This is a genomic window from Pseudomonas sp. RL_5y_Pfl2_69 (genome assembly GCF_963970465.1).
Taxonomy (GTDB): Bacteria; Pseudomonadota; Gammaproteobacteria; order Pseudomonadales; family Pseudomonadaceae; genus Aquipseudomonas.
The window spans coordinates 57,672-115,342 of sequence record NZ_CAXAOU010000005.1; the positions used below are offsets into that span (position 1 = coordinate 57,672).

The 57,671-nt window shown below is 60.9% G+C and carries 45 protein-coding genes and 1 pseudogene (2 of these 46 cut by a window edge); 32 read left to right on the forward strand and 14 right to left on the reverse strand.

Translation table 11 applies throughout. The features are described 5' to 3' along the window. The 5 genes from AACY07_RS10505 to AACY07_RS10525 form a co-directional block, all read right to left on the reverse strand. A protein-coding gene (locus AACY07_RS10505; RefSeq protein ID WP_339474727.1) for an alpha/beta hydrolase crosses the window boundary here: on the reverse strand, window positions 1–275 show its 5' portion. The gene continues 595 nt to the left of window position 1, outside the view; only the first 275 of its 870 coding nucleotides appear in the window; it begins with the start codon at window positions 273–275; the stop codon falls past the left edge of the window. A gap of 86 nt (window positions 276–361) precedes the next feature. Continuing rightward, window positions 362–2,281: an arginine decarboxylase gene (speA, locus tag AACY07_RS10510; protein ID WP_133078778.1), complete on the reverse strand. Its 1,920-nt coding sequence runs from the start codon at window positions 2,279–2,281 to the stop codon at window positions 362–364. A 208-nt stretch (window positions 2,282–2,489) separates the two neighbouring features. Continuing rightward, a complete protein-coding gene (locus AACY07_RS10515) occupies window positions 2,490–2,861 on the reverse strand; it encodes a translation initiation factor Sui1 (RefSeq protein WP_019825846.1) in 372 nt (123 codons plus the stop codon). Between the two features lie 310 nt (window positions 2,862–3,171). After that, window positions 3,172–3,705 carry an NUDIX hydrolase gene (locus AACY07_RS10520; RefSeq protein WP_339474728.1) on the reverse strand — a complete coding sequence of 178 codons (534 nt, stop codon included), beginning with the start codon at window positions 3,703–3,705 and terminating at the stop codon, window positions 3,172–3,174. A gap of 3 nt (window positions 3,706–3,708) precedes the next feature. Then, window positions 3,709–4,776, reverse strand: coding sequence for a DUF2333 family protein (locus AACY07_RS10525; protein WP_133078776.1), 1,068 nt, complete (start codon window positions 4,774–4,776; stop codon window positions 3,709–3,711). A gap of 266 nt (window positions 4,777–5,042) precedes the next feature. On the opposite strand from AACY07_RS10525, the gene AACY07_RS10530 reads away from it, so the two are divergent. From AACY07_RS10530 to AACY07_RS10595, 14 genes and pseudogenes are all read left to right on the forward strand, one after another. Next, window positions 5,043–6,686: a GGDEF domain-containing response regulator gene (locus tag AACY07_RS10530; protein WP_339474730.1), complete on the forward strand. Its 1,644-nt coding sequence runs from the start codon at window positions 5,043–5,045 to the stop codon at window positions 6,684–6,686. Window positions 6,687–8,212: 1,526 nt separating this feature from the next. Then, a pseudogene (locus tag AACY07_RS24290) lies at window positions 8,213–8,728 on the forward strand (methyl-accepting chemotaxis protein); the annotation flags it as partial. A gap of 156 nt (window positions 8,729–8,884) precedes the next feature. Continuing rightward, on the forward strand, window positions 8,885–10,651 hold the full coding sequence (locus tag AACY07_RS10540; protein ID WP_339474733.1) for a protein-disulfide reductase DsbD: 1,767 nt from the start codon (window positions 8,885–8,887) through the stop codon (window positions 10,649–10,651). Window positions 10,652–10,781: 130 nt separating this feature from the next. After that, window positions 10,782–11,237, forward strand: coding sequence for a type II 3-dehydroquinate dehydratase (aroQ, locus tag AACY07_RS10545; RefSeq protein WP_048360251.1), 456 nt, complete (start codon window positions 10,782–10,784; stop codon window positions 11,235–11,237). Window positions 11,238–11,262: 25 nt separating this feature from the next. Beyond that, a complete protein-coding gene (gene accB, locus AACY07_RS10550) occupies window positions 11,263–11,724 on the forward strand; it encodes an acetyl-CoA carboxylase biotin carboxyl carrier protein (protein ID WP_019826877.1) in 462 nt (153 codons plus the stop codon). Between the two features lie 17 nt (window positions 11,725–11,741). Next, window positions 11,742–13,100, forward strand: coding sequence for an acetyl-CoA carboxylase biotin carboxylase subunit (gene accC / locus AACY07_RS10555; RefSeq protein WP_133078772.1), 1,359 nt, complete (start codon window positions 11,742–11,744; stop codon window positions 13,098–13,100). A 286-nt stretch (window positions 13,101–13,386) separates the two neighbouring features. Further along, window positions 13,387–14,265: a 50S ribosomal protein L11 methyltransferase gene (prmA, locus tag AACY07_RS10560; protein WP_133078771.1), complete on the forward strand. Its 879-nt coding sequence runs from the start codon at window positions 13,387–13,389 to the stop codon at window positions 14,263–14,265. 30 nt (window positions 14,266–14,295) lie between these two features. Then, the gene (locus AACY07_RS10565; RefSeq protein WP_339474734.1) at window positions 14,296–15,549 is read left to right on the forward strand and encodes a DUF3426 domain-containing protein; all 1,254 of its coding nucleotides are present in this window, start codon (window positions 14,296–14,298) and stop codon (window positions 15,547–15,549) included. A 197-nt stretch (window positions 15,550–15,746) separates the two neighbouring features. Next, window positions 15,747–16,760, forward strand: coding sequence for a tRNA dihydrouridine synthase DusB (gene dusB, locus AACY07_RS10570; RefSeq protein WP_133078769.1), 1,014 nt, complete (start codon window positions 15,747–15,749; stop codon window positions 16,758–16,760). Further along, window positions 16,757–17,077 carry a DNA-binding transcriptional regulator Fis gene (gene fis / locus AACY07_RS10575; RefSeq protein ID WP_003439210.1) on the forward strand — a complete coding sequence of 107 codons (321 nt, stop codon included), beginning with the start codon at window positions 16,757–16,759 and terminating at the stop codon, window positions 17,075–17,077. The genes dusB and fis overlap by 4 nt, the downstream gene beginning before the upstream one ends. Before the next feature lie 81 nt (window positions 17,078–17,158). Beyond that, window positions 17,159–18,766, forward strand: a complete 1,608-nt coding sequence (gene purH / locus AACY07_RS10580) for a bifunctional phosphoribosylaminoimidazolecarboxamide formyltransferase/IMP cyclohydrolase (RefSeq protein ID WP_133078768.1) — start codon at window positions 17,159–17,161, stop codon at window positions 18,764–18,766. A 168-nt stretch (window positions 18,767–18,934) separates the two neighbouring features. After that, window positions 18,935–20,233 carry a phosphoribosylamine--glycine ligase gene (gene purD, locus AACY07_RS10585; protein ID WP_339474735.1) on the forward strand — a complete coding sequence of 433 codons (1,299 nt, stop codon included), beginning with the start codon at window positions 18,935–18,937 and terminating at the stop codon, window positions 20,231–20,233. A 99-nt stretch (window positions 20,234–20,332) separates the two neighbouring features. Continuing rightward, window positions 20,333–23,113, forward strand: a complete 2,781-nt coding sequence (locus tag AACY07_RS10590) for a hybrid sensor histidine kinase/response regulator (RefSeq protein WP_339474737.1) — start codon at window positions 20,333–20,335, stop codon at window positions 23,111–23,113. Window positions 23,114–23,172: 59 nt separating this feature from the next. After that, window positions 23,173–23,769, forward strand: coding sequence for a MarC family protein (locus AACY07_RS10595; protein WP_133078765.1), 597 nt, complete (start codon window positions 23,173–23,175; stop codon window positions 23,767–23,769). 37 nt (window positions 23,770–23,806) lie between these two features. On the opposite strand, the gene AACY07_RS10600 is transcribed toward AACY07_RS10595, so the two are convergent. From AACY07_RS10600 to AACY07_RS10635, 8 genes are all read right to left on the reverse strand, one after another. Next, window positions 23,807–24,154, reverse strand: a complete 348-nt coding sequence (locus tag AACY07_RS10600; protein WP_339474738.1) for a DUF6124 family protein — start codon at window positions 24,152–24,154, stop codon at window positions 23,807–23,809. Between the two features lie 458 nt (window positions 24,155–24,612). Next, entirely contained in the window at window positions 24,613–26,280 is a 1,668-nt protein-coding gene (gene cobJ, locus AACY07_RS10605) for a precorrin-3B C(17)-methyltransferase (RefSeq protein ID WP_339474740.1), read from the reverse strand. Then, complete coding sequence (locus AACY07_RS10610; protein WP_019826859.1) at window positions 26,277–27,008, reverse strand: precorrin-2 C(20)-methyltransferase; 732 nt, start codon at window positions 27,006–27,008, stop codon at window positions 26,277–26,279. The genes cobJ and AACY07_RS10610 overlap by 4 nt, the downstream gene beginning before the upstream one ends. Beyond that, window positions 27,008–27,634, reverse strand: a complete 627-nt coding sequence (locus AACY07_RS10615; RefSeq protein WP_046810051.1) for a precorrin-8X methylmutase — start codon at window positions 27,632–27,634, stop codon at window positions 27,008–27,010. The genes AACY07_RS10610 and AACY07_RS10615 overlap by 1 nt, the downstream gene beginning before the upstream one ends. Next, window positions 27,627–28,958 (reverse strand): precorrin-3B synthase, encoded by a 1,332-nt coding sequence (gene cobG / locus AACY07_RS10620; protein ID WP_445261370.1) that lies wholly within the window; start codon window positions 28,956–28,958, stop codon window positions 27,627–27,629. The genes AACY07_RS10615 and cobG overlap by 8 nt, the downstream gene beginning before the upstream one ends. Window positions 28,959–29,048: 90 nt before the next feature. Then, a complete protein-coding gene (locus AACY07_RS10625) occupies window positions 29,049–29,432 on the reverse strand; it encodes a hypothetical protein (protein ID WP_339474741.1) in 384 nt (127 codons plus the stop codon). Beyond that, window positions 29,405–34,330 carry a dermonecrotic toxin domain-containing protein gene (locus AACY07_RS10630; RefSeq protein WP_339474742.1) on the reverse strand — a complete coding sequence of 1,642 codons (4,926 nt, stop codon included), beginning with the start codon at window positions 34,328–34,330 and terminating at the stop codon, window positions 29,405–29,407. The genes AACY07_RS10625 and AACY07_RS10630 overlap by 28 nt, the downstream gene beginning before the upstream one ends. Window positions 34,331–34,416: 86 nt before the next feature. Then, window positions 34,417–34,950 carry a hypothetical protein gene (locus AACY07_RS10635; RefSeq protein WP_339474743.1) on the reverse strand — a complete coding sequence of 178 codons (534 nt, stop codon included), beginning with the start codon at window positions 34,948–34,950 and terminating at the stop codon, window positions 34,417–34,419. A gap of 205 nt (window positions 34,951–35,155) precedes the next feature. Between AACY07_RS10635 and cbiE the strand changes: the two genes are divergently transcribed. From cbiE to AACY07_RS10700, 13 genes are all read left to right on the forward strand, one after another. Beyond that, window positions 35,156–36,367 carry a precorrin-6y C5,15-methyltransferase (decarboxylating) subunit CbiE gene (gene cbiE / locus AACY07_RS10640; RefSeq protein ID WP_339474950.1) on the forward strand — a complete coding sequence of 404 codons (1,212 nt, stop codon included), beginning with the start codon at window positions 35,156–35,158 and terminating at the stop codon, window positions 36,365–36,367. Then, a complete protein-coding gene (locus tag AACY07_RS10645; protein WP_339474744.1) occupies window positions 36,360–37,457 on the forward strand; it encodes a cobalt-precorrin-5B (C(1))-methyltransferase in 1,098 nt (365 codons plus the stop codon). Before cbiE ends, AACY07_RS10645 begins: the two co-directional genes overlap by 8 nt. Beyond that, window positions 37,454–38,182, forward strand: a complete 729-nt coding sequence (locus tag AACY07_RS10650; RefSeq protein ID WP_339474746.1) for a cobalt-precorrin-6A reductase — start codon at window positions 37,454–37,456, stop codon at window positions 38,180–38,182. Before AACY07_RS10645 ends, AACY07_RS10650 begins: the two co-directional genes overlap by 4 nt. Window positions 38,183–38,251: 69 nt before the next feature. Next, window positions 38,252–38,539 (forward strand): helix-turn-helix domain-containing transcriptional regulator, encoded by a 288-nt coding sequence (locus AACY07_RS10655; RefSeq protein WP_339474748.1) that lies wholly within the window; start codon window positions 38,252–38,254, stop codon window positions 38,537–38,539. A 98-nt stretch (window positions 38,540–38,637) separates the two neighbouring features. After that, on the forward strand, window positions 38,638–39,036 hold the full coding sequence (locus tag AACY07_RS10660; RefSeq protein ID WP_339474750.1) for a DUF2946 domain-containing protein: 399 nt from the start codon (window positions 38,638–38,640) through the stop codon (window positions 39,034–39,036). 50 nt (window positions 39,037–39,086) lie between these two features. Next, window positions 39,087–39,581, forward strand: coding sequence for a copper chaperone PCu(A)C (locus AACY07_RS10665; protein ID WP_219262795.1), 495 nt, complete (start codon window positions 39,087–39,089; stop codon window positions 39,579–39,581). Between the two features lie 48 nt (window positions 39,582–39,629). Beyond that, window positions 39,630–40,001, forward strand: coding sequence for a DUF2946 domain-containing protein (locus AACY07_RS10670; protein WP_339474951.1), 372 nt, complete (start codon window positions 39,630–39,632; stop codon window positions 39,999–40,001). Between the two features lie 97 nt (window positions 40,002–40,098). Continuing rightward, window positions 40,099–42,156 (forward strand): TonB-dependent copper receptor, encoded by a 2,058-nt coding sequence (locus tag AACY07_RS10675; protein ID WP_339474752.1) that lies wholly within the window; start codon window positions 40,099–40,101, stop codon window positions 42,154–42,156. 142 nt (window positions 42,157–42,298) lie between these two features. Then, the gene (locus tag AACY07_RS10680) at window positions 42,299–43,675 is read left to right on the forward strand and encodes a PepSY-associated TM helix domain-containing protein (protein ID WP_339474754.1); all 1,377 of its coding nucleotides are present in this window, start codon (window positions 42,299–42,301) and stop codon (window positions 43,673–43,675) included. Window positions 43,676–43,840: 165 nt separating this feature from the next. Next, window positions 43,841–45,958 (forward strand): TonB-dependent receptor, encoded by a 2,118-nt coding sequence (locus AACY07_RS10685; protein ID WP_339474756.1) that lies wholly within the window; start codon window positions 43,841–43,843, stop codon window positions 45,956–45,958. Window positions 45,959–46,144: 186 nt separating this feature from the next. Next, entirely contained in the window at window positions 46,145–46,933 is a 789-nt protein-coding gene (locus AACY07_RS10690) for an ABC transporter ATP-binding protein (protein WP_133078751.1), read from the forward strand. Beyond that, window positions 46,930–47,880, forward strand: a complete 951-nt coding sequence (locus tag AACY07_RS10695; protein ID WP_339474759.1) for an ABC transporter substrate-binding protein — start codon at window positions 46,930–46,932, stop codon at window positions 47,878–47,880. The genes AACY07_RS10690 and AACY07_RS10695 overlap by 4 nt, the downstream gene beginning before the upstream one ends. Further along, window positions 47,877–48,887, forward strand: a complete 1,011-nt coding sequence (locus AACY07_RS10700; RefSeq protein WP_133078749.1) for a FecCD family ABC transporter permease — start codon at window positions 47,877–47,879, stop codon at window positions 48,885–48,887. The genes AACY07_RS10695 and AACY07_RS10700 overlap by 4 nt, the downstream gene beginning before the upstream one ends. On the opposite strand, the gene AACY07_RS10705 is transcribed toward AACY07_RS10700, so the two are convergent. Further along, a complete protein-coding gene (locus tag AACY07_RS10705; protein ID WP_339474761.1) occupies window positions 48,884–52,360 on the reverse strand; it encodes a DUF4329 domain-containing protein in 3,477 nt (1,158 codons plus the stop codon). The genes AACY07_RS10700 and AACY07_RS10705 overlap by 4 nt on opposite strands. A gap of 286 nt (window positions 52,361–52,646) precedes the next feature. Here AACY07_RS10705 and urtA point away from each other — a divergent pair, with 286 nt between their 5' ends. The 5 genes from urtA to urtE form a co-directional block, all read left to right on the forward strand. Then, on the forward strand, window positions 52,647–53,912 hold the full coding sequence (gene urtA, locus AACY07_RS10710; protein ID WP_019826834.1) for an urea ABC transporter substrate-binding protein: 1,266 nt from the start codon (window positions 52,647–52,649) through the stop codon (window positions 53,910–53,912). A 149-nt stretch (window positions 53,913–54,061) separates the two neighbouring features. Beyond that, window positions 54,062–55,564, forward strand: coding sequence for an urea ABC transporter permease subunit UrtB (urtB, locus tag AACY07_RS10715; protein ID WP_339474765.1), 1,503 nt, complete (start codon window positions 54,062–54,064; stop codon window positions 55,562–55,564). Then, complete coding sequence (urtC, locus tag AACY07_RS10720) at window positions 55,564–56,643, forward strand: urea ABC transporter permease subunit UrtC (protein ID WP_326427480.1); 1,080 nt, start codon at window positions 55,564–55,566, stop codon at window positions 56,641–56,643. The genes urtB and urtC overlap by 1 nt, the downstream gene beginning before the upstream one ends. Next, window positions 56,640–57,485: an urea ABC transporter ATP-binding protein UrtD gene (gene urtD / locus AACY07_RS10725; protein WP_219262786.1), complete on the forward strand. Its 846-nt coding sequence runs from the start codon at window positions 56,640–56,642 to the stop codon at window positions 57,483–57,485. Before urtC ends, urtD begins: the two co-directional genes overlap by 4 nt. A gap of 121 nt (window positions 57,486–57,606) precedes the next feature. Further along, window positions 57,607–57,671, forward strand: partial view of an urea ABC transporter ATP-binding subunit UrtE gene (urtE, locus tag AACY07_RS10730; RefSeq protein ID WP_339474768.1) — the 5' end (the start) only. Its footprint extends 634 nt past the window's final position; only the first 65 of its 699 coding nucleotides appear in the window; it begins with the start codon at window positions 57,607–57,609; its stop codon lies beyond the right edge, outside the window.

A 57,671-nucleotide genomic window follows, 5' to 3' on the forward strand; every position in this document is an offset into this window, starting at 1 on the left:
GCTTCGCCCACAAACAGATAGTCACTGCGCGAGCCGCTGTTCCAGCTGCCGCCATAGAAGAACACCACCACCGGCGCGCCGGGTGCAGGCTGCTTGGGGCGGTAGATATCGAGGGTTTGCCGTGGGTCTGCGCCGTAGGCAATGTCGCTGGTTTTGTCGAAGCTGCTGGTGGGTGTCAGGCCGTTGATGACCCGCACCGGTGAGCAGGCGCTGAGCAGCCAGCCCATCAGTCCCGCACAGGCCAGCCCGATGACGCGTTTGAAGGTATTGGACATGCCTGCGACCTCTGGGCAAAAAAAAACGCTGACCCCTGCAATGCACAGGTCAGCGTAGTTCAGTCAGCGAGGACTATGTCGGGCAATCAGTGGCTCGACAGGTACGACGAACGGGTCAGGCCAAGACGCAGCGCGTCCAGATACTGGGTACGCTCCTTGACGCTGATGTTGGCGCTGGCCACTTTGTCGCGGTAGTGGTTCATCAGCTCTTCGGGCGACAAGTGCACGTAGCGCAGCATGTCTTCGATGGTGTCGTGGGTCTCGATACCGGCGTGATAAACGCTGCCGTCTTCGTTCTGGTAGATGTTCACCGAATCGGTGTCACCAAACAGGTTGTGCATGTCACCCAGGATTTCCTGGTAAGCGCCCACCAGGAAGATACCCAGCAGGTAGTCTTCGCCTTCGTTCAGCCCGTGAACCGGCAGGCTGGTTTCGATGCTCTGCTCGTCGACGTATTGCTTGATCTTGCCGTCGGAGTCGCAGGTCAGGTCTTGCAGCACGGCGCGACGCAGCGGCTCTTCGTTGAGACGGTGCAGCGGCAGGATCGGCAGGACCTGGCCAATCGCCCAGGTGTCCGGCAGGCTCTGGAACACCGAGAAGTTGCAGATGTACTTGTCGGCCAGCTTGTCGTTGAGTTCGTCCAGCACCTGACGGTGGGAACGCTGACGCGCTTTGAGCGAGTTGTGCAGGCGACGGCATACGGCGAAGTAGCACTGCTCGGCCAGGGCTTTTTCAGCCAGGTTGATTTTGCCGTCGGCGTACTGGGCAGCGATGTCGCTCATGTAGTGCGTGGCACGCCAGTAGGTTTCGGTGACCATTTCAATGTCGGTCGGACCCAGCAGGTCAACCAGCCATTGCACGGTCTCGGGCAGGCTTTCCTTGTTCTCGATCACCGGCACGTCGTCGTTGTGTTTCTCGACGTCGGTCACTTGCACCACCAGCATGGCGTGGTGCGCAGTCAGGGAACGGCCGCTCTCGGAGAAAATGTGCGGATGCGGCAGGCTCTGCGCGTCGCAGAACTCTTTGAGCATGCCCACTACCACACCGGCGTAATCGTCCATGTCGTAGTTGATCGAGCTGGCGTTGCGCGAGTGCGTACCGTCGTAGTCCACGCCCAGACCGCCGCCCACGTCGATGTGGTCAACCGGCAGGCCCAGGTTGCGCAGTTCGCCGTAGTAACGAATCGCTTCCTTGAAGCCGTGCTGGTAGTCCGCCAGGTTGGCGATCTGCGAGCCCATATGGAAGTGCAACAGGCGGATGCCCTGATCCAGGCCGGCCACACGGAAACGCTCAACCACCGACAGCAATTGCGCGGCAGACAAACCAAACTTGGATTTCTCGCCGCCCGTGTCAGCCCACTTGCTCGATGCCAGGGACGACAGACGTACGCGCAGACCCACCTGAGGTTTGACCTTCAGCGAGGCCGCTTCTTCGATCACCAGGTCTACTTCGGATTCTTTCTCGATCACGATAAAGACGTTGTGACCCAGCTTCTGGCCCATCAGTGCCAGACGGATGAACTCGCGGTCCTTGTAACCGTTGCAGACGATGGTGCCGCCCTTGGGGGCCAGCGCCAGCACGGCCAGCAGCTCAGGCTTGGAGCCGGCTTCAAGGCCAATGGACACATCTTTGGTGGCGATGATGTTTTCGATCACCGCTTCTTGCTGGTTTACCTTGATCGGGTACAGCGCGGTGTACTTGCTCTGGTATTCCAGGCGCTCGATATTGGCATCGAAAGCGCCGGTCAACTGGCGTACACGGTCTTGCAGGATATCCGGGAACCGCACCAGCAACGGCAAGGACAAGCCACTGTTTTTGCGCAATTCGTCGACCTGCTCGTACAGATCGATGGGCGAGCTGTTCGGGCCGTTCGGACGGACTTCTACGCGACCGGCTTCATTGATCGCGAAATACCCGGCCCCCCAATGGCGAATCCCATAAACGCTGCGGCTGTCCGCAACTGTCCATTGGCTGCCATCGTCTTTGCGTGTGCGTCGTACGGACATCGAAGTCCCCTATAAATAAGTCAAATAGCCCAGCCTGAAAGCAGGCTGGCGCAGTCTAAAGTGTGAACGTGACGATTAGTCAGACCCTGACAACAGCGCCGAGTTTAGAAACCCGTGATAACAGGCTCTGTGAAAACCATGGCAAGCACAATCTGGCCAGCCCTTCAGAGGCGCCAGATCGGCTGTGCGGTGGTTTTCACAGAGGCTGCTAGCCGCCGGATTTCTTGGCTTTGAACCCGTGCTTGATCAACTCGCCAAGCAACAGTTCGACGTGATCGCCCTGGATTTCGATGATGCCGTCTTTCAACGCACCACCGGTGCCACAGCGTTTTTTCAACGTCGTGGCCAGTTCCTTGAGCGCGTCTTCAGCCAGCGGCACGCCGGTGATGGTGGTCACCGTCTTGCCGCCACGGCCTTTGCTTTCGCGACGCACGCGGGCAATGCCATCACCTTCGGGGATCAGGGTTTGTTTGCAGGTACAGGCGTCCACCGGCTGGCGACAGTCCGGACAGTGACGACCTGCGTCGGTGGAAAATACCAGGCCACCAAGGGCGGCGAAGGATGCGGCTTTTTTGGCCACCGGCAATCCTCATTCGGAGGACAAATAATTGGCCGGTGCATGACGCTGTTGCGCCAAGGGATACCGACCGCGAAGCCCCACTCTGGCAGGGGCAGCGCAACTCAGGCGGGAAAACCGCCTGAGCCTGAAAAAGGTCGCGCAGTGTAACGACAAAATCGCTGCTGCCCAATAGCCAATCGGCGGCATTTTTTAAAGCGCCAGCCACGAACTTGTGGGAGCGGGCTTGCTCGCGACGGGATCGCAGCGGTGCAACTGAAAAACCGGGTCGCCTGAATCGCGAGCAAGCCCGCTCCCACAGGGGAAATCAACGTCAGCTCTGGGCCAGATAACGCTTGAGCGCATCCAGTGAGTCTGGGCAGTAGTCCAGGTGCGTACTCAAGCGCAGTGCCTCGTGCACCGGCATGAAGCAGGCCTGCTGAACTTCTTCGGGCTGCACCTGCAAGGGGCCATCCCACACCGCCGAAAACACCGCGCACCACAGGTGGTTCTGCGGGCCTTCGAAGTAAAACCGCTCATGGGCCGTCAGCGCCACGCCACTGACCCCAAGCTCCTCGGCCAGTTCCCGGGCAGCCGACTCGGCGTAGGTTTCGTCCACACCCACCATTCCACCTGCCGCCACATCCCAAAAACCCGGGTACAGCGCTTTGCTGAGGGTGCGCTGATGCACGCACAGTTCCCCGGCAGAATTGAATAAAAGGATGAACGTACCGCGACCGATCAGGCCCCGCTCGCGCAATTCATGGCGCGCCAGGGCGCCCAGCAAGCAATCATCGCGATCGACCCAGGCAACTTGCTCGACATCAGAGGCCGCACGGTGTGCGGCCTCCAAAGCTGAAATAGCCATCGCTTAGCCTTGGGACAGCAATTGACGAAGGTCCATGACCGCCGCGTTGGCGCGGGAAATATAGTTGGCCATGACCAGCGAGTGGTTAGCCAGGACGCCATAGCCGCTGCCATTGAGGATCATGGGGCTCCAGACCGGTTCCTGAGCCGCTTCCAGCTCGCGAATGATCTGGCGCACGCTCACCGTGGCGTTCTTTTTGGCCAGCACGTCGGCGAAGTCAACTTCGATGGCACGCAGCAAGTGCGATAAGGCCCAGGCTTGACCCCGCGCTTCGTAGAACACGTTGTCGATCTGCATCCACGGCGTTTCGACCACTTCTTCGTCAACCACCGGCACCTGGCCCGGCTGCAGAGATTCGGTCTTCAGTGCGCTATTGAGCTTTACCCGCCCGACACTGGCCGACAGGCGTTGCGACAGCGAACCCAGACGGGTCCCTACATCACCCAGCCAGTTGTTGAGGTTATCGGCACGTGCATAGAACAGTGCATTTTTCTGATTCGGATCAGACAGGCGCGCCTGATAGCGGCTCAGGGAGTTGATGCCTTCCTGGTATTCGGATTCGCTGGACGGCAGCATCCAGCTCTTGTTGTCAAAGTTGAAGCGCGGCTCGGCCTTGGCCAGATCCGCATCTTCGGCCGATTGCGATTGCGAGCGTGCGAAGTCTTTGCGCAGGGCGCGGGTCAGGTCCCGTACCTGCACCAGAACGCCGTATTCCCAACTCGGGATATTGTCCAAAAAGATGCCCGGTGGAAGACGGTCATTGGACAGATACCCGCCCGGCTTGTTGAGCAACGTACCGGCCACGGTCTTGAGGGTTTCGACGGTGGTGAAGCCCGGCACCATCTGTTTGCCTTCTTTCTCGGCCGCCAGCTGGGCGTTTTGTTGCACAGGGAACAGGTCCGGTTCCTGGCTCCAGTACCAGCCAAGCCCCAGGTTCACCACCACGAAAATCGCCACGAGCACGGCGATGGAGCGGCTCAGCAGAATGCTTTTGAAATAGCCACGCGACTGTGTTTTCGTCTCTTTGACCGATTCGCGGGCACTGCCCTCACGTTTTTTCCAGTCCAGCATGGCTATGTCCTTTCATCTGCTTGATTCAACGGTTCGACCATAACCCTAACCCATCGTGCCTTGGGTGCACGCTTTTAAATCGGGGCCGGGCTTCCTGCCGTATCGCAGGGGCCATTTACGCCCGGCACTATAGAACAAGCACGCGGGCGATGGGCAAAATGGCTACCCACCCGTTAATTTCAAGTAGAAACTCGTACATTTGAAACGAGCTGCTAGCATAGAGCCACCATTCCATTTCAGCATGCTCACTTACCAGCAGCCAGGATATGACAGAGCTAGAAGACCCCAGTCGCGAACGCCTGAAACACCACTTTGCCCAGCGGGTCACCCACCAGGCACGTCAGCTCCTTGAGCTGTGGCAGCGTTTACAAGCCAATGAATGGTCACCCGCAAGCCTGGCCGAACTCGACGACGCCAACCTGCGCCTGTTGCGTTTTGCCAAGCGCTTTGAACAACCGGAGCACACCGAACTGGCTCGGGCGATCAACGTTGCGTTGCAAGACATGGCCGCCAATCAAAGTCGCCTGAGCAGCCAGCTCATCACCGAGCTCAACCGTTTGATGCAGCGCCTGTCGCGCACCGGCCTGCGCCAGGGCGACGTAGACGCCAACATCCGCCTGCCGCCGCTGCGCAAGCCTGTGTATATCTTGCTGCAGGATCTGGAGCGGGCGGACCGCCTGGCCAGGCAACTGGAGTTTTTTGAACTCAGCGTCCAGGCCTTCAGCAACCCGATGAGCTTTCGCCACGCCATGGCCGAGCGCCATCCGGCCGCGATTGTGATGGACGTTGATTTCGGCGGTCCGGGCCTTGGCCTGGAACTGGCCGCCGAAGCCCAGGTAGGCCTTGAGCAAAAACTGCCGCTGCTGTTTTTCAGCCTGCATGAAACCGACACCCCGACGCGCCTGGCCGCCGTGCGCGCAGGGGGGCAAGCGTTTATGACCGGCACCCTCGAAGCGTCCATCCTGATGGAAAAGGTCGAAGTGCTGACCTGTGTCGCTCAGTACGAACCTTACAAAGTGCTGATCATTGACGACTCCCGGGCCCAGACGTTGCTTACCGAGCGCCTGCTCAACAGCGCGGGAATTGTCACCCGCACCCTGACCGATCCGATTCAGACCATGGCCCAGCTTGCAGACTTCCAGCCGGACCTGATCATCCTCGACATGTACATGCCCAGCTGTACGGGCACCGAACTGGCCAAGGTCATCCGCCACAACGATCGCTATGTGAGTGTGCCCATCATTTATCTGTCAGCCGAAGACGACATGGACAAGCAACTCGACGCCATGAGCGAAGGCGGCGATGACTTCCTGACCAAACCCATCCAGCCGCGCCATCTGATTACCACCGTACGCAATCGGGCCGCCCGTGCCCGCCACCTCAAGGCGCGCATGGTGCGCGACAGCCTGACCGGTCTGTATAACCACACCCATATCCTGCAACTGCTCGAAGACTGCACCTTTCGCGCGCGCCGTGAAAATCGTCCATTGAGCTTTGCGATGCTCGACCTGGACCACTTCAAACACGTCAACGATGGCTACGGCCACCCAATGGGCGATCGGGTGATTAAAAGCCTGGCGCTGTTTCTCAAGCAGCGCCTGCGTAAAACCGACTTTATTGGCCGATACGGCGGCGAAGAGTTTGCGATTGTGATGCCCGATACGGACCAAGAGTCGGCTTACAAGGTGCTCAATCAGATTCGCCAACGTTTTTCGGAGATTCACTACCCCGCCCAGCCGACCGATCTGTCGTGCTCGTTCAGCGCCGGCGTGGTGCAAATGCAGGACGAGGCTGACAGCCTGCTGATGGCCTCACAGGCAGACGAAGCCCTTTACCGGGCCAAGAACAGCGGCCGCAATCAGGTGCAGCGCTTCACCCAGACAAGGCCAATTGCCACTATTTGCTCGTAACCCCTGTTTTCCGTCATACCGCTGTAACTTAAGTGCAATAACTTCTGCCGCTTCTGACTGTGTTGTAGGCAAAATCCCACATGCGCCTGAAGCTGCTAACCAATCTCAACACACTGTTGCTGGTCGCCGTGTGCCTCGCCCTTGGCGCAACCTTGTGGTGGTCACAACAGGCACTGGAACGGCCCTTCCTGTTGATGGAGCGCTACCTGAGCCTCTCGCAGCAGTTCCAGAATAAGGTGGCACGCAATATCGAGGACTACCTGGCCAGCGGCGATGCCCTGCGTCTGAGCGATGCCAACAGCGCCCTCGACACGCTCAAGGACGAACTCAAGCCATTACCTGTGGCGCTGGCCGATGCGCTGCGCCCCAGCCTTGAAGACCTGAGCACCTACAGCAATACCCAGTTGCTGGCTGCCGGCAAATTGGCCGGTGATCCCCAGGCCTTGCTGCTGCAAGCCGAACGCGAGCTGGGCGCCAGCCTCGAACAACTCAGCCAGTACGCCAGCGATGCCGCCTCACCCGAGGCCCGCGCCTACCTGCCCTGGTTGCTTGGCGCCTCGCAACATTTGGCCAAGCTGTCTCTTGCTCGCGACAAGCTGGTCAGTAGCGGGCGCAGTGAGCTGGCGGGCGACGTGGCGCGTGAGCTGGACGGCATTGAGCGCCAGGTCCGGCAAATCGACGCCTTGCCCCTGCTGGGGGTCAGCAGCAAAAGCGCTTCGGACACCGACGACTTTGCCGCGATGATGGGACTGGAATCCACCGCCACAACCCAGGCCGAAGACGCCGGAATTGGCCTCAAGCGCGAACTCAACAGCCTGCTGAGCCGCTACCCGGCGGAGCTCAAGCGCACCCGGAACCAGATAGAACAACGCGCTCAACTCAGCGCCGCCACCCACCTGAAACTCGATGCAGTGCAGCAGGCCATCGCCGGGCTGGAGCCGGTGGTGCGCGCCGAACACGGGCAGATCCAGAACGAAGTGCGGTTGATTCAGGGACTGATGATTGGCCTGATCCTGCTGATTGCGCTGCTGATCGACACCCTGCAACGCAAACTGGCGCGGGTGCTGACGTACTTGGCCCCGCTGCTTTCGACATGGGCCGAGGGTGACTTCAGCCGCGACATTCAGCTGGGCAAAACCAACCGGGAATTGCGCGACATCGAATCATCACTCAACCGGCTGCGCAGCTATCTGGTGAATCTGGTGGGCACCCTGCGCCTGAATGCCGAGCAGGTGGCCGGCAGCAGCCAGACCCTGGCCGAACTGAGCACGGGCCTGCACAGCGGCGCACAACGCCAGGCAGGTGATACCGCGCAAATCCGCGACGCACTGGGCGAGCTGGAGGCCACCATTTCTCAGGTGGCTGGCGATGCCAGCCAGGCCGCCGACGCCAGCCGCAGCGCGGGGCTGGCCGTGGCACAAGGGCAACGGGTGATCGGCCAGAGCCTGACCGGGCTGCACGCCCTGGTGGGAGAAGTGCAAGGCAATGCGCAGACCATCGAACGTCTTGCAGAAGAATCGGCCACCATCGGCGGGGTTCTGACCGTGATTCGCTCCATTGCGGACCAGACCAATCTGCTGGCGCTCAACGCCGCCATCGAGGCTGCCCGCGCCGGTGAAATGGGCCGTGGCTTTGCGGTGGTCGCCGAAGAGGTGCGTTCCCTGGCGCAACGTACTGCGGGTGCGACCAACGAAATACAGGTACTCATTGGCGGGCTGCAACTGGCCGCCCGCCAATCGGTCGAGGGCATCCGTGCGCAAGTGACCCACGCCCAGGCCACCGCCCAGCAAGCCCAGGACGCGGACGGTGCGCTGGATGAGATTGTCGGGGCGATTGCAACCATCTCAGACACCGCCGTGCGCATTGCCGACGTCACGGCACAACAAACGGGCGCCGTCAGCGAGATTCGCGATCACAGCGAGCGCATTCACGTGCTGGGGGACGAAAACCTGCAACGCATCGGCATTGCCCGCGACCAGAGCCAGCAACTACTGACCCTGGGCTCAGAACTCAACACCGCGGTGCAGGCGTTTCGGGTGTAACCCGCCCCCCTTGTGGGAGCGGGCTTGCTCGCGATGCAGACGACTCGGTCTACCTGCATGACTACGGTGCTGCAATCGCGAGCAAGCCCGCTCCCACACCCCCACATACCCATGCACCGCGCTATCATGCCCGCACGTTCGACTTGCGAGATTCCTATGCGCCGCCTGTTTCTGCTTCTGTGTTTGCTGTTTGCCGTGCCCGCCCTGGGCGCGGGGTTACTGGATAACCGACCCAGTGCGACCCTGGGTGCAATCAATAACAGCAGCGACTTTTTGCCGGTTCGCGAAGCGTTCAAGCTCAACCTGATCAGCAGTACACCCGAGTCGATAAAGCTGCGCTTTGTCCCCACCGAAGGCTACTACCTGTATCGGCACAAGTTCGCCTTCAAGACCGAACCCGCCGACATCGCCCTGGGCGCCGCGCAACTGCCTCCCGGCGAAGCAAAACACGACGAATACTTTGGCAACGTCGAGGTCTATCACGGCATTCTCGATGTGGATATCCCGCGCCCGGCCAACGATTCGCGCCCTTTCACCCTCGTGGTTACCTACCAGGGCTGCGCCGACAAGGGCCTGTGCTACCCGCCTGAAACCGAGCGACTGACCATCGAGGGCACCGCCCCCCCTGCCACCGGCCAACCCGAAAAATCGTGGAACTGGCGCGAGCTGGCTCTGTTTTTCCTCGCCGGTATTGGCCTGACATTCACCCCCTGCGTCTTGCCGATGCTGCCGATTCTGTCCGGCGTGGTCTTGCGGGGCCAGGTCGGCGGCTTGCGCGGTTTCAGCCTGTCACTGGCCTACGTGCTGCCGATGGCCGCGTGCTTTGCCTTGCTGGGCGCCCTGATGGGCCTGTTCGGGGCTCAGCTCAATCTGCAGGCACGCCTGCAATCGGTGTGGGTGCTGGTGCCATTCGCTCTGTTTTTCGGGGTTTTTGCCCTCGCGATGTTTGGCGTGTTTGAGCTGAAATTGCCGCAAGCCATCAGCAATCGCCTCGATCGCGTGGCCAATCGCACTCAGGGTGGTTCGCTGTGGGGAGCCGCCGTGCTGGGCGTGGTTTCCAGCCTGCTGGTGTCACCTTGCGTGTCGGCTCCGCTGGCCGGGGCCTTGCTCTATATCAGTGCCAGTGGCGATGCGCTGGGGGGTGGCCTGAAGCTGTTCGCCCTCGGCCTGGGCATGGGCGCGCCGCTGCTGCTGGTCGCCACCGGTGGCGCGGCCTGGCTGCCGAAAAGCGGGCCTTGGCTGGTCAATGTGAAAAACGCCATTGGCGTGCTGCTGCTCGGCCTGGCCATTGGCTTGCTCAGCCGCGTATTGCCGGGGCCCGTGACTTTGCTTCTGATCGGTGCGCTGGCGGCGGGTGTGAGCGTGTTTCTCGGCACCCTGGAATTTACCGCTAAAGCCCCGCGCCAGCGTCTGGCCCAGTTACTCGGGCTGTTTTTGCTGGTCTATGGACTGGCCTGCTGGTACGGCGCCCTGAGCGGTCAAAGTGATCCGTTCAACCCCATCGGCCAGTCGCAATCCGCAAACACGGCAGTGACCGCCAGCGCCCAACCGGCCGACCAGTGGCTGACCGTCAGCACCCCGGCCGAACTGGACAGCGCACTGGCTCAGGCCAAGGCCGCTGGTCAGCCCCTGTTGCTGGACTGGTACGCCGACTGGTGCATCAGCTGCAAAGTGATCGAGCACGAAGTGTTGAACAACCCCCGCGTGGTCGATCTGCTCAAGGGTTATCGGCTGGTGCGTTTCGATATCACTGCCAGCAATGCCGAGCAACGTGCCCTGCTCGATCACTACTCATTGTTCGGCCCGCCAGCGCTGATGTTCTTCGGAAAAAACGGCGCCGAAAAAAGTGACCAGCGGGTCATCGGCGAGATCAATGCCGCAGACTTCGCCGAACGTGTCGCTATCGCGAATGACCAGATCTAGAGCGCCAGTCACAAACTTTTCGCGAACATCGGTCATCGTGCTGGCTATTGCAGTTAACTGGACAGCGAATCCGCTTTTCGGCATAGTCGCCCGGCACTGACAACTGCACATAGATAATAAGGAACAGCAGATGGCGACTTTTCTGGTACTGCACGGCCCCAACCTGAACCTGCTTGGCACCCGCGAGCCGGGCGTCTACGGCGCAACTACCCTGGCGCAAATCAATCAGGATCTGGAACAGAGAGCCCGTGATGCCGGCCACCATTTGCTCTACCTGCAAAGCAATGCCGAGTATGAATTGATCGACCGCGTACACGCTGCCCGCAACGAAGGCGTGGACTTTATTCTGATCAACCCGGCTGCTTTTACCCACACCAGCGTGGCATTACGTGACGCGCTGCTGGCGGTGAGCATCCCATTCATCGAAGTGCATTTGTCTAACGTGCACAAACGCGAACCTTTCCGCCATCACTCCTACTTCTCCGACGTTGCGGTAGGTGTGATCTGCGGCCTTGGCGCCAGCGGTTATCGACTGGCCTTGGAGGCCGCCCTGGAACAGCTTGAACTACAAGCTAAACGCCCCTGACAGACCCATTGGGAGTTGACGATTCATGGATATCCGTAAAGTTAAGAAGCTGATCGAACTGCTGGAAGAGTCCGGCATCGACGAGCTGGAAATTAAAGAAGGCGAAGAGTCCGTACGCATCAGCCGTCACAGCAAGACTCCAGCTCAGCAGTTCTACGCACCGGCACCAATGCAACAAGCTCCAGCCGCGGCTCCCGTTGCTGTTGCTCCGGTTGCCACCGTGACCGAAGCGCCTGCTGCACCAAAACTGAACGGTTTTGTGGTCAAGTCGCCAATGGTCGGTACGTTCTACCGCACCCCGGCTCCAACCTCGCCTGCCTTCGTTGAAGTTGGCCAGACCGTCAAGGTTGGCGACACCATTTGCATCGTTGAAGCGATGAAAATGATGAACCACATCACGGCTGAAAAAGCCGGCGTTATCGAATCCATCCTGGTCGAGAACGGTCAGCCGGTTGAGTTCGACCAACCGCTGTTCACCATCGTTTGAACCGCGGGGAGCCAACGATGCTGAAGCCTCAGAAGCTGGAAAAAGTCCTGATCGCCAACCGTGGCGAGATTGCTTTGCGCATCCTGCGGGCGTGCAAGGAAATGGGGATCAAGACCGTCGCGGTGTACTCCACCGCCGACAAAGAGCTGATGCACCTGGGTCTGGCAGACGAAACCGTCTGCATCGGCCCGGCACCGGCCAACCTGTCTTACCTGCACATTCCGGCCATCATCGCGGCCGCTGAAGTGACCGGCGCCACGGCGATTCACCCGGGCTACGGCTTTTTGGCTGAAAACGCCGATTTCGCCGAGCAAGTCGAGAAATCCGGCTTTGCCTTCATCGGCCCGAAAGCCGACACCATTCGCCTGATGGGCGACAAGGTTTCGGCCAAGCACGCCATGATCGCTGCAGGCGTACCTACGGTTCCAGGTTCTGACGGCCCGTTGCCTGAAGACGAAGAAACCGCACTGCGCATCGGCCGTGAAGTCGGCTACCCGGTGATCATCAAGGCAGCAGGCGGCGGCGGTGGCCGTGGCATGCGCGTTGTACACCGTGAAGAAGACCTGATCGAAGCTGCCAAGCAGACCCGCGAAGAAGCCGGCGCCTGGTTCAGCAACCCGATGGTCTACCTCGAAAAATACCTGACCAACCCACGTCACGTGGAAGTTCAGGTCATTTCCGATGGCCAGGGTAACGCGATCCACCTGGGCGACCGCGATTGCTCGCTGCAACGTCGTCACCAGAAAGTGCTGGAAGAAGCACCGGCACCGGGCATCGACGAAACCGCACGCGCTGAAGTTCTGGCTCGCTGCGTAAAAGCCTGTGTCGACATCAACTACCGTGGCGCGGGCACTTTCGAGTTCCTGTACGAAAACGGCCGTTTCTACTTCATCGAGATGAACACTCGTGTGCAAGTAGAGCACCCGGTGTCTGAAATGGTCACTGGCATCGACATCCTGAAAGAGATGTTGAGCATCGCAGCCGGTAACAAGCTGTCCTTCACCCAGGCTGACGTGAACATTCACGGTCACTCGCTGGAGTGCCGGATCAACGCTGAAGACCCTGCGACGTTCATGCCGAGCCCTGGCATGGTCAAGCACTTCCACGCTCCGGGCGGCAACGGCGTTCGCGTCGATTCGCACCTGTACAGCGGCTACAAGGTTCCGTCCAACTACGACTCCCTGATCGGCAAGCTGATCACCTGGGGTTCGACCCGTGACGAAGCCATGGCGCGCATGCGCAATGCCCTGGACGAAATCGTGGTCGACGGTATCAAGACCAACATCCCGCTGCACCGCGACCTGGTGAATGACGAAGGCTTCTGCAAAGGCGGCGTCAACATTCACTACCTGGAACACAAACTGGCTAACCAGTAAGTTTGTCATCCGATCAACAAAGCCGCTTTCGAGCGGCTTTGTTGTTTCTGAGTTTGCAATACCTGTAGTCGCTGACGAGGTACGAGGCTGCGATGGGGTGCGCAGCGGCCCCAACCGGTGGTCCTGCGGCTCACATCGCAGCCTCGTACCTCGTCAGCGACTACAACCGCAGCCGTGATCGCTTTTCATCGTTTTTGATTACCCCCCTGCCTGCCCGCTCGCGTAAACTTGCGCGCTTCTCGCAGCCCGACCGGCTGCACACTTCTATTTTTCAAAGGTGCCCGCCATGCCTTGGCTGCAAGTACGCCTCGCCATCAGCCCGGAACAAGCCGAAACCTACGAAGACGCGTTCCTCGAAGTCGGTGCCGTTTCTGTGACGTTCATGGACGCCGAAGATCAACCGATTTTCGAACCTGAACTCAACACCACCCCCCTGTGGTCGCACACCCATTTGCTGGCATTGTTCGAAGGCGGCACCGAAGCCGACCTCGTGCTGTCCCATCTGGAACTGCTCACCGGCTCGCCACTGCCTGAGCACCACGCCGAAGTCATCGAAGACCAGGACTGGGAGCGCAGCTGGATGGACAACTTCCATCCGATGCGCTTCGGCCAGCGCCTGTGGATCGTGCCAAGCTGGCACGCAGCCCCGGAACCTGATGCGGTCAACCTGCTGCTCGATCCGGGCCTGGCGTTCGGCACCGGCACCCACCCGACCACCGCACTGTGCCTGGAATGGCTCGACGGCCAGGATTTGAAAGACTGCAACGTGCTGGACTTCGGCTGCGGCTCGGGGATTCTGGCCATTGCCGCCCTGCTGCTGGGCGCCAGGGAAGCCATCGGCACCGATATCGACGTGCAGGCGCTGGAAGCCTCCCGCGATAACGCCGGGCGCAACAATGTCGCCGAAGCACTGTTCCCGTTGTATCTGCCTGAAGACCTGCCACAGGTTCAGGCCGACGTGGTGGTTGCCAACATCCTGGCAGGCCCGCTGGTATCCCTCGCCCCGCAATTGTCGAGCCTGGTCAAGCCGGGTGGTCGCCTGGCACTGTCGGGCATCCTCGCCGAACAGGGCGAAGAAGTGGCTGCGGCGTACGCCAAGGACTTCGATCTGGATCCGATTGCCAATCGCGATGGCTGGGTGCGCATCAGTGGCCGTCGGCGCTAGAATGCACGCCTGCTCAATCCGGATGGCCGCATGAACGATAGCTTCGTTACCCAGTGCCCACATTGCCAAACCAGCTTTCGCGTGCGCCACGCCCAATTGGGCATGGCTCGCGGAGTGGTGCGCTGCGGCGCCTGCCTGCAAGTGTTCAATGCCGCACAGCAACTGCTGAACCAGAGCACTGACACAGAGCAGCCGCCCGCCGTGGTGACACCTGCCGTTGCCGCGCCCGAAGTCATCGAGCCGACACCCGTCCAGGCCCCTGCCACACCTGTGCCGGCCAGCCCGGCACCGTGGCAGGCCAACGCGATGGACCTCGACCATCTGGATCTGGACGAAGAGCTGGCCAAGCTCGAAGAGCGTGAAATACAGCCCAGCAAAAGCTTCGGCCAGCCCCACACGCCCAAAAGCAGCTCACTGAGTGCTCGTCGCGAAAGCAATGACGCTGAAGAAAACGAATGGTCTGACAGCCTGTTCAGTGAATCTGCAGCCGACCGCGCCGAGACGGCCAAGGATGCCGAAAAGGCCGTAGAGCTCGCCAAGACAGGGCGTACCGAACCGTCAGTGTCATTGGACCTCGACGAACCGGACGACACACCGCCGCTCCAGCTTTCGCTGGACGACGACCTTGAGCCGCCGTTGCCGGGCGAGCGCCTGTCGGCGACCGATGACGATGACGACGAGCTCCCTGAACCTGCACCGGTCAGCAAAGACAAGCGCAAGCGCAGCGAGCCAGCCATGCGCGAAGATCCGTTGATGGATCTGGTCGACGATCCGCTGCACCTGGACTGGCAGAAGCGCCGTACCCCCTGGGGCAAGCGCCTGCTCTGGACCTTGCTGGTATTGCTGGCCGCGGCGGCATTGGCCGGGCAGTACATTGCCAACCACTTCGACGAGCTGGCACGCCAGGATCAATACCGTCCGATCTTCCAGCAACTGTGCCCGCAGATCGGCTGCACGGTGCCGTCCAAAGTCGATATCGACCGCATCAAAAGCAGCAATCTGGTGGTGCGCAGCCATCCCGAGTTCACCGGAGCGCTGGTGGTGGATGCCATCCTCTACAACCGCGCACCGTTCTCCCAGCCCTTCCCGTTACTGGAACTGCGTTTTGCCGACCTGAACGGCAAAATGATTGCCAGTCGTCGGTTTAAACCCGGCGAATACCTGACCGGGGATTTGTCAAAAGCCGAAATGCCCCCGCAAACCCCCATCCATATTGCGCTGGACATCCTCGACCCGGGTCCCAAGGCCGTGAACTACAGCCTGAGTTTTCACTCGCCCGAATAACCGCGCTACGCTTTGAGTGACAAACCGCAAGCGGCAAGTGCCGGGCTCTTCGCCCCCCACTTGCCGCTTGCGGTTTGTGTCTTGCGGCTAATTGTTCAAAATTCATCCAATTGCGTCTTTAACCAGTCATCGAGAGCGGGTATCATGCCAACCCTTTTTCGAACTCCCAAGATCCGGCCCCACAACAGGGAAGTCCTATGTCGGCGGTACGCATCGGCCCATATACATTGCACAACGGTTTGATTCTCGCCCCTATGGCGGGTGTCACCGACCAGCCCTTTCGTCAGCTTTGTCGACGGATGGGTGCAGGCCTGGTTGTTTCGGAAATGGTCACCAGTGACATGAGTCTCTGGAACAGCCGCAAATCGCGCCTGCGCATGATTCACGACGGTGATCCCGAGCCGCGCTCGGTACAGATCGCCGGCGGTGACGCGCAAATGCTGGCAGACGCCGCCAGGGCCAATGTGGAACTGGGCGCACAGATAATTGACATCAACATGGGTTGCCCGGCAAAAAAGGTCTGCAACAAGGCCGCCGGCTCCGCGTTGCTAAAAGATGAAGCACTGGTAAACGAGATCCTGCAGGCCGTCGTGGCTGCGGTTGATGTGCCGGTTACCCTGAAGATCCGTACCGGCTGGGACCGGGACAACAAGAACGGCATTACGGTGGCAAAGATCGCCGAACAGGCCGGCATTACCGCTCTGGCGGTGCACGGCAGAACCCGTGCCGACCTGTACACCGGCGAAGCCGAGTACGACACCATTGCCGCGATCAAGCAGGCGGTGTCGATACCGGTCTTTGCCAACGGCGACATTGATTCACCCCACAAGGCCCTGCACGTGTTGAACGCGACCGGGGCTGACGGACTATTGATAGGCAGGGCGGCTCAAGGGCGGCCCTGGATTTTCCGCGAAATTGATCACTTTCTGCGCACCGGGCAACTGATGCCGGCACCGCAATTGAGTGAAGTGGAACGTATTCTGCTAGAGCATCTGACTGCATTGCATACCTTCTATGGGGAGGTGCTGGGCGTACGCATTGCCCGCAAGCATGTCGGCTGGTATCTGGCAACCTTGCCGGGCGCCAAGGAGTTTCGCGCCCACTTCAATCGTTTAGAAGATACGGAAGCACAATGCGCCAACGTTCAGGCGTTTTTCGCCGAACGACACAAGAGCCTGGTAACAGGGGACGAAGGATGGGTGGCCGCATGACGATGATGACCGAGACATTAGTGAGTGGAACAACGCCCGTGAGCGACAACGTCAACTTGAAACAGCACCTCAATACACCGAGCGAAGAAGGCCAGACCCTTCGCGGGAGTGTCGAAAAGGCGCTGCACAATTATTTCGCCCACCTGGAGGGCGCTGAAGTCACGGACGTCTACAACCTGGTACTTTCCGAAGTCGAGGCTCCCCTTCTCGAGTGCGTCATGAACTACGTCAAGGGCAACCAGACCAAGGCCTCCGAGCTGCTGGGCCTCAATCGCGGCACCTTGCGCAAAAAGCTCAAACAGTACGATCTGCTGTAAGCATTCAATCAAACCTGAAAGGCGTCCTGATAAAACAGGCCGCCTTTTTTGCTGACTCCTTTGCTTTTGATGGAAATCGAGATGACCGATCAGACTACCCGCCTGCCGATCCGCCGCGCTCTAATCAGCGTTTCCGACAAAACCGGAATCCTTGATTTCGCCCGTGAACTGGAAGCCCTCGGCGTCGAGATCCTGTCCACTGGCGGTACGTTCAAGCTGCTGCAAGACAACGGCGTAGCCGCCGTTGAAGTGGCGGACTACACCGGCTTTGCAGAAATGATGGACGGTCGGGTGAAAACCCTGCACCCGAAAATCCACGGTGGCATTCTGGGCCGTCGCGGCATCGACGACGACATCATGAGCGAGCACGGCATCAAGCCGATCGACCTGGTAGCCGTTAACCTCTACCCGTTCGAAGCCACCATCTCCAAGCCAGGCTGCGACCTGCCGACCGCCATCGAGAACATCGACATCGGCGGCCCGACCATGGTCCGTTCGGCTGCAAAAAACCACAAAGACGTGGCCATCGTGGTCAATGCCAGCGATTACGCCAACGTTCTGGAAAACCTCAAGGCCGGTGGCCTGACCTACGCACAGCGTTTCGACCTGATGCTCAAGGCGTTTGAACACACCGCTGCCTACGACGGCATGATCGCCAACTACCTGGGCACCGTGAACCAGGCCGCTGAAGTACTGAGCACCGAAGACCGCGGCCTGTTCCCGCGCACCTTCAACAGCCAGTTCATCAAGGCCCAGGAAATGCGCTACGGCGAGAACCCGCACCAGAAAGCGGCGTTCTACGTTGAAGCCAAGCCGACCGAAGTCAGCATCGCGACGGCAACCCAGCTGCAAGGCAAGGAACTGTCGTTCAACAACGTGGCCGACACCGACGCCGCGCTGGAATGCGTAAAAAGCTTCGTCAAACCGGCTTGCGTGATCGTCAAGCACGCCAACCCGTGCGGCGTAGCCGTGAGCCCGGACGCTGAAGGCGGCATCCGCCAGGCTTACGAACTGGCTTACGCCACGGATACCGAATCGGCGTTCGGCGGCATCATCGCCTTCAACCGTGAACTGGACGCCGAAACGGCCAAGGCCATTGTTGAGCGTCAGTTCGTTGAAGTGATCATCGCCCCGTCCGTGAGCGAGGAAGCCCGCGCCATCGTCGCGGCCAAAGCCAACGTGCGCCTGCTGGCCTGCGGCCAGTGGAGCGAAGATCGCGCCCCGGCCTGGGACTTCAAGCGCGTCAATGGCGGCCTGCTGGTTCAAAGCCGTGACATCGAGATGATCGGCAGCGAAGACCTGAAAGTCGTGACCAAGCGCGCACCGACCGAGCAAGAGATCAACGACCTGATCTTCGCCTGGAAAGTAGCCAAGTACGTGAAGTCCAACGCCATCGTCTACGCCAAGGGCCGTCAGACCATCGGTGTCGGCGCGGGCCAGATGAGCCGCGTAAACTCGGCCCGTATTGCCGCGATCAAGGCTGAGCACGCCGGTCTGCAAGTACAGGGTGCCGTCATGGCATCGGACGCCTTCTTCCCGTTCCGTGACGGCATCGACAACGCGGCCAAGGCCGGTATCACTGCGGTGATCCAGCCGGGCGGCTCGATGCGTGACAACGAAGTGATTGCAGCTGCAGACGAAGCCGGTATTGCCATGGTGTTCACCGGCATGCGCCACTTCCGTCACTAATCACTTTTGAGCGCACCGCAACCCTGTAGTCGCTGCCGAAGGCTGCGATGGGATTTGCAGGGAGCCTGAGATAACGGGTTGCTTCGCAACCCTTCGCAGCCTTCGGCAGCGACTACAGGCTCAGGTTGCGGTGCTCACCAGAATTCAGCGTCATCCGAGGTTTTTGAAATGAATGTTTTGATCATTGGCAGCGGTGGCCGCGAACACGCACTGGCCTGGAAAGTAGCTCAGGACCCACGTGTCGCTAAAGTATTCGTTGCCCCGGGCAACGCCGGCACCGCCATTGAAGCCAAATGCGAGAACGTCGCCATCGACGTGCTGGCCCTTGAGCAACTGGCAGATTTCGCCGAGAAGAATGTCTCCCTGACCATCGTGGGTCCGGAAGTACCCCTGGTAGCCGGTGTTGTGGATCTGTTCCGCGCCCGTGGCCTGGACTGCTTCGGCCCTACCGCCGGCGCTGCTCAGCTGGAAGGCTCCAAGGCGTTCACCAAGGACTTCCTGGCACGCCACAAGATCCCGACCGCCGATTACCAGAATTTCACTGAAATCGAACCGGCTCTGGCTTACCTGCAGAAAGTCGGCGCGCCGATCGTGATCAAGGCCGACGGCCTGGCCGCAGGTAAAGGCGTGATCGTCGCCATGACCCTGACCGAAGCCGAAGACGCCGTACGCGACATGCTCGCAGGCAACGCCTTTGGCGAAGCCGGTTCACGGGTCGTGATCGAAGAGTTCCTCGACGGCGAAGAAGCCAGCTTCATCGTGATGGTCGACGGCAAGAACGTTCTGCCAATGGCCACCAGCCAGGACCACAAACGTGTTGGCGATGGCGACACCGGCCCGAACACCGGCGGCATGGGCGCTTACTCCCCTGCCCCGGTCGTGACCGCCGACGTTCACCAGCGCGTGATGGATCTGGTGATCTGGCCTACCGTGCGCGGCATGGCTGACGAAGGCAACGTTTACACCGGCTTCCTGTACGCAGGCCTGATGATCGACAAAGCCGGCAACCCGAAAGTCATCGAGTTCAACTGCCGCTTCGGCGACCCTGAAACCCAACCGGTGATGCTGCGTCTGCAATCGAGCCTGGTGCTGCTGGTTGAGGCCGCACTGGCCCAGGCGCTGGACAAGGTTGAAGCGCAATGGGATCCGCGCCCAAGCCTGGGCATCGTCCTGGCGGCCGGTGGCTACCCTGGCGATTACGCCAAGGGCACGGTCATCCACGGTCTGGATGCCGCGGCCAAGCTGGAAGGCAAGGTTTTCCATGCAGGTACGGCACTTAATCAAGCCGGTGAAGTCGTAACCTCGGGTGGCCGTGTACTGTGCGCAACCGCAATGGGTGACACCGTTGAAGCGGCGCAACACCAGGCCTACGAACTGGCCAAGGCCATCGAGTGGGAAGGTTGCTTCTACCGTAACGATATTGGCTACCGAGCCATTGCACGCGAACGCGGTGACGACCAGGAATAAGCAATCCACATAGATAGGCGGGGGCTGTCGGCCCTTGCCTAACTATTCCAGGCCCGCGCATAGTTATCATCTGGCTTCACTTTACGAAGGGATTTCGCCGTGCGCTGGCTCAGGATCGCCATAGCTTTTACCATCACGTTGCTGGGCTCTGTGCTCGGCATGATGCCTGTGCAGGCTGCATCAGGTACCAGCTGGTCTGTATTGCCAGACCCTCAGGCTACCCTGCAACTGAGTGATGTGCGCTCACCCCGGCTATCCAGCCAGTTCAGCCCTGTCGAACTCGACCGAATTGCCGCTGCAGAACCCGGCGAAGCCCTGTGGCTGCGGGTACACCTGCAACCCGACAAGCATGAACAGATCCTGCGGGTATTCGCCCCCGATCTGGCAAACCTCGACATGTATGTCTTCGATGATCAAAAACTGATCAGCCAGACCAACACCGGCACGGCATTGCCCATCAACAGCAAGCCTGTGCCCAGCAGCGACTACCTGCTGCCCCTGCCCCAAAGCTCACAACCTCTGGATGTCTACCTGCGCATGGTCTCGGACCATCAGTTGCGCCCCCACATTACCCTCGACACTGCCGTCATGCTGGCTGCCAACCAGACCAAGCCCTTGCTCTATGGCTTGCTGCTGGGCTGCATGGCGATGCTGTTGCTGCACAACCTTATTCGCTTCGCCTACAGCCGTTCGCCCAGCAGCCTGTGGCTGGCCATCTGTGAAATCCTGCTGATGGCCAGTTCGGCGCTGTTCCTGAACCTGCTGGACCCCTGGCTCCCTGACTGGCACGCCATTCAGACCCCCGGCGCGTACCTGACGCTGCTGCTGACAGCCCCTTGCGGGCTGATGTTTACCTACAGCTTTTTCTCGACCCGTGGTGCTCACCGGCTGCACAAGCTGCTGCTGCTGGACATCCTGATCATCGGCCTCGGCGGCCTGTTGCTCCTGTTTATCGATAATCTGCCGCTGAACGTGATGACCTACGCCCTGGTCGGACTGGCAAGCGTCAGCATCCTGGCCGTCTCGGTCTACCACTGGCAAAAGGGCTATCGGCCCGCGCGCATGTTTGTCATGGCGATGGTGATTTTCAACATCGGCACCCTGGTGATTCTCCCAGCGTTGCTGGGTTTGACCCTTATCGCGCCGCAGGAGCTGGTCCTGTCCCTGATGGTGATCATCTGCATCAGCGGGTTGTTGATGAGCATCGCCCTGAGCGAGCGCAACCGCAGCATTACCCAGGCCCAATTCAGTATTAGCCGCGAGCTGGCCGCCAGTACTGCCGAAGTGAATGCCAAGGCCGAGTTTCTGGCCAAGATCAGCCATGAAATCCGCACCCCCATGAACGGGGTACTGGGCATGACCGAGCTACTGTTGGGCACGCCGCTGTCGGTCAAGCAACGGGACTACGTCCAGACCATCCACAGTGCGGGTAACGAACTGCTGACACTGATTAACGAAATTCTCGATATTTCCAAGCTCGAATCGGGGCAAATCGAGCTTGATGACGTGCAATTCGATCTCAATGCCCTGATCGAAGACTGCCTGAGTATTTTTCGCACCAAGGCCGAACAGCAGAACGTCGAACTCATCAGTTTTATCCAGCCACAAGTGCCACGGGTCATCAGCGGTGACCCTACGCGCTTGCGCCAAACACTGCTGAGCCTGCTCGAAAGCTCCCTGAAAAAGACTGACGAGGGCGAGATCCTCATCGTTGTCGCACTGGAGGAACGCAGTGGCCCGCCGCGACTGCGCATTGCCATTCAGGACTCTGGCCAGCCGATGGATGAACAGGAGCGTGATGCCCTGTTGCATGCCGAATTGCACAGCAAGAACTTCCTCGCCGCGACCCGTCTGGGGGGCCATCTGGGCCTGGTGATCGCTCGCCAGCTGATCATGTTGATGGGCGGTGAATTCGGCATAAAGCCCGGACAAACCACCGGCAGCAACCTGTGGCTGACACTGCCCCTGGACCCGCAACACCTTGAGCACCCGACTTCCGACCTGGACAGCCCGCTCAAGGGCGCACGGGTGCTGGTGGTCGACGACAATGACACCTGCCGCAAAGTACTGGTGCAGCAATGTTGCGCCTGGGGTTTGAATGTCAGTGCTGCGGCATCGGGCAAGGAAGCCCTGGCCTTGCTGCGCACCAAGGCCCACTTGCGTGATTACTTCGACATTGTGCTGCTGGACCAGAACATGCCCGGCATGACCGGCATGCAACTGGCCGCCAAAATCAAGGAAGACCCGAGCCTGAACCACGACATCCTGCTGGTCATGCTTACGGGGATCAGCAACGCGCCGAGCAAGATCATTGCGCGCAACTGCGGGATCAAACGCATCCTCGCCAAACCGGTGGCCGGCTACACCCTCAAAACCACCCTGGCCGATGAGCTGACCCAACGCAACAAGGGCCATGCCACCGCGCACACCACCGCCAACGGCCCCGCCGCCGTGCCAGTTTCAGTGCCCAGCGACTTTCGCATCCTGGTGGCCGAAGACAACAACATCTCCACCAAGGTCATTCGCGGCATGCTGGGCAAGCTCAACCTGAACCCGGACACCGCCTGCAACGGTGAAGAAGCACTCAAAGCCATGAAAGCCCGGCAATACGATCTGGTGCTGATGGACTGTGAAATGCCCGTGCTGGACGGTTTCTCGGCCACGGAGCAATTGCGCGCCTGGGAAGTCAGCCATCAGCGCATACGCACCCCGGTGGTCGCATTGACCGCGCACATCCTCACCGAACACAAGGAACGCGCCCGCCAGGCCGGCATGGACGGCCACATGTCCAAACCCGTAGAACTGTCGCAACTGCGAGAACTGGTGGAGTTTTGGGTTGAACAACGTGAGTTGCGTCAATCCACGGCACAACTGTCCTAACAGACAGCCGATCCCCTGATAGACTTTCGGGCGCCCCCCCTTCGATATGAGCCAAGACCATGCTTCATATGCTGTTCAGTGTGTATTTGAAGATGCTGGTGCTCTACAGCCCGTTTTTCGTGCTGTCGTGCTTTATCAGCCTGACCCGGGGTTACTCGAACAAGGAACGCCGTCGCCTGGCCTGGAAGGTGGCGCTGGCAACGCTGATCTCCAGCGTACTGCTGTACCTGTTTGGACGCGCGATCTTCAATGTGTTTGGCATTACCGTCGACGCCTTCCGCATCGGTGCCGGCAGCGTGCTGTTTATTTCGGCACTGGGCATGGCCCAGGGTAAATCGGCGGTCCAGACCGACAACGTGCAGCAAGACGTGACCATAGTTCCGCTGACCATTCCGCTGACCGTCGGCCCCGGCACCATTGGTGCGTTGCTGGTCATGGGGGTCAGCCAGCCCCATTGGGACGACAAGCTGATGGCGATCACCAGTATTGCGCTGGCGAGCCTCACGGTTGGCGTGGTGCTTTACCTCTCCAACCGAATCGAACGGATCCTGGGCGAACAGGGGCTGCAGATCGTCAGTCGTCTGATGGGCCTGTTTGTCTGCGCCCTGGCGGCCCAGATCATCTTCACCGGGATCCGGGGCTACATGGTTCCCTGACAATGACGCGCCTGTCGCCAATCAGGCGCGTGCTGCTTCAGTGCGTTGCCAGCGTATCCAGCGACTTGTCGACATACCCCTTGGCCAGCTCTACCAGGTGCATGACCGACAACACCAAATCGCGCGCAGGCCCGCTCAAGCCATTCCCCGCCTCATTCGCGCAGGCACCCGCACAGCGCAACAAGTCTGACGCCTGGGCCAAAGCCGCTTCTGAATTGACACTGTTCGGGATGGCCAGCATGGCCGTGCCTATGGGGCGTTGAGGCTTATGGTTTTGCAGGTAGTAATTGAGCGCACGTTCGACGGCGGCACGGTCCAGCAACGGGTCGTGACTGTCAGCAGCATCGAGGGGTAAAGCAGGGGGATCGGGGGTGATTTTTTTCATGGTTAAAACTCCTGACCAACTTAAAGGAGCTGTCACCTGTCGCGACTAAACGAATGGGTGGCAGCCGTACGCAGGTTAGTCGACCGGTGATCAGGAAACCCGGCGCGCTCGAAGGCGCCCTGCGCACGACCACCATAAAGCGGGGCCGAAAAAAAAGCGCCTCACTATGGTGGCGCCTTGCGCCTGATCACATCGTCGGGCGACTAAACCCAACCGCTGATTGACAGCGATTGGCCGAGACTATTCCCCGAAATGGACAGGCGCAAGCGAGCGGAATCTTCTCGGATGTTTCACGAGAATGAAAGCGAAACGTCGTACGAAATGACTGATTTCCAAGGCCTGAACACCACGTGTAGTCGCTGCCGCAGGCTGCGATAAGGGCCGAAGGACCTTCAAGCAGGGTCGCTGCGCACCCCCCTCGCAGCCTCGCTCCGCTCCTCAGCGACTACAGGCTTTTGTCAGGGTTTCTCGCCATACCAGCGCGGTGTGTACACCCACTGCGTGCCATCGACCCGCGGGAATGTGCAGGTGGTCGACGACCCCACCAGCACCATCGTGCGCATATCCACCTGATCCGGCGTCAACTCACCCAGCGTAGTCACCCGCAGGGTCTGCCCCGGACGACCGATATCGCGTCCCAGCACCACCGGTGTTTGCGCCGTGCGATGGCGCCTGACGATATCCAGCGCCACGCCCAGCTGCCACGGGCGCGAACGGGAAATCGGGTTGTAGAACGCCAGCGCCAGATCCGCCTCAGCGGCCAGGTCCAGGCGCTTTTCAATGATGCTCCACGGTTTGAGGTTGTCCGACAGCGACATTACGCAGAAGTCATGCCCCAGCGGCGCTCCCGCCTGCGCCGCCGTTGCCAGCGAGGCCGACACCCCCGGCAACATCTCCAGGTCAACGCTGTGCCACTGCGGGTCCGTGGACTCGTGCAAGGCCTCAAGCACGGCCGCCGCCATGGCAAACACCCCCGGATCACCCGAAGACACCACCACCACCGAACGGCCCTGGGCCGCCAGCTCAAACGCATGGCGAGCGCGCTGCATTTCTTCGCGGTTGTCGGTGCAATGCATCACCTGATCGTCGCGAAACGGACCGGCCATGCGCACATACGTCTCATAGCCCAACACATCATTGGCCCGCGCCAGCTCGGCCTTGACCGCAGGCACCATCAACTCGGCGGCGCCAGGGCCCAGGCCAATGACGGCCAGACGGCCACGGGCCCGACCCAGCTGCAACGGGTCCAATGGCGCGGGGGCAACGCCCAGGGACATGTCATTGCCCACCTCGCGCCAGACAGCAGGCACTGCCGGCTCACCCGCGCTGACAAAGCGCAGGGGCACCGCCAGTTCGAGGGCTGTTTCACGCAACGACGCGCTGGCCATCAAGGTATCGTCGGCGACGATGCACGCCAGTGATTGCCACGCCAGCTTCGCGTCATGCAAGGCCTCGCGTATGGCCTGTGGCGACACTTCAGCAGCCACTTTCACCAGCACATTACGGGGATAGATCAGCAGTTCGTCGGCGGCCGGTTCACGTTCGGCACTGCCAATATGAATGGCCAGCCGTGCCTGCTGACTTTCAGGCAGTTGCGCGCTGGCCAGCCATGGCGCCTCCCCTTCGATCCGTACCGACTCACCCGCCAGCAGGTCCGAGACAAAGCGCTTGCCCAGCTCAAGATCACCCAGCGCATAACCCGCTGGCGGATTGAGCAGGCAGGTGCCAAAACGCAGTTCACCACTGGTGGTAATTGCCGGGGCAATACCCAGGCCGGCAGCGATGGTGCGGGCCATATCATTCACGCCACCCAGCCCGCCCAGCAGCGGCACCACCGCGCTGGCGTCTTCGGCCACGGCCAGTACCGGCGGCTCGGCGCCCTTCTCCAGCAACAACGGCGCCAGCGTGCGGATCACAATCCCCGCCGCGCACAGCGCAATAATCGGTGTGCCCTGTTGATACAGCTCACGCAGGGTGGCGCCAAAATCGCTGTAACCGCGATCAACGTCCTCAACCCGCCCTGCAAGACCGTAGATCAGCGCCTCGGGATAGCACTGTTGAATACGCTGCGCGGTATTCAGGCTGCCATTGCCCAGAATGACAATGGCTGGCGCTGGACGACTCATCCCTGCCACCGTTCGCCGGGCACGATGATCAGCGAGAAGTACGGCGAAGACATCGGTTCCACTTCGTTGAGCGGGACGATTTTCTGATTGCTCATGGTGGCGCGCTCGACATACAGCGCACGCTCGGCCAGCCCCAGTTCACCCAGTACTTCACGCACCTTATGAAAGTTGCGGCCCAGTTTCATGATCACCGCCGCATCGGCAACCGCCAGGCGCGACTTGAGTTCGTCATGGGGCAGCACGCCCGAGAGCACCGACAGGCTCTGATTGCGATACACCAGCGGCACGCCCAGCACCGAAGCGCCACCCAGCATCGAGCACACGCCCGGCACTACCTGGGCTTCAAAACGCTGGGCCAGACGGTCGTGCAGGTACATGTAGGAACCATAGAAGAACGGATCGCCTTCGCAGATCACCGCCACATCGCGACCGGCGTCCAGATGCACGGCCACTTCGACGGCAGCCTGATCGTAGAAATCGCTGATCACTTGCTCGTACGACAATGGCTCGGGCAACACCTCAGTGGTCACTGGATACACCAGCGGCATCTGGGTTTGCTCCGCTTGCAGGTGGGCTTCGATGATGCCGAAGGCATTGCCCTTTTTGCCCTTGGCGACGAAGTACGCCACCACCGGCGACTCACGCAGCAGGCGCAAGGCTTTAACGGTAATCAGCTCCGGGTCGCCGGGGCCAACGCCCAGACCGATCAAACGTCCTGGCTGCGTCATTATTCGATCTCCGTTGCCAGTGCATTGACCGCGGCGGCGGCCATCGCGCTGCCGCCACGGCGGCCCTGCATGATCACAAACGGCACGCCGCGACTGTCTGCCGCCAGCATGGCCTTGGACTCAGCCGCGCCAACAAACCCCACCGGGAAGCCCAGGATCAGCGCCGGTTTGGGCGCGCCTGCGTCGATCATTTCCAGCAGGTAAAACAGCGCGGTGGGCGCGTTGCCGATCACCACCACGCTGCCTTCCAGATACGGGCGCCACAGCTCAAGGGCCACGGCCGAACGGGTGTTGCCCTTCTCCAGCGCCAGTTCGGGCACGCCTTCTTCACGCAGGGTACAAATCACCGGGTTGTTGGCCGGCAAGCGGGTACGGGTAACGCCTTCGGAGACCATGCGCGCATCGCACAAAATTGCAGCGCCAGCGGCCAGGGCATCGCGCCCGGCCTTGCCTGCACCCGGAGAAAAGCGCAGGTCTTCAATGGCGTCGACCATGCCGCAGGCATGAATCACCCGCACCGCGAGTTTTTCCAGATCCGCCGGGATGCTGTCCAGGTTGGCCTCGGCACGAATAATGGCGAACGAGTTGCGATAGATCTCTTGACCATCGCGGATGTAATCAATCATCGGTGTTGCTCCGTTGGCGGGCCTCAAGCCAGGCGCCTGCCGCTTCAATAGTAAGGTTGCGCTCACGCAGAACACCGAATCCCGGCTGCTCTGGGGCACGTAAATAAAGGTCGTAATGACCGGGCGCCACGGCCAGCAATGTGACCGGCGCGACATGGGCTGCCGCGCAAGAACGCAGGCAGCCGGTCAAATGGATCGTCTTGGGCGCATTCAACAGCCCGGCCAACTGGCGGGCATCCTGTTTGGTGTCGGCCAGGCCTTTGGCGCAGGCGCTGGAGCCGGTGCAGGCGATCAGGTGCGCCAGTGGCAGGGTCGCATCACAGCTCAACCCCAGCCCGTGTAACTGGCGCGTGACTGTCGGCGCGTCGCCCGCCCGCAGGTTGGGCAGCAGCACACTTTGCCACGGGGTAAACCGCAGCGTGCCATCACCATACTCCCGGGCCAGATGCGCCAACCCCTCAAGCATGGTCGCACTCAGCCGTCCCAGCGGCGGAGCGGCGCCGATATAGACCCGGTCCGTATCGCGTTGTGGGTACGTCCCGATGTGCAAGGACGCCGCGCCGGGCTCCCGGCGCCAGCTCGAAAGCGCAATGAGCGGTACCGGCAGGCGCTGTGCCAACTGCGCCATAAACGTCTCGACCGCCAGCTCTTTGAGCAGGTGGCGCATGCGAATGTGCTCGGGGCGGGCCAGGTCGAGGAACAGCGTAAGTACCGCCAGCACCACTGCATGCCCGTGCTCGACGGGCACGCCAGCCAGGGCAGGATCGTGTGCCGGGCAGCCTGCCAGACCAAAGGCCAGTAGCGTCTGGCCATTTAGGTCAACGGCTGACAACCAAAGGTCGTGATGATGTTCAAGCATCGCCAGCGCTTCACCGCCGTCCAGTTGTACGGCGAACTTGGCGGACAACTCGGCAAAACGCGCGGTGTTTTGCAGGCTGTCGAGGACCTGATGGGCCAGAGGCCAGGTATCGATCAACAGATCCCGGTCGATCCCTGCCGTGGGGCTGAGCATCAGGTTGCGCACATCATCGCTGGCAGCCGTGGCGGGCCCCAGCCCTGCGTCCAGCAAGGGACCGATCAGCGCAGCATGCTGCGGGCCAACCCCTCGAATTTGCAGGTTGCCCCGGTTAGTCGCCTCGATCACACCACTGGCATAGCGCTGGCTAACATCAGCCACCGCGCGCGCCTGTGCGGCCGTTATAGAGCCGCCGTCCAGCTTGACCCGACAGATACCGCCATCCATCGCCTGGACAATGCGCAGTAACCCCGGGCACGCCGAAGGGCGCACAGGCGTCGTGACAGAAGGTTCAGGTGGCAAAATCAAAGGGTTATCCAGAGCAGGCAATTCGCTATTGCAGGTGGCGCATTATGCCTGCTTTGGACGAGTGCATGAAAAGCCTGCCGGACGGAATGCCTACATTGCCATCAATGCCCCTGGTGACATCGGATGCTCACGCCCAAGACCGGTGATCAGCAAGACCAGGGTATCGGCATTGGCCAGCATCAGATCAACACGTTTCAAGGGGTCATGGGTGAACACCGAACGGGCTTGGGCCAGGGTGCTTGCTCCGGCGATTTTTTTAACCAATTGCTTGGCCGGACCGCTGGGGATATCCCTCCAGCTTTGGGTATTTGAATCGAATTGCTGAAACAAATTCTCCGCGCCCACGTAGGGTGAGTGGCAGTTCTGGATGGTTTCAGTGAAGTTTTTAAGTTGGCTGCCGTAAGGCGTCTTCTCATCCAGCAGATCGGTGTAAGGGAAACCCGGGTTCAAGTAAATGATGTCTTCGGTGTCCAATAATTGATGTCTTCGGTGTCCAATAATTGATGGCTGACCTCGTGCAACATAAAGCAGGCACGGTAATGAGTGTTGACCTCGAACGGTGGAACGGTCGACTTCAAGTAGGGGTGGCTCGACGCATAGGGCTGATCAAATACGGTGGTGAAGAACTTGTCGGTCAGAAACACCCGCTTGAGCGGATCGGCGCGGTTGATAAAGGCGACGGTGTTATCCGTAAACCGGGATGTGCACACCACGTACTTGTCTGACGTCAGGGGGGACAGGTCGGGGTGTAAAAACCGCGTGTGCATGGGTTCTATCACCGCCTGCAGACGGTCGAGCACGTCCTGTTCCACCCGCTCCACGTCAAAAAAGTCTTCCAGGTATTCGCGGTTGTCGGCATTTTGCGCACCGGGGTCGTTCAGTGTGTGCAGTGCGCTTTGGCAGCGTTGCAGGTAGGTGTTTGCCTGCCCCTGGGCCTCTCGTATTTGCAGGGCCTTGTCGGGAAAACGCCGTTGAATGCTGTCCATGCCAATGGCGTTCATTTCATAGGCCAGGGCATGGGAGCCCATGATGGTTCTGGAGAGCACCGGGCCTCCACCCAACAGTGGTTCTTCGAGGTCCAGCACCCACTGCTGCCCGGCGCCAAGCTTCACCAACGGCCCCTCACGCTGCTCGCCGATATAAATACGCCAGCGTTCTCGCCAGGCCTGCAAACGAAAGACCCGACCGGCCAGCTGCACATAATCGAAGCCCGTGCGCGGGTCGCGGTAAAGCTGGGTGAGCGGGTCTTTGCGCAAGTCGACCAGGGCCACTTCATTGGCCTGGAATGGCATGAGCCCGGCCTCTTGCTCCGGGGTAAGGGGAACGGTCCCAGGCGCTGTCGCAGGCTCCTGTGCCGCGATTTCGATGGTCTGGGTGGCCTGGCGTCGATGGGTGGCCATCAACATCAGCGCCACGGCAAATTCGTCCACCGACTCACCCCATGCCCCTTTGCGCGCGGCTTCAACCCCTTGGCTGAGCGCCCCCAAACCTTGCCAGACCACCAGGGGAATACTGAGTCTGCCCGGCAAGAACATCAGCGCCGTCTCCACCAGTAACGACAACAAGTACTTGAGCGACTCCCAGTCCTGCTCCTGGGTGGTTTTTGCCTGCTGGGCCGCCATGTCCAGCAGCAAGTGGTAATTGTCCTTGTACATCTCATTGAACAGGTTGCCCGCGATGGGACGATTGGCCAGGGTCACTGGCCCGGCGGCGGGCCAAAAACTCCCGACAGCGCCGCTCTCGAACCGTGGCAAGTGGGGCTCAATGAAGCCGCCCTCGGCATAGGTTTTACGCTCAAGGGGCGCGATTCGTTGCACGACCAGGGCCTGTAAATCAGCGTCGGTACGCAACTGCTCCAGTACCTGCGCTTCGCTGGCGAAAGTCATGAGTGAGAAGCGCGCACTGTAGTTGACCCACAGAATGTGAGGACCAGCCTGCGGCGCTTGTGGCCCGATCAGATACACGCCACTGACCCGGTCCGGCTCGCGCCCCGCGTCGGCAACAAGCTCCAGAGGCCGAATGATGATTGCCACCCCATTCAAGGGTTCGCGGGCAGTACCATCGGGCCTGTCCATGACGTGACGCAGGTAGCGATACGCCGTTTCACACCGGGGATCTGTCAGTTGTTCTCTCAAGGCCTGCTCCATCACCTGCAACCACAGATGCTCGGCAAACTGCTGCTGGCGCAAGGCAACACCTGCATTGCCCGGGGCCAGCCGGGTTTTGAGCAGCGCTTGAAAGTGCGCGCCAATATTCAGTTGCCGGGTGAGCTGGCGCACATACTCGGCGCCCAATGCTCCCGGCAATTGACCGTCACCTTTGGTGCGCACGAAGACAGCGCCCGCGTTGAGCCGGTAAAAACCGTTTAACGCAAACTGGGTCAGGGTTTGGGTTGAGACAGACGTCGACGCGGCCAGAAATGACGGCGTGTTCCCGACCGGCACCGGGGCGCCGATATAGGTGTGCAGGGTGACTTCAATGGCGTCCGGATCCAGGGCCTGGCCGGGAAAGTCCGCCAACAGGCGGGCCTTGAGCTGCGAGCGCGAGTACGCGGTGATGTCGGGGATGTCGTGCAAGTAATCTTGATCGGCCTGACCTGCCCGTTCAAAGCGCTGAAGCAGGTTGGCGTATTCGAGCTGGTCGGCGGGCGAAGCGTTCTTGAGCCAACCGGGCAGGCTCGCCCTGAACACGTGAAGACGGGCCCGCTCTGCCACCCGATCCGGCACCACCCCGGCGCTGACCTGACGCCATACACTTTGCAGGCTGTTTTCAAAACCTTGCGCCGACAGTGGCGTTGAACGCGCCAGATTGCAGGCGAACTGCACATCCACCAGCAACTTGTTCAACGCCGCTCTCTGACAGTGCCGGGTAAAGTCCTGCTCAATGGGTTCAAAGTAAAACCATTGGTTGTGCCCGGGTACTTTCCAGGGCCGCGTGTCGTTCAGAAAGGTGACGATCCGGGGTTGTTCGCCCATGCTCACGTTGGCCAGCAAATCCCAGCGCAGCGCCTTGTCCATCAATCGCGCTTCGAGTCGCTCAGTGCATTGGTCCAGTGAGTCGAACCGTTCAAACCCCAGCGCCGGGGTCCAGAGAATGGCACGGCCGGCATTCGCCGACTCAAGCCCGCCACGCTCGGTAAACAACAGGCAACTGACCAGGTTGATCACGCCCAAAACATCGCTCAACGACAAAAACACCGCGAATACCTCGGGCACAAATTGCTCGACAGCCGGGCGCCGGGCGCTAACCGGATAATCCAGCACAGTGCGCAGCAGCCCGCTATCGGACGGCTCAAGATGACCCGCCAGCCGCAACTCGGCACGCAGCATGACCAGGCGCAACGTGGCCAGGCGTAGCAGCAGCGAATCGGGGTTCAGGGCACTGTAGGGCTCAACGAGAAAATCGTGCAGTTGCTGTTTGAACCGCGCAACGAAATCCTGCGCGGCATGATCCAGAACCGTCAGCAATTTGGTGCCGCCAAAGGTCTTCAGTGGTTTTATTTCTTCACTGACTTTGGAGGTGATGCCCAGCCGAAGATGCGCGGGGTTGCCCGGTAATGGCTGGTTGCCCGTGACCCGATCCAGCAGCGCATCAACCAGCGCAACCGAACGCACTGGCTCACCTGTTTGCTCGGGTTCCTGGTCAAACACCTGCACCGCCAGACTGTCGATACCCAGCAAACCGTGGCGCACACGGCTCAGGGACTCCCGCAGTCGGGCCTTGGCAAACGAGCGCGGGCCTGGCCAATGACGCAGCAGAATATCGAGCTGGGCCTGAATAACCGGCAGTTTCAGACCCAGCAGATCCAGTTGCCCACCGTTGCCACGATGGGTCAGCGTCAAGCCATTGCCCTGTGACACAAAGCGGCTGCTCCAGCGCCCCTTACTGCTCAGCGCCAACAGGCCGTGATCCACCTGTTCACGCACGTCGAGCCCATGATCAATGCTCGCCAGCACCGAACGCCCGGCCCGCCATTGCTGCAGCAAGAAGTTGAAATTCCTCAACTGCGTGGCACGGATCAACTGCACGCACTGATCGAACACATCGTGGTCGATATTCTCGACACTGAGCCTGGGCTGCGACATCCCGGCCAGGAACCCATGCTGATCAAGGGCGGCATGCCGGGCCACGGTGTCAAAGGTCGCGGGCGCCCTTAGCGCTGACAGCAACCAGGTCTTGAGCCGGGGCCGCGTGTCCTGTTTTTTCAGCCCCAACGCACCGCCAAACAAAAATACCGCCGTGCTCAGCCCCGGCGTGAACACACAAAACAGCCCCGTCAGCGCCACCTCACCGAGGTTGGCATCAAACACCGACAGGCGTGCGGCTTGTGCCCATTCATTACGCTTGCCTACCGCCTTCAGCCGTTCGAATTGTTCAGTCGTCAGATCACCGTCACAGAGCGCCTGTAACCCTTGTTGAAAGAACAGATCGCCAAGGCGCGCAACGCAGTAGTCATGAAGGCTGGGGCTAGCCCCCTGCACCTCGTGCCAATAGGCGTGAAGGGCCTGCTGAAAACGGCTCGACAGGTGCTCCGAGGCGTGTGTCATGACCTGCGTGATGCGCCTTTGGACCTCACTGGCGCTGGAAACTGGCGCGGAGTCATTGGCAGGCAGGCCCAAAAACTCTCGTCTGTACCCGGCAGGCAGCTGGCCCTTCTGGTAAAAATCCAGCGCCACTGCACTCAAGCTCAGGGTGGTGACATCGCCCTCCTGCACAGGCATTGCATCGATCCGGGTGCTGCGCACTTGAATGCTGTGGGCATCCAGCTCCTGGACCTTGAATTCAAGCGCCAACGCCATGCCCAGTTGAGTATCCAGGACCGAACGCAACGACGGCATGCTCACCAGGCTGGCCAGTGTCTCTTCTTGGCAACGGGTTAAAAAATCGCTCACGGCCTGGCTGACGCCCTGCATCACGGGCGATGCCAGGCGTCGACATTCGAGGGTCAGCGCGCCGGTTTGCCGCAACTGTGCGCGCACGTGCACCGGGGTGAAGCGCAATACCGCGTCCTGGTGTGAGGGCTCGCCCAGCTGTTGCTCAAGTGCCTGACACAACTGCGCTTCGCTGGCGAACCGTTCAAGCTTGCCTGCCAGGGTGAACACGAACACTTCACTGCCCGGCGCCAGGTCTTGCCTGAGCACAAGAGCACCTGCCCAGAGCACTGGGCGGCTCTGGTGACGGGACAGGAACATCTGGTCGACATGCAAGGGGACCGGCGCGGCCAGGCGTGCGGCGTCGTCCAGCAACACCCCGCTCAACCAGTGTTTTTCTGCACCGCTGATGTCTCCCGAGGACTCAGCCTCTGACAGGCATTTGATAAACAGATCTTGCACGGCGTGCGCCGCATAAAACGGTCGAGTAGTCGCGTTCATGGCTGATCTCGGTAGGGTGACGGGCAACCCTGCGGGCACCCAGGCAATGAGCTGGAACGCTATCGCGCACTCGACAAGAACAGGCACTACATAGCTATGCAGGTGATGAGCAAGGCCACGGAATCGGCATTCATCAAGATCACGTCCGAGCGCAACACCGGATCACTGACAAACTTTCTGCGCAGCTCTTCAATCGTCCGGCAGCGATAACAGGTATTCAAGGGATGCCCCAGGGTCAGGCTCTCGCGCACCTCGATCGGTACAAAGCGCAGGATGTCTTCACGCAATGCCAGGGCCGCCAGACGCTGCTCCAGTGCCGCGCGCAAGGCCGGGGCGTTGGCAAATTTTTCCAGCCCCGCCACGGGTGAAAACATGAACACACTCAATGCCTTGTTATTGGCCTGGAGCACGATAAAAAAACCGGCCAGATCCGCTGCCGGGCCCCCTTGTGCGGCAATCATCAGCCGGTGGACTTCCCTGGGTTGCAGCTCCATGACCTCCTGCAAACAGGCCCGCTCCCCGGGCGTCAACTGCTCGCTGGCCTCAACCCGCGCCAGATCGCTCAAAAAACGCTCTTGCAACACTGCGGCCCAATCGTCGGTGGGCGTGGCATCGTCCATGGTCTGCTCCTGATCCTTGCCGTGAAGTAGGCGCAAAACTTGGCGCACAAACCGCTGACACTGGCGCTACCTATGCACCACCCGCCAAGTGGGGCGTATGCACAAGGCACCTGCGGGCCAAGGCGCGCTATCATGCGGCCTGATTCCACGGGCCATGCAGACCCGCTGGCGGATGGAACATTTGGCGTTGAACAAGAGGATTGGCATGTCGCCCTGGCTAACAATTGTGGGAATCGGTGAAGACGGCTTTAGCGGGCTGGGCAAAAATGCGCGTCGCACCTTGCTCGGCGCAGGCACGGTGTTCGGCGCCCAGCGTCAACTCAACCTGCTGCCCGCCTGTATTCGCGCCGAACGCCAAGCGTGGCCAAGTCCCTTTTCCCTGGCGCCGGTGCTGGCATTGCGCGGCCAGCCGGTCTGCGTTCTGGCCAGCGGCGACCCGATGCTGTTTGGGGTCGGCGCCAGCCTGGCGCGAGTGATTGCCAGCGATGAGATGCAAGTGCTGTCGTCACCGTCATCCTTCTCGCTGGCGGCCGCTCGCCTGAGTTGGCCACTGCAGGACGTGGTCACGTTGTCTGTGGTGGCTCGCCCGGTGGCGGCCCTCAACGCGCACCTGCACAGCGGCGTACGCCTGCTGGTCTTGAGCAATGACGGTAAAAGCCCGGCCGCCATCGCCGCGCTGCTGCGCGAACGCGGCTTTGGCCCCAGCCGCCTGCATGTGCTGGAACACGTGGGCGGCCCGGCGGAACGGCGGGTAGAAGCCAGTGCCAATGACTGGAGCGACCCGCCCATCGCCGCCCTTAACTTGATTGCCATCGACTGCCTGGCCGACGACAGCGCCCAGCCGCTGTCACGCACCGGCGGGCTCCCCGACAGCGCCTTTGCCCATGACGGCCAGCTGACCAAGCGCGATGTGCGCGCCATCACCCTTGCCCGCCTTGCCCCCTTGCCCGGCCAATTGCTCTGGGACGTGGGCGCGGGCAGCGGCTCGATTGGCATCGAGTGGATGCGCACCTGGCCCAGCTGCCGCACCCTGGCGATTGAAGCGGATACCGGACGCCAGCAATTGATTGAACACAACCGCGATGCCCTGGGCGTACCCGGCTTGCAACTGATTCGTGGCAAGGCCCCGCAAGCCCTTGAAGGGCTGGAGCGCCCGGACGCGATTTTTATCGGCGGAGGCGTCACCCGCGAAGGTGTGCTCGACACGTGCTGGCAGCAGCTCAAGCCCGGCGGGCGACTGGTGGCCAATGCCGTCACCCTGCAAAGTGAAATGCTCTTGATGAGCTGGCGTGAGCGCCACGGCGGTGAGCTGACGCGGGTCCACATCGCCCAGGCACAACCCTTGGGCGAGTTCGACACCTGGCGCCAGGCGTTGCCCATTACTCTTCTAGACGTGACCAAACCCCTCGATGCGTGACGAAACCGGCGAACAACCCGCTCCGCTGCGCAGTGGCCTGACCACCGGCAGCTGCGCCACCGCCACCAGCCTGGCCGCTGCCCGGTTGCTGCTGGGCGGCGCCAGCCACGACGCGGTGGAAATCACCTTGCCCAAGGGTAAAAAGGTGCAGATGCGCCTGGAGTTCTGCCGCCTGAGCGAAGACGGCGCCGAAGCGGGCACCATCAAGGATGCGGGCGACGACCCGGACGTCACCCACGGCGCACTGCTGTACTCGCGGGTGCGCCTGCGCCCGGAACCGGGTATCGGTTTTGTCGCCGGACGCGGTGTCGGCACCGTGACCCGTCCGGGGCTGGTGCTGAACGTGGGCGAGCCGGCGATCAATCCGGTGCCGCGCAAGATGATCTCCGACCATTTGCAGCAACTGGCCAGCGAGCTGAATTACAACGGCGGCTTTGAAGTAACAGTCAACGTGCAGGACGGCGAAGCCCTGGCCCTGAAAACCATGAATCCGCGCCTGGGCATTCTCGGCGGGTTGTCGATCCTGGGCACCAGCGGCATCGTCCGCCCGTTTTCCTGCGCAGCCTATATCGCCTCGATCCATCAAGGCATCGACGTGGCCAAAACCAATGGCTACCTGCATATCGCCGCCTGCACCGGCAATGCCAGCGAAGACACCATGCGCCGGGTGTACAACCTGCCGGAAATCGCCCTGATCGAAATGGGTGACTTCGTCGGCGCGGTACTCAAGCACCTGCGCAAAGTCCCTGTGGATAAGTTGAGCATTTGCGGCGGCTTCGGAAAAATCAGCAAGCTGGCTGCCGGGCATATGGACTTGCACAGCCGTCACTCCAGCATCGACCTGCCACAACTGGCCCGGTGGGCCGCCGACATAGGTGCAGACCAGGCGCTGCAAGAGGCGATTCGTCAGGCCAACACCAGCCAGCAAGCCCTGGCGATGGCCAGCGCGGCAGGTATCGCGCTGGGTGATGCGGTGTGCCAGCACGCACTGGATTTTGCCCGCAGCGTGGTGCCTGCCCAGGTGCAGGTTGAAGTGTTTGCCATCGACCGTCAGGGCGGGATCGTTGGCCACGCAGGAGCCTTTGCATGAAACGGATACTGTTGCTCGGTGGCGTCACCGAAGCGCTGGCCATCGCCCGCACCCTGGGCCCGCAACATGTCTACAGCCTGGCCGGTGTAGGCCGGGTGCCGACGGACCTGACCTGCGAGGTACGGGTGGGCGGTTATGGCGGCGCTGAAGGTCTGGCCCGGTATATTCGCGACGAGGGTATCGATTTACTGCTGGACGCCACTCACCCCTACGCCGCGCAAATCAGCCAGAACGCGGCCCTCGCCGCGGCCGCCAGCACTATCCCGTGCTGGGCCTTGCGCCGCCCCGCGTGGGTTGCGCAACCGGATGATGACTGGCGCGAAGTGGCGCACTGGAGCGAACTGGTCCAAGCCCTCAAGCCTTTCAAGCGCCCGCTGTTCACCTTGGGCCGCGAGCCGCTGGAGCATGTGCATGAGATCCCCGAACAGCAGTTTTGGACCTTGCGCGCCCTCGACGTCTATCCGGGCAATGAGCGTTGCGAAGTAATCGGCGCACGGGGCCCGTTCCTGATCGACGAAGAGCGCGCCTTGTTCGAGCAGCGCCGGATCGATGTGTTGATCAGCAAGAACAGCGGCAGCAGCGCCACCGAGCCCAAGCTGGAAGTGGCCCGTGAACGCGGGGTGCCCGTGTTGATCCTCAAGCGGCCGGAGTTGCCACAGGTGGATCGGGAGTTTTTGACGACCAAGGACGTGCTGGAGGCGTTGGCGCGGGGAAGTTATTTGTGAATGTGTAATCGCTGGCGATGCTATTTAGCTCAAGCATAAGCTTCGCCGCTTGATCTGTGAGGACTTCCCATGATTGAGCAACTTGTCCGTTTCGACATCGCTGATTATCTAAAAACACCCAAAGACATAGCGGCTTACCTTGAGGCATGCGTAGAAAGTGACCCGGGTGATGGCAGCCTGATCCAAAACGCACTGACTACAAGTTTCAAACAAACACTTTATGAAAGATTCGGCCATGACCCAGAATTTGCGCAAGCGTTACTGGATGAGGCCGCTACTCTATTCACTAATGGAGAGCGTGAGTTGGCCCATTTCACCCTTCAAGCATTAGTCCAGGCGTTCATAACTGCCGATTAATCCATTGATCAGCGACACTTCGCCACACCTGCTCTTTTTACTTACGCCGATCATTCAGGCTAAATAGCCGCCTGATCGCTTCACTCATGGAATTGCTCATGTCCCGACAACGGTTTGCATTTGCCTGGATCGCCTGCTTTGCAGTGCTGTTCAACATGCTCGCCATGTCGACGGCCGGCGCGATGGGTGACGTCAAAAACGCTGCAACCGAGCAATTCATGTGGAGCAGCTTTTGCACCTCCACCGGCACCAAGATGGTCGCCGTTTCCCTGGGCAAGCTTGACGCCGGCGACAGCCAGAAAGACGAACACTCCACCATGCAGCATTGCTGGTGCTGTTCAGGCGCAGCCCCGCTGGTGGCGTTGCCCGCGCATGTTCCCTCGCTGTATTTTGCAGCCATCGAGCACGGCCACAGCCTGGTCCCCGATCACCTCAAACGCCCCACCCCGCGCCAGCAATGGCCGAGCCTCAACCCCCGCGCCTCACCCCTGGTCTGATCTTCATCCTCGCAACCCCTTTGCGTTTTGAATCGTTCCGGAGAATTGCCATGTTGAACCTTTCCCTGTTCAAGCACGTCGTGATCGCGGCGGCTGTGTTGCTGCCTGCCTGTTTTGCCAACGCCCATGAATACAAAAGCGGCGACCTTGAAATCGCCCACCCCTGGTCGCAAGAGCTGCCGCCCAACGCCCCGACCGTGGCTGCCTATTTCGTCATTCACAACACCGGCAGCAGCGCCGACCGCCTGGTCAGCGTCGACACGCCCATTGCCGATAAAGCCGAACTGCATCAGCACGTGATGGAGGGCGACTTGATGAAAATGCTGCCCGTGGCCAGCGTCGACGTGCCGCCCGGTGGCACCGTCACGTTTGCGCCCATGGCGTACCACGTGATGATGTTCGGCCTCAAGGACCGTAGCCTGCTGCAGGACGGCAAGCACTTCCCGCTGACCCTGCATTTTGAAAAGGCAGGCGCCGTACCAGTTGAGGTCAATGTGCAGAAGCAGGCCCCGGCCGACAGCATGGAACACATGCACGCCCACTAACGGCCAAGGTTTCTGAACCCCGTGCGCGAACCTCGCGCCAGGCACACCATGCCGCCTATTCGCGGCAGCTGGCTGAGCCTGTTTGCCATGTTGATGATCTTTATCGGCCCGCTGATTTCCCAGTCGATGCCGATGGATCATCACGACTCCATGCCAATGCCCATGTCGATGGATATGGGCATGGACATGTCTGCGCACGCCGAACATAAACAACCCTCCACCGACCACCATGCCATCTGGGCAAAGTGCGGCTACTGCACGTTGCTGTTCAGTTGCCCGGCACTGCCCAGCACGCCCGACCTGGCCCTTCACAGCGCGCCAACACCCAACAGCTATCTGGCTGCCAACCCCCGCCTGGGCCATGCCCGGCAACCGGTCTTCCCCGGTGCCCGCTCCCGCGCACCGCCTGTATTCCTTTAAGCACCGACACAACTCTTCATCCGGCCAACCTGCAGGCGCTGCTTAGACAGCCGCAGGTGCGTGGCCGTGTTGTATTCGCTTGAATATTGGAATGCTTATGTCCCGTTTTACTGCTGCCTCCCGTTTACCTTTTGCCCTTGGCACCCTGAGCTGCGCAATTCTGGCGTCCACCGCCGTGGCCGACGAACAGGCCGGGCACACCCATGAATTGAGCCCGCTGGTGATCACCGCCGTCGCGCCCAGTTCGCCCCTGACCGTCGTCACCAACCCCAAAGATCCGCGCCAGCCGGTGCCCGCCAGCGATGGCGGTGATTACCTGAAAACCATCCCCGGCTTCGCCCTGATCCGCAACGGCGGCACCAATGGCGACCCGGTGTTGCGCGGCATGTTCGGTTCGCGCCTGAACATCCTCACCAACGGCGGCATGATGCTCGGTGCCTGCCCCGGCCGCATGGACGCGCCAACGTCCTATATCTCCCCCGAAACCTACGACAAGCTCACCGTGATCAAAGGCCCGCAAACAGTGCTTTGGGGCCCTGGCGCATCCGCGGGCACCATCCTGTTCGAACGTGAGCCCGAGCACTTCGGCGAACTGGGCACACGGGTCAACGCCAGCCTGCTGGCCGGTTCCAACGGCCGCTTCGACAAAACCATCGATGCCGCCGCCGGGGGGCCGCTGGGTTATGTGCGGGTGATCGGCAACACCGCCCATGCCGACGACTACAAAGACGGCAATGGCGACACCGTGCCCTCGCGCTACGACAAGTGGAACGGCGATATCGCCCTCGGCTGGACCCCGGACGCCGACACCCTGCTGGAACTGACCGCCGGCAAGGGCGATGGCGAAGCCCGCTCTGCAGGCCGCGGCATGGATGGCAGCCAGTACAAGCGGGAAAGCCTGGGGCTGCGCTTTGAGAAGTCCAATATCGGCGACGTTCTCGACAAGATCGAAGCTCAGGTCTACTACAACTACGCCGACCATGTGATGGACAACTACACCCTGCGCACCCCGTCGGGCACCGGCATGATGGCGGGCCCGATGGCGTCCAACGTCGACCGCCGAACCCTTGGCGCACGGGTCAAGGCCACCTGGCGCTGGGCTGACTACCAGTTGATCAGCGGTATCGATGCGCAAACCAACGAACACCGCAAACGCTCTGGCATGGGCATCGACACCTACAAGGATCAGAACTGGAGCAAAGACGCCGACTTCCACAACTACGGTGCTTTTGGCGAACTGACCTGGTACGCCGCCGAGCGTGACCGGGTAATCGGCGGCGCCCGCCTGGACCGAGCTTCTGCCAAGGATTACCGGGCGCGCTTGGGCTCGGGGATGATGAGCAAACCCAACCCGACCCTGGACAAAACCCGAGCCGACACCCTGCCCAGCGGTTTTGTACGCTATGAGCACGACCTGGCCGACAGCCCGACCACGCTGTACGCAGGTCTGGGCCACACCCAACGCTTCCCGGATTATTGGGAACTGTTTTCCCCAAGCTCGGGCCCGGCCGGTTCGGTGAACGCGTTCGATGCCATCAAGCCCGAAAAAACCACCCAGCTGGACGTGGGCCTGCAATACAAAACCCAGAATCTGGAAGCTTGGGCATCGGCCTACGCGGGCATAGTCCAGGACTACATCTTGTTCGACTACGCCCAGGGCTACTCTCAGGCGCAAAACATCAACGCCCGGATCATGGGCGGTGAAGTGGGTGCGGCTTATCAACTGACCTCCAACTGGAAAGCCGACGCAACCCTGGCCTACGCTTGGGGAAAGAACACCAGCGATGGCAAGGCATTGCCTCAAATGCCGCCGCTGGATACCCGTCTGGGCCTGACCTACAGCGAAGCTGACTGGAGTGCAGGCGCCTTGTGGCGGGTAGTGGCACCCCAGGGCCGTATCGACCGCAATGCGGGCAACGTAGTGGGCAAGGATTTCGACAAAAGCGCAGGTTTTGGCGTGTTCTCGCTCAATGGCGCCTACCGCATCAACAAAAACCTCAAGGTCAGCGCCGGCGTCGACAACCTGCTGGATAAAAACTACAGCGAGCACCTGAACATGGCGGGCAACGCCGGTTACGGCTACCCGGCCAATGACCCGAGGGCGATCAATGAACCGGGCCGCACGCTGTGGACCAAGGTGGATGTGAGTTTCTGACGCAAGTCGCCACCCACTGTGGGAGCGGGCTTGCTCGCGATTGCATCATCGCGGTCAGCCAGACCGACCGCGCTGCCGGCATCACGAGCAAGCCCGCTCCCACACTAAAAAATAAACAATGCAACCTTGCGGAGCCGCTCACATGAGCCAACCAACACCGTCTTTCTACAACCTGGCCTGGCGCTGGCATTTCTATGCCGGGCTGTTTGTCGCCCCCTTCATGATCCTGCTGGCGCTGACCGGGATTATCTACCTGTTCAAGCCCCAACTTGACTCCCTGATGTACGACCATCTGCTCAACGTCACCCCGGCCCATCACAGCCTCAGCGCCGATGAGCAGCTCAACCGCGTGAAAGCCGCGTATCCACAAGGCCACATCAGCCAGTACCTGCCGCCGATCAATCCTGAACGCAGTGCTCAGTTCGTACTCCACAACGGCGGGCGTGAGCTCAACGTGTTTATCAACCCGTACAGCGGCGCCATACGGGGCGAGCAAGACGCCAAGCTCAACCTGCAAGCCGTGGCCCGGGCGCTGCATGGCGAGCTGATGATCGGCACCCTCGGCGACCGGCTGGTGGAGCTGGCTGCAGGCTGGGGCGTGGTGCTGGTGGTTTCCGGTCTGTACCTGTGGTGGCCAAGGGGGCAGTCGGCCGCCGGGATACTGTGGCCACGCCTGAGCCGTCGCGGACGCGTGCTGTGGCGCGACTTTCATGCCGTGACCGGTTTCTGGGGCGCTGCCCTGCTGCTGTTCATGCTGATCAGCGGCATGACCTGGACCGGCTTCTGGGGCAAGCAATACGCCGACGTGTGGAACCAGTTCCCGGCAGCGATGTGGAACAACGTACCCACGTCAGATGTTGAGGCCCGCAGCCTCAACACCGCCACTCGACAAACCGTGCCCTGGGCGCTGGAAAATACGCCGATGCCGGTCTCCGGGTCCCACGCCGAACACATGGGCCACGGCGCCATGCCAAGCGGTCCTGCGGCACCGGGCATCACGTTGCAGGACGTGGTCAACACTGCCATCGAACGCAAGGTCGAACCCGGCTACAGCATCACGCTGCCAACCACCGCCACCGGCGTCTTTACCGTGGCCGTCTTCGCCGACGACCCGCGCAACGATGCCACCCTGCATGTTGATCAATACACCGGCCAGGTGCTGGCGGATGTGCGCTGGCAGCACTACGGCCCTGTCGCCCGCGCCACTGAAATGGGCGTGATGCTGCACGAGGGCAAACTCTTCGGCTCGCTGAACCAGATCGCAATCCTGGTGGTGTGCCTGATGATCCTGCTCAGCTCGGTCAGCGGTCTGGTGATCTGGTGGAAGCGCAGGCCCCAAGGCCGCCTGGGCGTACCGCCGTTGCGTCATGATTTGCCGACCTGGAAAACCGGCATGGTCATCATGCTCGCCCTGGCAATTGTGTTCCCGCTGGTAGCCGCTTCCCTGGTTGCCGTGTGGGTGCTTGATCGTTTGCTGCTGTTGATCCGCAATAAACGCCCACGTGAGCACCTCTCATAATGTGCATGAGGCATCCGAGAGGCGCATTCCAGAGCCATTGCTATAATGGAACGCCAGTATCACACCCGAAATAAGTGTTACTGTATAACAAATTAATTTAAGCTCCATCACCCGCCGCCAGGAGGCAGCGGGGACACCTCTTGAAATAAGCGACTCACTGCCCCGATGAACACGTACCTTTTTTCCAGCCTCTGCCTGCTGGCGATGAACAGCGCCCAGGCCGATGACAGTGCCCCTTCCCTGATATTGCCAGCCGCGAGTATTACCGCCCCTGAAGTCGATCGTGAAAGCATCGACCTCAAGACCGCCACCAGTGCCGGTTCGCGCCTGAACCTCAACAGCCTCCAGACACCGGCCAGCGTCGAAAGCCTGACCGGTGCGCAAATCCGTGCCCGTGGTGACCGCAGTGTGCAGGACGCCGTGACCCGTACCACCGGCATCAGCAACACCGGCACACCGGGCAACGGCGGTTCGTCGTACTCGGCCCGGGGCTTTGTGGGCCAGGGTTCGGTGATGCAGTTGTATGACGGGATTCGCATGTACAGCGGCGCAGGCACCGTGACGTTCCCGGTGGACGACTGGTCGGTGGAGCGCATCGACGTGCTCCGCGGCCCGGCCTCGGTGCTGTATGGCGAAGGTGCCACCGGCGCGGTGATCAACGTGATCCCGAAAAAACCCTTCAGCGGTGAAATCGAGAACCATGTCCGCCTGGGCTACGGCTCCTACGATGCCCGCCAACAGGCGCTGGACAGCGGCGGCTCGCTCACCGACACCCTGAGCTACCGGTTGAACATCAACCACACACAGAGCAATGGCTGGATCGACCACGGCGACTCCGAAAACACCTTTATCAGTGCCGCCCTGCGCTGGCAGGCCAACGACGACCTGGCATTCACCCTGAGCCACGACTACGGCGACCAGGAGCCGCAGAACGACTTCGGTGTGCCGCTGATCAATGGCCGTTATCACAAGAGCCTGCGCGACAAGAACTACAACGTGCGCGATGCCAAGCTGCATTACAACGACCAGTGGACGCGCCTGAACACCGAATGGCAGATCAGCGACGACCTCAGCGCCAGCAACGAGCTTTATTACCTCAAGGCCCAGCGCCGCTGGCAGAACGCCGAGCGCCATGCCTGGAATGAAGACCGCCAGACCTTGCTGCGCAGCGGTTACTTCAGCATCAAACATGAGCAGGAACAGGTCGGCGACCGCCAGACCTTTACCCTCAACCACGACCTGTTCGGCCTCAAAAGCAGAACCCTGGTGGGCGCGGACTACAACCGTATCCACTTCAACCTGCACAGCAACTCGCCCTATGAAGATGTGACCGAAAACGGCCAGCCAATCGACCTGTACCACCCGGATCGTGGCCAGTTCGAAAGCCGCTCGCCGTACCTCGACCAGTTCAAGACCACCACGCAGCAGGTCTCGCTGTTTGCCGAAAACCGCACCGAGCTGACGGATCAGTTGTCGTTGGTGACGGGAGTACGCCGCGACATCGTGCACCTGGACAACAATGACCTGGTCAACGACACGCGCAGCGACCGCAGCCTGTCGGCCAACAGCTGGAAAGTCGGGCTGGTGTATGAGTTGACGCCGGACATGTCGATCTATGCCCAGCAGGCCACCAGCGTTGATGGGGTGGCCGGGCTGATCAGCCTGTACCCGGACGAGCAGGTCTTCGACCTGGCCCGCGCCCGCCAGACCGAAATCGGCTTCAAGCAGATGTTCTGGGACCAGCGCGGCGAATGGACAGTGGCGGCGTATCACATCGTCAAGAAAGACCTGATCACGTCCGACCCGAACAATCCGGGCAAATCACAGCAAGTCGGCGAGCAGTCCTCCAGTGGCCTGGAAGCCAACCTTGATCTGCAACTGCCCCACCGCTGGCAGTTGCAGGCCAATGCCTCGGTGGTGCGGGCGCAATACGACACATTCGATGACGAAGGGGTATCGCGCAAGGGCAATCGCCCCACCGACGTACCCCGTCGCACTGCCAACCTGTGGTTGAGCAAGGCCGTTACCGATGACGTGAACGCAGGGGCTGGCGTGCGCTATGTCGACTCGCGTTATGCCGACATGGCCAACAACGTCGAGCTGCCGAGCTACACCGTGGTAGACGCCACCGTCAGCTGGAAAGCGTTGCCTGGAACTACCCTGGGGCTGCGCCTGAACAATTTGTTCAACCGCCAGTACGCCGTAACCCAATACAATAACGGCCAGCAATGGATCATGGGCGAGCCGCGCTCGCTCTTCGTGACCGCAGACTACGCCTTCTGACCGAATCTGTAGTCGCTGACGAGGGACGAGGCTGCGATCGAGTGCGAAGCAGTCGCAAACCAGGCGCCTCGGGGTATCAGTTGCATTGAGACCTCAGGTTTTACGAGCGCTTCGCACTCGATCGCAGCCTCGTACCTCGTCAGCGACTACAGGGATCTTTCTCAATATTGGCCAACTCGGATTTTTATGACCCGCCTCACCCTCACCCAACTCGCCTGGACCCCTTTGGGCCACGGCCATTGTCATCACCAGTTCAAACTGCGTGATGCCAACCTGCACGTCGCGGCAGGTGAGTTCGTGGGGTTGATCGGCCCGAACGGCAGCGGCAAGACCAGCCTGTTGCGCTGCGCTTATCGCTTCAGCAAACCCGAGTCGGGCGAGGTCCATCTGGGCCCGCACAACCTCTGGCAGCAATCGCCACGCTGGTGCGCCCGGCGCATTGCGGTGGTGTTGCAGGAATTTCCCGATGCCTTTGGCCTGACCGTCGATGAAGTCGTCGCCATGGGCCGTACCCCGCACAAGGGCCTGTTCGACGGCGACACCGAAGCCGACCGTGAACTGGCCAAAAACGCTCTCCAGTCAGTCGGCCTCAACGGCTTTGAAGACCACGCCTTCGCCACCCTCTCGGGGGGTGAAAAACAGCGTGTGATCCTCGCCCGGGCCCTGACCCAGCAACCCGAACTGTTGATCCTCGACGAGCCGACCAATCACCTCGACCCGCGCTATCAGCTGGAGCTGCTGCAACTGGTCAAGCGCCTGAAGATCGGCACCCTGGCCAGCATTCATGACCTCAACCTGGCCGCCGCGTTTTGCGACCGGCTGTACGTGATCAACCACGGCAAGATCATCGCCAGCGGCACCCCGCGCGAAGTGCTGACCGTCGAACTGTTGCGCGATGTCTTTGGCGTAGCGGCATTGATCGACGACCACCCGCTGTCCGGCTACCCGCGCATTACCTGGATAACCCAACCATGAAGCTGATCCGCCTCGCACTCGGCCTTTGCGCCGTATTGGGTGCCCAACTGGCCCACGCTGAGACCACGCAGTACCCGCTGACGATCAAGAGCTGCAACCGCGACGTGACCTTTACCCAGGCCCCGAAGCACGCGGTCAGCCACGACATCAACATGACCCAGATGATGCTCGCCCTGGGCCTCAAGCCGCGCATGGCCGGCTACAGCGGCATCAGTGGCTGGAAGGCCGTGACGCCCGAGATGAACGTGATCCTCGACGGCCTGCCGGAACTGGCCAGCAAATACCCGTCGGTGGAAACCCTGCTCAATGCCAACGTCGACTTCTTCTTCGCCGGCTGGGATTACGGCATGCGCGTAGGCGGCGACCTGACCCCGCAAACCCTGACTCCGCTGGGCATCAATGTGTATGAGCTGACCGAGTCCTGCGCTTTCGTGATGAAGCGCCCGCCTGCCAGCCTGCAAGACACCTACGACGACTTGCTCAACCTGGGCAAGATCTTCAACGTGCAAGACCGCGCCCATGAGGTGGTCGTGCACATGCAGCAAAAAATCGCCGAGGTGCAAGCCTCCTTGCCCGCCACAAAACCCCGGGTGTTTCTGTATGACAGCGGCGAAGACCGCGCCATGACCTCGGGCAAGCTGGGCATCCCCCACGCCCTGATCGAAGCGGCAGGCGGCAATGACATCCTCAGCGACATCGACGCCAGCTGGACCCGCATCAACTGGGAAACCGTGGTCGAGCGCAACCCCGAGGTGATCGTGATCGTCGACTACAGCGAAGTCACGGCCGAGCAGAAACAACGTTTCCTGGAAACCAACCCGGCCCTGCAATCGGTGGACGCCATCCGTAACAAGCGCTTTATCGTCATCCCTTATGTGCAAGCCACGCCGGGTATCGACAACGTGCTCGCCATCGAAACTCTGGCCAAAGGCTTTCACCCACAATGATGGCTCGTCGCTACGCCCTGTTGCTGATCGGCCTCGGCGCACTGCTGCTGGTGTCGTGCGTGGTGTCGCTGGGTTTTGGCCCGGCGCGGGTGCCGGTGGACGTGGTGTGGCACATTTTGCTGAACAAGCTGTTCGGCCTTGGCGACGTGAGCTGGAGCCCGGGCCAGGAGCACATCGTGTGGCTGATCCGGGTGCCGCGCATGCTCCTGGGAGCGCTGGTGGGCGCCGGGCTGGCATTGATCGGTGCCGTGCTGCAAGCGGTCACCCGCAACCCGCTGGCTGACCCGCACCTGCTCGGCGTCACCAGTGGCGCCACCCTGGGTGCTGTGATTGTGGTGCTGCATGTGGGCGAAATCGTCGGCCTGCTGACCCTGCCCATCGCCGCGTTTATCGGGGCCTTGTTGAGCATGCTGCTGGTACTGGCGATCGCCAGCCGTCATGGCCGCCTGGACAGTGACCGCCTGCTGTTATGCGGGGTCGCGGTGTCATTTGTGATGATGGCTGTGGCCAACACGCTACTGTTTTTGGGCGACCATCGCGCCAGCTCCGCCGTGCTGTTCTGGATGCTCGGCGGGCTGGGCCTGGCGCGCTGGGAACTGCTGGCCATCCCCAGCGCCAGCGTGCTGCTGGGGCTGGTGTTGCTGCTGGGCATGGCCCGCCCGTTGAACGCCCTGATGGCTGGCGAACAGACCGCCGTGACCCTGGGCCTGAATGCGCGCAACGTACGCCTGCGGGTGTTTTTGATCGCCTCGCTGATGACCGGCGTACTGGTGGCTATCAGCGGTTCGATCGGCTTTGTCGGCCTGATGATCCCGCACATTGCGCGGCGTTTGGTGGGCGCCGAACACCGGCGTTTGTTGCCGGTGTCGGCGCTGCTGGGCAGCGTGTTTCTGGTGTGGGTCGATGTGGCGGCCCGTACCCTGATCGCTCCCGAGGACCTGCCCATCGGCGTGGCCACGGCAGCGATAGGCGGGCTGTTCTTTATTGGCTTGATGCGTAAACGCTAAAGCTCATCGCGCACCGGCCCCACTTTCAACTGCACCACCGGCATACCCGGGGTCGTGCCTTCATAGTCAAACGCCACAGGTTGCGTCGACACGGTAAGGCGGGTGTTGACCGCCCCGGTTCGCGGCCAGGTGCTGCTCGGTTCCAGTACCCTCAGACCTCCTGCGTTGAGCACACGGGTCAGGGTATCGCTGGGCAGCGCCGGGGTTCGGGTCGGGCTGCTGTTTTCAAAGAAGTAACGCTCGTAGGTGACACTGGCGCCGCTCACATATTCACACAGCCGGTCATTGGCCTCTTTGTCACCGCGCCAGTACCTCAACAACCCACCGTCATCGGTCGAGAGGTACAGAAAATCAACACTGACGTCGCTCAACTCCCGGTGAAGTGTTCGGGTGGCGTAGCAAATGTCGACCGGCCAAAACATGTTTTTCAGCAGGTTGGTTTCAAGCGCAGTGCCCGCCACCTGCCCGCTGACCTCACGGGCGAAATGCAGGGATTTGATGGCATAGCCACCGGGCAACACCGTTCTGGCAGCCGGCACGTTCGGCAGCGACAAGTGCGTACCCAGAATCATCTGCGCCACATTCACCGGCTCATCGTTTTCCATCAATTGCAGGGCCACGTAAGTGTCGTAATCGGGGTGACGCAACACGCCCCCCATCATATTGGCCACGCGCGGATGCTTGAGGTGTTGATGCTCATACCGCGCCGCATCGTCGGGGTGACTGAACACGGGGCCCAAGGCAAAGAACCGGATGTTGCTGGCCGTCGCAGCGGGCAATTCCAGACCATAAGGTTGCCAGCCCGCGCTGACACGCCCCGCACGGGTCCAGACCGGGTTGGTTTTGATCACTTGCAAATCACCCGCCATCGCCACTTTGCGCACATAGTCCAGCGGGGTGAGCCGCAGGGCTGTCAGTTGATCAAGCGTGGCCTGGCCGCCCTCCTTGAATACACCGCTGGCCAACTGCACCTGCGATGACCTGTCGATATAGCGCAACAGCGCGCCGTCGCTGCTGGACAGATAAAGCACCGCAGCCGCAGGCACCAAACCAATTTGCGCCTTGATACTGTCACTGAGCGCCAGTGCCCGGGCGAAATCCACCGGCGACACAAATGCCTCATAAATGCGCCTGGTGTCCAACCCCTCCACGCCTGCCGCCTCCCTGGGGGCTGCCACATAGACGGCCTGGAGCTTGAAACCCGGGGGCAGTTGGTGCAGGTCGGTCACCGCATCACGGGCAAACAATCGGTCCAGGGTAAATGCCCCGCCTTCCAGTGGCAGGGTCGCTACGTATTCGTCCCCGTGGAGGCTGGCGAGTATCACTCCGTATTGAGACGTGTGCGCAAACGTCAGGCCGTTGTGCACATAGCGCACGGCATCCTCCAATTGAGTAAATACCGGGCTGCAAGCCAGAGGCCGTGGCGCCTCTGTCGCAGCTGGCACGGCACCCGGCGTGAAGTCCGCCGCTACCTTGCCGGGCTGCCCCCACAACGCACTGCCCACCACAACCTGCAAATCCCCCGCCTGAGCGACCTGACGAACGTAGTCCACGGGTTTGATCGAGTTGGCCCGCAGGGTCATGTGCATCGCGTTGCGCCGAACATTTTCGGGATGCTCCACAGGCGGCGCGATCTGCGTGCGCAGCGCCCGTTCAAGGGGCGAGTCGCTGGGGGTGTACTTGAGCAAGGTGCCGTTACGCGCCGAAAAATAGCGGATGCTGGCCCACTCACGATCCCGGATGGCCGCATTGAGTTCGTGGGGTTCAAGCATGTTGCGCCACAGCTGTTCCTGCGAGGCTGAACGCCACAGCCACAACGGATGCACACGGTGGGTGTGATAAACCGCCACCACGGCACACCCGTGGGGGGTGAGGGCGATGAGTTCAGGTGGCAGCACGCAGGCGGGATCGAAGCTCTCGTTATGGCAGGCCAGGGGCTCAGTGGCGACAAAGCGATTGTCCAGCCGCTGATAGATCAGGCCGCCGTAGACCTTGTCAACTCGCCCGGCAATCTGTTCGTGGGCGTAACGCGCTGCATCATCAGCCGAGATGAAAGACGGGCTCATGGCCCGCCGGTAAAAGCCATCATAGGGTTGCCAGGCGGGTGTCACGCGCCCCTCCCTGCTCCACAAGTCACTGGTGTGCAGCACGCTTAACTCACCCACACGGGAAAGCTCGCGAATAAACGCGCTGGTGAGCGTCACCCCGCTGAGCAGCTCCCGCGTGATCGCCAGCCCCTCACCCTGGGTGAGCGGCGCCAGCAAGGTGTGCTCGGCCGGGGTCAACGTCGAGACGTATTTCAGGACAGCGCCATCGGTGGTGCAGATAAACAGCGGCACTGCGCGCGCGGCCGATGGCCCGGCCAATGCCTGGGCAGCCTTGACCCCATTGGCCAGGGCCTGGGGAAACAGGAAATTCTTGAATACCGAAGGCTCTTGCACGGGCACCAGGCTCGGGTCGCGGTAAAAACCGTCGCGGCAATACAAGCCTGCCACCTCGTAATAAGGGGGTATGAGACCCGGAGTGGAGGCCGTCGAGGGGAAAATCTTCGACAGCGAGAAATCCAGCTCCCCCGAAACCGGTTCCGAAGCGACAAACACGGGCTGGCCTTTGTGTTCGAGGATGATCCCGTACACGCTGTCACTGGTTTGATTGACCCGCGCCCGCATCTCTTTGACGGCCTGCTCGATGCTTTCACTGATCGGCCCAAACGCAGGCTGCTGCACGATCACCGGGGCAATATCCAGGGATTTTGACGGCGTGAACACCTTGAAGTCCCCCCGCAACAGCCCCGGCTTTGCGCCCCATATTTCAGTGGATTGAAGCACCCGTAACGTCCCGACCCTGGCGGCCGCCTGGACGTATTGGGCGATGGTGGGAAATGTCAGTTTCCCCTCGCTGGTATCGAGGGCAATTCGCTCTGTGAGCGCTTCTTCCAGGGGCGATCCGCTGGCGATGTATTTGAGCAGCGAGCCATTGACCCCCGACAAATAATGGGCAACAGCAAAATAGGCATTGAGCCGATTGAGCACCATGTCCGCAGTAGAAAAGCTGTTGATGGCGGTTTGAATGTCCTGGGGTGGCCATGATTTTAAAACACCTTGCAGCTTGTCGTAGTTCGCCGGGTGCGAATGGTACAAGGCCACGCAGGTAAAACCGGGGGGGGTGATGAACATACCTTTGGCATCGGTTGAAATGACCAATGTCGGATCAAACGAGCTTTGTTTTCCTCTAACCGGGCGCGTTGCGAAATAGCGTCCCTGAGTGTCTTGGAGGATAGCGCCACCGTACTCGACGGTGCGGTAGTCCGCGATCAATTGGTGGGCAAAGCGGGCGGCATCATCGGCATTGATAAAGGCCGGGCTTAATGTCGGCAATACGGTTCGCACATTGGGATGTGCGTTGCGCTTTTCACGGTTGTCGGTGTAGTCCATAGCAATGGCATCCTTGATCAAAGAAGGGAGATCGGCCAAGGCCAGATCTCCTTTCATCATCAAGAGCCGTGGGCTGAACGGGCGGTAAATAGTTAAGTTGCCCTGCGAAACCGCCCCCTCCTGGGGCGAACGGCCCCGGGCAGGCGATTTATGCCTGCCTGGCACCAAGGCAGCGCACTCAAGCCCCCAACTGGTGCGCCATGACGCCCGATTTTCGCGCAAAGCCCCGTTGCAGAGCCTTATTTCAACTCCGGCACAGCCCTTGCTAAGACCTTCTCAGTGTTCAGATCAATCCTCTAAAAATCAGATACCTGGAGATCGCACCATGAAGCGTCGCAGCTTGATCAAGGCTTTCACCCTGACCGCCTCCATCGCGGCAATGGGCATGACCTGGACGGTGCAAGCCGCCGAGACCATCAAGGTGGGGATTTTGCATTCCCTGTCCGGAACCATGGCGATCTCCGAAACCTCGCTCAAAGACATGGCGCTGATGACCATTGACGAGATCAATGCCAAGGGCGGCGTCAACGGCAAGATGCTCGAAGCGGTGGTGGTGGACCCGGCCTCCAACTGGCCTCTGTTTGCCGAAAAGGGCCGCCAGTTGCTGACCCAGGACAAAGTGGCCGTGGTATTCGGTTGCTGGACGTCGGTGTCGCGCAAATCGGTATTGCCGGTGTTTGAAGAACTCAACGGCCTGCTGTTTTACCCGGTGCAATACGAAGGCGAAGAGATGTCGCCCAACGTGTTCTACACCGGTGCAGCCCCTAACCAGCAGGCCATTCCGGCCGTTGAATACCTGATGAGCGAAGACGGCGGCAGTGCCAAGCGCTTTGTGTTGCTGGGCACCGACTACGTATACCCGCGCACCACCAACAAGATCCTGCGCGCGTTCCTGCACTCCAAAGGCGTGGCCGATAAGGACATCGAAGAGGTCTACACCCCATTTGGTCACAGCGATTACCAGACCATCGTGTCCAACATCAAAAAGTTCTCGGCAGGCGGCAAAACGGCGGTGATCTCCACGGTCAACGGCGACTCCAACGTGCCGTTCTATAAAGAACTGGCCAACCAGGGCCTGAAAGCCACCGACGTTCCGGTGATCGCGTTCTCGGTGGGTGAAGAGGAACTGCGCGGCATCGACACCAAACCGCTGGTGGGCAACCTGGCCGCCTGGAACTACTTCCAGTCGGTAGAGAACCCGGCCAACGATAAGTTCGTCGCCGACTGGAAAGCCTACGCCAAGAAACACAACCTGCCGGGCGCCGACAAAGCCGTGACCAACGACCCGATGGAAGCCACCTACGTGGGTATTCACATGTGGGCCCAGGCCGCCGAAAAAGCCAAGTCCACCGACGTGGATAAAGTGCGCGAAGCCCTGGCCGGCCAGACGTTTGCCGCGCCGTCGGGCTACACCCTGACGATGGACAAGACCAACCACCACCTGCACAAGCCGGTGATGATCGGCGAGATCCAGCCTGACGGTCAGTTCAGCGTGGTGTGGCAGACCGAAGGCCCGATCCGCGCCCAGCCGTGGAGCCCTTACATCTCGGGCAACGACAAAAAGCCGGATTACGCGGTGAAGGGTAACTGAGGCCAGCCTCATCGTTGTGCTTTTGTGGGAGCGGGCTTGCTCGCGATGCAATCAACACGGTTTCACTGAAAGACCGCGTTGCCTGAATCGCAAGCAAGCCCGCTCCCACAGGTGTGTTGAATTGCTTCTATCTGTGCAAGGCCATAACTATGCCCACTGCCCTTTACCGCGTTATCGTCGCGCTACTGCTGTTGCTGCCCCTGGCCGCACAGGCCGATGACGCCAGCGACTTCGCCGCTGCCAACAATTCACAGCAGGCTCAACTGCTCGAACGCTGGGCCGCGCAACCCGCCCCTGCCCGCGTCGAACTGATCAACAGCCTGCAACAAGGTCAGCTCACGGTAGACGGCCAGACCAAAACCCTGCGCCTGAACAACCGTCTGCGCGGGCTGATCGACACGGCATTGGCCAGCCATCAGTTGCTTGCCAGCGATCCCAAGCTGCGCCTGAGTGCGGCGCAACACCTGCAAAAATCCGCAAGCCCTGCACAACTCTCATTCCTCGACCGGCAACTGGCTGGCGAAACCGACAGCGATGTACACACCGCCCTGAGCCTGGCGCTGGCCAATCTGCAACTGGTCGACCCCGACCCTGCCGTGCGTCTGGCCGCCGTGCGCCTGCTCGGAGAAACCGGCGAACCGCTGGCCCGCACCCGTCTTGAAACCCTGCTGCAACCTGGCGTCGAAACCGATGCCACGGTACACACCGCCGCCGAAACCAGCCTGTCCCAGGTCAAGCGCAAACTGCTGATCGGCGACCTGCTGGGGCAGGCGTTCAGTGGTTTGTCCCTGGGGTCGATTCTGCTGCTGGCGGCACTCGGACTGGCCATTACCTTCGGCCTGCTGGGCGTGATCAATATGGCCCACGGCGAGATGCTGATGCTCGGTGCCTATTCCACGTACTGCGTGCAGTTGCTGTTCCAGCGCTTTGCTCCTGGCGCCATCGAGTTCTACCCCTTGCTGGCATTGCCGGTCGCGTTCTTTGTCACCGCTGCCGTGGGCATGGTGCTGGAGCGCACGATCATTCGTCACCTCTATGGCCGCCCACTGGAAACCCTGCTCGCCACCTGGGGCATCAGCCTGATCCTGATCCAGCTGGTACGCGTCCTGTTCGGTGCACAAAACGTTGAAGTGGCCAACCCGGCATGGCTGTCGGGCGGGCTGCAAGTGCTGCCCAACCTTGTACTGCCGTACAACCGCCTGGTGATCATCGTCTTCGCATTGGCCGTGGTGGTACTGACCTGGCTGCTGCTGAACAAGACCCGCCTGGGCCTCAATGTTCGCGCCGTCACCCAGAACCGCAACATGGCCGCCTGCTGCGGCGTACCCACCGGGCGTGTGGACATGCTCGCCTTCGGCCTCGGCTCGGGGATTGCCGGGCTCGGCGGCGTAGCCTTGAGCCAGGTCGGCAACGTCGGCCCGGACCTGGGCCAGGGCTACATCATCGATTCGTTCCTGGTGGTGGTGCTGGGCGGTGTCGGGCAACTGGCAGGCACTGTTTACGCGGCCTTTGGCCTGGGCATCGCCAACAAGATTCTTGAACCGCAGATCGGCGCCGTACTCGGCAAAATCCTGATCCTGGGGCTGATCATTCTGTTTATCCAGAAGCGTCCGCAAGGGCTCTTCGCGCTGAAAGGACGGGTGATCGACTGATGAATCAGCCTCTGATGGTCACTGCGGCACAAAAAGCCGGGCCCACCGTTACAACCCTGGTGGGTGGCCTGGTCCTGCTGGTATTGCTGGCCTTGCCGCTGCTCTCCCTGTTGCCTGCCGACAGCCCGTTTCAGGTCTCGGCCTACACCCTCACGCTGGTGGGCAAGATCCTCTGCTACGCCATTGTCGCGCTGGCGCTGGATCTGGTCTGGGGCTACGCCGGGCTGCTGTCCCTGGGTCACGGTTTGTTCTTCGCCCTGGGTGGCTACGCGATGGGCATGTACCTGATGCGCCAGGCCTCGGGCGATGAATTGCCCGCCTTCATGACCTTTTTGTCGTGGACTGAACTGCCCTGGTACTGGGTCGGCACCGAACACTTCTGGTGGGCCATGTGCCTGGTGGTACTGGCTCCCGGCTTGCTGGCACTGGTGTTCGGCTTTTTCGCCTTCCGCTCGCGAATCAAAGGCGTGTATTTCTCGATCATGACCCAGGCCCTGACCTTCGCCGGGATGCTGCTGTTTTTCCGCAACGAAACCGGGTTTGGCGGCAACAACGGCTTCACCAACTTTCGCAGCATCCTGGGCTTTGGCATCACCGAACCCGGCACCCGTGCCGCGCTGTTCTTCGCCACGGTGCTGTTGCTGGTGGTCAGTCTGTTTCTCGGCTGGCGGCTGGCGCGCAGCAAGTTTGGCCGCGTACTGACCGCGCTGCGCGATGCGGAAAACCGCCTGATGTTCTGCGGCTACGACCCCCGTGGCTTCAAGCTGTTTGTGTGGGTGTTGAGCGCTGTGCTGTGCGGTCTGGCCGGTGCCTTGTATGTGCCGCAAGTCGGCATCATCAACCCCGGCGAAATGTCGCCGACCAATTCCATCGAAGCCGCCGTGTGGGTAGCCCTGGGTGGACGCGGCACCCTGATCGGCCCGCTGCTGGGTGCAGGCGTGGTCAACGGCATGAAAAGCTGGTTCACCGTGGCCTTCCCCGAATACTGGCTGTTCTTCCTGGGGGCGCTGTTCATCATCGTGACCCTGTACCTGCCCAAAGGCGTGATCGGCCTGTTGAAGAAAAAGGCCGACCAATGAGGAATGTCATGCTCGAACCTATCCTCGACCCCAACAAAGACGCGGGCAGCAGCCGTGACGCCATCAGCTTTGGCCAGCGCGTTGAACCGGGCCTGAACACCCGCCACGGCACCATCCTGACCCTGGAAGACATCAGCGTCAGCTTCGATGGCTTCAAGGCGCTGAACAACCTCAACCTGTACATCGGCGTTGGTGAATTGCGCTGCATCATCGGCCCCAATGGCGCGGGCAAGACCACCATGATGGACGTGATCACCGGCAAGACCCGGCCCAGCGAAGGGCAGGCCTGGTTCGGCGAAACCCTGGACCTGCGCCAGATGAGCGAAGTGCAAATTGCCCAGGCCGGGATCGGGCGCAAGTTCCAGAAGCCCACGGTGTTCGAAGCCTTGAGCGTGTTTGAAAACCTGGAGCTGGCGCAAAAGACCGACAAGTCGGTGTGGGCCAGCCTGCGGGCAACGCTGAGCGGCGAGCAGAAGGACCGCATCGGCGAAGTGCTGCACACCATCCGCCTGAGCGGCTCGGCCCATCGACCTGCCGGGTTGTTGTCCCACGGCCAGAAGCAGTTTCTGGAAATCGGCATGCTGTTGATGCAAGACCCGCAACTGTTGCTGCTCGACGAACCGGTGGCGGGCATGACCGACGCCGAAACCGAGTTCACCGCCGAACTGTTCAAGAGCCTGGCGGGCAAGCATTCGCTGATGGTGGTGGAACACGACATGGGGTTTGTCGGCTCGATTGCCGACCATGTGACCGTGCTGCACCAAGGCAGCGTGTTGGCCGAGGGCTCGCTGGAACAGGTTCAGGCGAATGAGCGGGTCATCGAGGTGTATCTGGGCCGCTGAATGCCTGCCTTGGGTGGGAGCGGGCTTGCTCGCGAATCAGGCGACGCGCTCTGTAAGTCAATACGCGGTGATGCTATCGCGAGCAAGCCCGCTCCCACAGGGGCATGGGGAGATTTTGAATATGCTGGAAGTCCGCAAACTGCATCAATACTACGGCGGCAGCCACATCCTGCGCGGTCTGTCGTT

Bases quoted from the DNA above. Each gene is read 5' to 3' on its own strand.
- speA (WP_133078778.1), bottom strand. From the start codon at position 2,281: ATGTCCGTACGACGCACACGCAAAGACGATGGCAGCCAATGGACAGTT.
- AACY07_RS10520 (WP_339474728.1), bottom strand. From the start codon at position 3,705: ATGGCTATTTCAGCTTTGGAGGCCGCACACCGTGCGGCCTCTGATGTC.
- AACY07_RS10525 (WP_133078776.1), bottom strand. From the start codon at position 4,776: ATGCTGGACTGGAAAAAACGTGAGGGCAGTGCCCGCGAATCGGTCAAA.
- AACY07_RS10530 (WP_339474730.1), top strand. From the start codon at position 5,043: ATGACAGAGCTAGAAGACCCCAGTCGCGAACGCCTGAAACACCACTTT.
- AACY07_RS10540 (WP_339474733.1), top strand. From the start codon at position 8,885: ATGCGCCGCCTGTTTCTGCTTCTGTGTTTGCTGTTTGCCGTGCCCGCC.
- aroQ (WP_048360251.1), top strand. From the start codon at position 10,782: ATGGCGACTTTTCTGGTACTGCACGGCCCCAACCTGAACCTGCTTGGC.
- accB (WP_019826877.1), top strand. From the start codon at position 11,263: ATGGATATCCGTAAAGTTAAGAAGCTGATCGAACTGCTGGAAGAGTCC.
- accC (WP_133078772.1), top strand. From the start codon at position 11,742: ATGCTGAAGCCTCAGAAGCTGGAAAAAGTCCTGATCGCCAACCGTGGC.
- prmA (WP_133078771.1), top strand. From the start codon at position 13,387: ATGCCTTGGCTGCAAGTACGCCTCGCCATCAGCCCGGAACAAGCCGAA.
- AACY07_RS10565 (WP_339474734.1), top strand. From the start codon at position 14,296: ATGAACGATAGCTTCGTTACCCAGTGCCCACATTGCCAAACCAGCTTT.
- dusB (WP_133078769.1), top strand. From the start codon at position 15,747: ATGTCGGCGGTACGCATCGGCCCATATACATTGCACAACGGTTTGATT.
- fis (WP_003439210.1), top strand. From the start codon at position 16,757: ATGACGATGATGACCGAGACATTAGTGAGTGGAACAACGCCCGTGAGC.
- purH (WP_133078768.1), top strand. From the start codon at position 17,159: ATGACCGATCAGACTACCCGCCTGCCGATCCGCCGCGCTCTAATCAGC.
- purD (WP_339474735.1), top strand. From the start codon at position 18,935: ATGAATGTTTTGATCATTGGCAGCGGTGGCCGCGAACACGCACTGGCC.
- AACY07_RS10595 (WP_133078765.1), top strand. From the start codon at position 23,173: ATGCTTCATATGCTGTTCAGTGTGTATTTGAAGATGCTGGTGCTCTAC.
- AACY07_RS10600 (WP_339474738.1), bottom strand. From the start codon at position 24,154: ATGAAAAAAATCACCCCCGATCCCCCTGCTTTACCCCTCGATGCTGCT.
- cobJ (WP_339474740.1), bottom strand. From the start codon at position 26,280: ATGAGTCGTCCAGCGCCAGCCATTGTCATTCTGGGCAATGGCAGCCTG.
- AACY07_RS10610 (WP_019826859.1), bottom strand. From the start codon at position 27,008: ATGACGCAGCCAGGACGTTTGATCGGTCTGGGCGTTGGCCCCGGCGAC.
- AACY07_RS10615 (WP_046810051.1), bottom strand. From the start codon at position 27,634: ATGATTGATTACATCCGCGATGGTCAAGAGATCTATCGCAACTCGTTC.
- AACY07_RS10630 (WP_339474742.1), bottom strand. From the start codon at position 34,330: ATGAACGCGACTACTCGACCGTTTTATGCGGCGCACGCCGTGCAAGAT.
- AACY07_RS10635 (WP_339474743.1), bottom strand. From the start codon at position 34,950: ATGGACGATGCCACGCCCACCGACGATTGGGCCGCAGTGTTGCAAGAG.
- cbiE (WP_339474950.1), top strand. From the start codon at position 35,156: ATGTCGCCCTGGCTAACAATTGTGGGAATCGGTGAAGACGGCTTTAGC.
- AACY07_RS10645 (WP_339474744.1), top strand. From the start codon at position 36,360: ATGCGTGACGAAACCGGCGAACAACCCGCTCCGCTGCGCAGTGGCCTG.
- AACY07_RS10650 (WP_339474746.1), top strand. From the start codon at position 37,454: ATGAAACGGATACTGTTGCTCGGTGGCGTCACCGAAGCGCTGGCCATC.
- AACY07_RS10655 (WP_339474748.1), top strand. From the start codon at position 38,252: ATGATTGAGCAACTTGTCCGTTTCGACATCGCTGATTATCTAAAAACA.
- AACY07_RS10660 (WP_339474750.1), top strand. From the start codon at position 38,638: ATGTCCCGACAACGGTTTGCATTTGCCTGGATCGCCTGCTTTGCAGTG.
- AACY07_RS10665 (WP_219262795.1), top strand. From the start codon at position 39,087: ATGTTGAACCTTTCCCTGTTCAAGCACGTCGTGATCGCGGCGGCTGTG.
- AACY07_RS10670 (WP_339474951.1), top strand. From the start codon at position 39,630: ATGCCGCCTATTCGCGGCAGCTGGCTGAGCCTGTTTGCCATGTTGATG.
- AACY07_RS10675 (WP_339474752.1), top strand. From the start codon at position 40,099: ATGTCCCGTTTTACTGCTGCCTCCCGTTTACCTTTTGCCCTTGGCACC.
- AACY07_RS10680 (WP_339474754.1), top strand. From the start codon at position 42,299: ATGAGCCAACCAACACCGTCTTTCTACAACCTGGCCTGGCGCTGGCAT.
- AACY07_RS10685 (WP_339474756.1), top strand. From the start codon at position 43,841: ATGAACACGTACCTTTTTTCCAGCCTCTGCCTGCTGGCGATGAACAGC.
- AACY07_RS10690 (WP_133078751.1), top strand. From the start codon at position 46,145: ATGACCCGCCTCACCCTCACCCAACTCGCCTGGACCCCTTTGGGCCAC.
- AACY07_RS10695 (WP_339474759.1), top strand. From the start codon at position 46,930: ATGAAGCTGATCCGCCTCGCACTCGGCCTTTGCGCCGTATTGGGTGCC.
- AACY07_RS10700 (WP_133078749.1), top strand. From the start codon at position 47,877: ATGATGGCTCGTCGCTACGCCCTGTTGCTGATCGGCCTCGGCGCACTG.
- urtA (WP_019826834.1), top strand. From the start codon at position 52,647: ATGAAGCGTCGCAGCTTGATCAAGGCTTTCACCCTGACCGCCTCCATC.
- urtB (WP_339474765.1), top strand. From the start codon at position 54,062: ATGCCCACTGCCCTTTACCGCGTTATCGTCGCGCTACTGCTGTTGCTG.
- urtC (WP_326427480.1), top strand. From the start codon at position 55,564: ATGAATCAGCCTCTGATGGTCACTGCGGCACAAAAAGCCGGGCCCACC.
- urtD (WP_219262786.1), top strand. From the start codon at position 56,640: ATGAGGAATGTCATGCTCGAACCTATCCTCGACCCCAACAAAGACGCG.